Source organism: Brevundimonas sp. Leaf168 (assembly GCF_001423685.1).
Taxonomy (GTDB): domain Bacteria; phylum Pseudomonadota; class Alphaproteobacteria; order Caulobacterales; family Caulobacteraceae; genus Brevundimonas; species Brevundimonas vesicularis_C.
The window spans coordinates 224,787-279,757 of the sequence record NZ_LMOY01000008.1; the positions used below are offsets into that span (position 1 = coordinate 224,787).

A 54,971-nucleotide genomic window follows, 5' to 3' on the forward strand; every position below is an offset into this window, starting at 1 on the left:
GATTCGGCGAGGGCTTCACGGTGATCCTGTCGGATGGATCACAGGTCACGGCGGCGTCGCTGGTCGTCGCGACCGGCGGCAAGTCGATCCCCAAGATGGGGGCGACCGGCTGGGCCTATGAGGTCGCGCGCCAGTTCGACATTCGCGTCACCGAGACCCGACCGGCCCTGGTGCCGCTGACCTTCGAGGCCGGGCTGCTGGAGACGCTGACGCCGCTGGCGGGCGTGGCGGTCGACGCCTCGGTCGCCTCGGCGCCCGAAGGGGCCAAGGCGCGCAAGGCCAGCTTCAACGAGGCCATGCTGTTCACCCACCGCGGTCTCAGCGGGCCAGCCATTCTTCAGATCAGCTCCTACTGGCGCGAGGGCGAGGCGGTGGTGGCCTCGATGGCGCCGGGCCGCGACGTGTTCGAGGAGTTGAAGGCGGCCAAGGCGTCGAACGGCAAACAGGCGGTGCACACCGCGCTGGGCCATATCTTGCCGCGCCGTCTGGCCGAGAGCCTGTGCCAGCGCGAAGGGGCGTCGGGCAATCTGGCGGACCTGTCGGACAAGGTGCTGCGGCGGCTGGATCAGGCGGTCAACGCCTGGGCGGTCAAGCCGGTGGGGTCCGAAGGTTACAGGACCGCCGAGGTGACCCTGGGCGGGGTCGATACGGCCGCGCTGGACCAGCAGACGATGCAGGCCAAGGCGGTTCCGGGGCTGTATTTCATCGGCGAGGCGGTGGACGTGACCGGCTGGCTGGGCGGCTATAATTTTCAGTGGGCCTGGTCGTCGGGCTGGGCCGCCGGGCAGGTCTGCTAGATTTTTAAGGTGCAATCCGTGCACTTTAGCCGGCGGGTCCGCCGACAAAAACACCGTCTAATTCGTCTAATCTGTCTATTTCGGCGCGCGTTCTGGCGGGACGCGAAGATGTCAAAGACCGGGTCGCCATTCTAACCCGGTGCAGGGCCATGAAAGGCGAGTGGTCGCTGGTCGGTCGTAACCCGTGGTAAAAGCTCGCGATCGTCGTCGCCGATAGGATGGCAGGGGCGGCCGAAGCCCCCTGCGGCCCCGCGACGCATGGCGGCGGGCGGCGACGGCGCCTAGCTTGAAGGGGCGGAACGGGCCCCTCTGGCGTTCTCGCGGTCCGGCGTCCCCCTTCCTTGCGCCGGATCGTGCGACGCGATGTCGGACCGCACGGGCGTGTCGATGCGGCGAAGCTTTCCCCTCCTGGCCTGTCGCATCGACCGCCCATTCTTTTTCGATCGGAGCCCGACATGCCTCTTCTGATGTGCCCCAACGACAACGCCGCCATGCAGACGCTGGAGCGCAATGGCGTCCAGTTCGACATGTGCCCCGACTGCCGGGGCGTCTGGCTGGATCGTGGCGAGCTGGAAAAGCTGATGGCCGCCGCCGTCGAGGAGGGTCGCGCAACAGCCCCGGTCGCGCCCGCGCCGCAGGCCTATGCGCCGTCGCCGCAGCCTCAGCCCTATGCCCAGCCCCCAGCCCAACCCTGGGGCGGCGGGGCGTCACAGCCGTATCGCGGCGACGATCGAGGCTACCGGGGCGACAAATATCGCGACGACCGGCATCGCGACGACGACTATCGCTACAAGAAAAAGAAGCGCGACAGCATCTTCGATATCTTCGACTGAGGCCGGCTAGGCCGCCAAGCCCGCTTGCTGCATCAGGCCTCTCAACGCCGCGACGTTTTGCGGGGCGGCGGTCAGGGCTATGCGCACGTCGGGCGAGCGCAGCAGCTTGATGGCCTCGGCGCGGGCGCGGTCGGCCACGGGGCCCAGCGGGCCGGCTTCACCGGTGGCCAGTTTCAGCAGGGCCGTCAGCTTTTGAGGCGCAGCCGCCTGGGCGCGGACGATCTGGGCGACCAGATGGGCGTCGGCCTCCAGATTGGCGCCGACCGCGCCGATGGCGTCCATGATCTGGGTCTGGTCGTGATCGGCCAGATGCGCGGCCTGAACCGAGCGTTGAAGCCGGGCCAGCGTGGCCAGCTTGTGCGAGGCGCTGGGGCCGCCCGGGACGGACTGGCGGATCTCGGTTTCGAAACGCAGCGAGCCGATACAGGCGCTGAGCCACCGCGCGGCGGCGCGCTTATTGGCCCCGCCGGTGACGTTCTCGCACAGGCGGGTCAGCTGCTCGGCCTCGGCCAAGACCGTCGGGCAGGGGTTGACGTAGGCGCCGACGAAATCGGCCGTAACCAGGCTCTTGGAGCGTTCGACGAAGGCGGTCTGAACCTCTTCCAGCGTCAGCAGTCGCCCGGCCGAGGCCGTCAGGGCCATGGCCAGCAGACGCAGGATGTCGATCTCTCCGACCGGATCATGGGGGCGGAGGCGGCGCTGGCTGGTCAGTTCGCGGGTGACAAGGCGAGCCAAGGATGCGGCCAGAAGCGGAAACTCACCCGAGGCCAGATGCAGACCCAGGCGCGCGGCCGGTCCCTCGACCTGGGGCATCATCAGGGCGAGGCGCGGGTCCATCCGCAACAGGGCGTCCATCTCGTCCGGCGCGACCATGCGGACGATGGCCGCCAGATTGGCGCCCTGATCCAAGGACGGGCCCAAAATCTCGGTCAGGTTGGTCCGCACGGCCAGCATTTCGGCGACAATCTGCTCGACCACCACGACGACCAGGGCGCGCGGGGGGCCGTCGGCGGGCGCGGCGTCCATCAAATCCATCAGCACGGTCAGGCGATCGCGGGCGCCGCGCCGATCCTTCAGCGCGCCGGCGACGACGCCGCCCATGCGCAGAGCCCGATCCGGCGCGCCGGTCAGGCGATGCGCCAGATCGGCGATGGAGCGGTCGTCCAGCGCGGGGAACAGTCCGTCGCGTCCGGCCTTGCGCAGCCGGGCCATCGCCTGTTCGGTGAGCTTTTGATAGTGGCGCACGACCCCGTGCACCTCCTGGCCCGTGGCCTGGCTTTCGGGGACCGCGACCTTCTGGATGGCGTGCTGGAGCTCGACCCCGGCCGCCTCCAGCCGTTCGGCGACATCGGGACGATGCAGCAGTTCGAAGGCGGTCACGCCCTCGCGTTTCAGCCAGTCCTCCAGCACCCGGCCGATCAGGGCGCGGGCATGAGGCGAATAGAGTTCGGCCGGGCTGCTGCAGGCCGGCGGGACCGCCTTGTCGGCGACCTTCTTCTTTCGCTCCTCCGGCGCGCCCAGCGTCAGGATGGTCAGGGAGCTGAACTCCATCGTCTCGGGGTCCAGCCTCTCCTTGGTCACGCGCGAGGCGATGGCGAGACGATCCCGAAGCTGCTCCTCGGCGGTCTCGATGGCGTGTTTGCGGTCTTCGGTCGCGATCAGCAGCGTCCACGACGACGGGGCGCTCTTGCGGACATAGACTTCGTAATGGATCGGACCCGCCATGGGCCGATCCTGCATCCCAAGCCTTTAAGGCGAGGTTTTCGAAGCCGGAATGTTTCTTGGCGCGCCGGAGGAACGCTGTGCGCGCGTTGAAATGAGGCGGCGCCGTGACCATCTGGATGTCACCGAACCGCTTTCGGGTTGCAGGCGATTTTCATTCGACCCGAAACGCCTTAGCCCTAATGTAACCGAGATCGAACGGTTACGCTTGCTGTGCGTTCTTGCTCGCGGGAACGTAAAGTTCAGGAGAAGACACCCTTGGCCAACATCACTCTGGTCGATGACGACGAGAACATCGTGGCGTCCGTTTCGCTGGCGCTGGAAAGCCATGGCCACAAGATCACCGCCTATCATGACGGGGCCTCGGGTCTGGCCGCGCTGGAATCCTCGCCGCCCGATCTGGCGATCCTGGACGTGAAGATGCCGCGCATGGACGGGATGGAGGTGCTGCGTCGCCTGCGCCAGACTTCGCAGATTCCTGTGATCATGCTGACGTCCAAGGACGAGGAGATCGACGAGATCCTGGGCTTCAACCTGGGCGCCGACGACTATATCCACAAACCCTTCAGCCAGCGTCTGCTGATCGAGCGGGTCAAGGCGCTGCTGCGCCGCACGGGCGCCGACGGCGGCGAACCGGAATCGGCCGCCGAAGTCTCGGGCCGGGCGATCAAGCGCGGCAAGCTGTCGATGGACCCGGCGCGCCACGAGTCGACCTGGGACGGCAAGCCCGTCAAGCTGACGGTGACCGAATTCCTGCTGCTGCAGGCCCTGGCGCAGCGTCCCGGCTTCGTGAAGAGCCGCGACAATCTGATGGACGCCGCCTACGACGATCAGGTCTATGTCGACGACCGCACCATCGACAGCCACGTGAAGCGGATGCGCAAGAAGTTCCGCGCCGTGGACAATGAGTTCGACGCGATCGAGACCCTGTATGGCGTCGGCTACCGCTACCGCGAGAGCTGAACCGGGCGGGCGCGAGCCCGACGAGGAGCCCCAGCGCCGGCCGTTGTTCCGCTTCGGCGGATCGCGGCTGGGCGGCTTCATCCTGGTGCTCAATCTGCTCAGCCTGCTGATCCTGTTCGGCGGCGCGCTGGCGATCAATGAATGGCGTCCCGGCCTGATCGAGGCGCGTCAGGAATCGCTGACGGTCCAGGCCGAGCTGCTGGCCAATGTGTTGCGCGAAGAAGGCGTGACGCGGGGCGAGCCGACGCCTGAACTGGACCCCATCCGTGCATCGATCTGGCTGACCGATCGCTTCATTCCGGCGGGCCAGCGGGTGCGGCTGTATGATGTGAACGGCCTGTTGTTGGTCGACAGCTATCAGGTGACGGAGGCCATCGGCGGGCGGCCCCTGCCCGACGCGCAGCCGGCTGGAACGGCGACCGAGGACGCCGCCAAGGCCAATCTGCTGTCCGAACGCCGGGTCGCGCGCGCCGACAGCGAACTGGCGGCCGAGGTGGCGGCGGCGCTGGACGGCTCGCCCCAATCGACCCTGCGTCGCAACGAATCCGGCGACCGCGTCGTCTCCGTCTCCATTCCGGTGCGCCATGTGCGTCAGGTGCTGGGCGTGCTGACCGTCGAATCCGGGGACGTGGACGAAATCCTGGGCGCCCAGCGGCAGGCGCTGTTCCCGTTCGCCCTGGTGGCGCTGGGGGTCAATCTGCTGGGATCGCTGCTGCTGCATCTGTTCGTGGCGCGGCCGATCATGCGGCTGTCGGCGGCGGCGGATCAGGTGAAGCTGCAACGCGCGCGGGCCATCTCCCTGCCGGACCTCGAGGATCGCAAGGACGAGATCGGCGATCTGGCGCGGTCTCTGGAATCGATGACCGACACCCTGTCGACGCGGATGGACGCCATCGAACGGTTCGCGGCCGATGTGTCGCACGAGATCAAGAACCCCCTGACCTCGATCCGGTCCGCGCTGGAGACCCTGCCGCTGGTCAAGACCGATGCGCACCGCGAGAAGCTGACGGCGTTGTTGCAGCAGGACGTGCGTCGGCTGGACCGGCTGATCACCGACATCTCCAACGCCTCGCGGCTGGATGCGGAGCTGTCGCGCGATCGACCGCGGCCGGTCGATCTGAACCGGCTGCTGGTCGATATCGTCGGCGTCTATGAGACGACGGCCAAGCCCGGCGACATTCCGGTCGTGCTGACGGCGCCCGAACAGGCCCTGCGGGTTATGGGCCGCGATGGGCCGCTGGGGCAGGTGTTCCGCAACCTGATCGACAACGCCCGCTCGTTCAGCCCTGCTGGCGGCGTGGTGCGGGTGACGCTGGAGGACATCGGGGACGATCTGCCGATCCGCGTGCGGGTCGAGGACCAGGGGCCGGGCATTCCGGCCGAGAACCTGGAGACGGTGTTCGAGCGGTTCTATACCTCGCGGCCCAAGGGGGCGGTATTCGGCTCCAACTCGGGCCTGGGCCTGTCCATCGTGCGTCAGATCGTCGAGGCGCATGGCGGTCGCGTCCACGCCGAAAACAAGTCCGAAGGCGGGGCGCGGTTCGAGATCGTCTTCCCGGCGGTCGGCCGCTGGTCGTGACCCCGGGCCAGCCAGTCCACGCCACCACCGTCGCCGTGCGTCGGCGCGGGGCCTGGCAGGGGGTGATGATCCTGGGACCCTCGGGCGCGGGCAAGAGCGATCTGGCGCTGCGGCTGATCGGGCGCGGCTGGCGGCTGGTCAGCGACGACTACACCCAGGTCTGGGCCTCGGACGGGGCCGTTCACGCCTCGGCGCCGGCCTCCATCGCCGGGCGGATCGAGGTGCGCGGCCTCGGAATCGTGGCCGCCAGAACACGCCCGGTCTGCCGCGTGGCGCTGGCCGTGGCCTGTATCGCGGAAGGGGTCGAACGGCTTCCGGAGCCGCAGACACGGGCTTTCGCGGGGGTCGATCTGCCCCTGCTGACGCTGGATCCCCGACCGGCTTCGGCCGTCGATGTGGTCGCAGCGGCGTTGGAGACGCTTTGAAACCCCGAAAGACGGGTCTATGACACGCCCCTTGCGGTCCATAGAGGGCGGCGTCCGGCCTCCCTTGCCGGGCGGGGGAATGCCTGGGACGGTTCGGGGCGGGATGCGAGTGAAGTCCTCATGATCGGTCTGGTGATCGTCACCCACGGCGGGTTGGCGTCCGAGTTTCTCTCCGCCATGGAGCATGTGGTCGGCCCGCAGCGCGGCGTCGCGGCCATCTGCATCGGGCCTGACGACGACATGGAGCGTCGGCGTCGCGACATCGTCGACGCGGCCGCGGCCGTGGACGACGGCGAAGGGGTCATCCTGCTGACCGACATGTTCGGCGGCACGCCGTCGAACCTGGCCATCTCGGTGATGGAACAGACGCGCGCCGAGGTCATCGCCGGGCTGAACCTGCCCATGCTGATCAAACTGGCCAGCGTGCGGGGGCGCGAGACGCTGGAATCCTGCGTGGCCCATGCGCAGGACGCGGGGCGCAAATACATCTCTGTGGCGTCCTGGGTGCTCGCAGGCGAAAAATGACCGTCACCGCGACCCTGAACATCTGCAATACGCGCGGTCTGCACGCCCGCGCCTCGGCCAAGTTCGTCAAACTGGCCTCCAGCTTCGAAAGCGAGATCCACGTCACCCGCGACGGCGTGACGGTGGACGCCCGCTCGATCATGGGCCTGCTGATGCTGGGCGCCGGCATCGGCTGCAGCATCGACGTCTCCGCCGAAGGCCCTGACGCCGAAGAGGCCATGGAAGCTCTGACCGACCTGGTCGCGCGGAAATTCGACGAGGATCAGTAGGGCGTCGTCATCCCCGGATATGGAACCACTTCGATTTTTGAGCGGTCCATTGCCAGGCGGCTGATTTCAAAACGAATCTACGAAACGGCGGGGATCCAGATCTCGATCCTGGATCCCAGGCGAGCGCCGGTCAAGTAACGCGCCGATCCGCCGTGGGCCTCGGCGATTGCGCGGACCGCGGCCAAGCCCAGGCCGGTCCCGCCGTTCTCGCCTGACCCGTGTTTGAAGGCGGTGAAAACGGATCGGGTCATGGCGTCGGGCAGGCCTGGGCCGCTGTCCTCCACGGCGATGACGGCGAAGCGTTCATCGGTGATCAAGCTGACCGAGACAGGGCCGGGATCGGCGTGGCGACGCACGTTGTCGAGCAGAGCCAGGACAGCCTGCTGAATGCGGTCGCCGTCGCAAACAACCACAGTGGCCGGCGTCGTCCAGGTGATCGGATAGCCCTCCGCCTCAGCTTCCGTGCCGACCAGGGCGCGGACATCGTCCAATCGCTGACCCAGGTCCTGGGGCGTCAGGCGCAGTTGCAAACGACCGCTATCGGCCAGACTGACGACGCGCAAATCCTCGATCAGGCGGCCCAGGGCGTCGACCGGCTTGAGCAAGGTCAGGATCATCTCGCGGTCCAGCGGCAGGACGCCGTCGGCGGCCGCTTGCAGACGGCCTTTGACGATCGTGACGGGCGTTCGCAGTTCGTGCGCGATCGAGGCGTTCCACGTCGTCATGTCGGCGGCGAGCGTCTCCAGCCGCGCAGCCATCAGGTTGAAGTCGTCCACCAGGTCGGCGGTCTCCGAAAAAGACCGATCGCCAGCCAGGGCGCGCGCGGACAGGTCGCCATCGGCGATCGCACGCGCGGCGCCGGACAATGAGGCGAGAGGCATGACAAGGCGGCGGGCCAATTGCAGCCCGGCCACGGTCGCGCCGATCAGGGCCACGACGGCGGCTGACGCCAGAGCGACATAATCCACTGACTGCGGTCGCCAGGCCTGGGGCGAGGCCACCGCATCGGGATAATTTTCGAAGACCCAGCCGTACAGGGCGAATGCGCCGGCGGCGCTAAGTCCAAGCACCCCCAGGATGACCAGAGCCGTACGCACGGCGATGCGACGGCCGAGCGCGCGGGCGGCCCTCACGCCAGGACCTCGAGGCGATAACCCACGCCACGAACGCCGACGAGAACGCCGTCGGCGCCTGCGTTTCGTAACTTGAGCCGCAGCTTGCTGAGGTGGCTATCTACCGTGCGATCGAGCACCTCGTCGCCTTTCAAGCAGGCGTCGGCCAACTCGGCGCGGGAAAAAACCCGCATCGGATAGCGCGCCATGTGGGCCAGCATGCGGAACTCGGTCAGGGTCAGGGGCAGGCGCTGCGGCTTGTCCAGCCCGCACCACTGGACGATGTGCGCCTCCAGATCGATCTCGAGCGGACCCAGGCGGATCACGCCGCCTTGGCCCGATCCGCCGCTGCGTCGCAGTATGGCGTGGGCGCGCGCCACGACCTCGACCGGATTGAACGGTTTGACGACATAGTCGTCCGCGCCGATGCGCAACGCCTGAAGCTTGTCGATGTCCTGATCCAGCGCAGTGAGCATGATGACGGGCGTCTCGCCTCGGCGCCTCAGTTCACCGAGCACGCCCCAGCCATCGACGCGCGGCATGCGCACGTCCAGCAGCATCAGATCGGGCCGAAGGGCGGCGTGCAGGTCCAGAGCGATCTGGCCATCCAGGGCGCGGACGGTGCGAAACCCCTCGCGCACGAGATAGGCGTCGAGCACGGCGGCGATCTCGGGTTCGTCTTCGGCGATGATGACCAGGGCGCTCATTAGATCTCCACGACATCGCCCAGCGATGGACGGCGATCCAGACCAGATGGGGTGTCTCCACGATTTCTCCATCAAGTCCACACCCAGGCCCCACGGCCCCGTGCGAAGCGGCCCCAAACCGAAACCGCTTTTGAGATCCAATGAAGTTCAGCGCCCACCAGATCTTCGTCGCCGCCATGACCGCCGTGAACGTCGCCGTGCTGGCCGCCTGTGGCGTGTTCATCGTGGCGATGCTGTGAAGCGCATGGATCGGCATTGGGCGCGGGTTACGGCGGCCGCAAGCCTGATCGCGCTTATTGCGGGGTGCGCCAAGCCGGTCGAACCGCCTGCGCCGCCCCCGCCTCCGCCGCCTTCAATTCAGCTGGACGACAGCGTGGCGCGGACGGCGTCGGTCTATCTAGTCTTCATGCGGGATGTCGCCACATTCGAGGGCGGCTTCGTCGATGCGGAGGCGGTGCAGGCGGCATTGCAGCGCGGAGCGACTTCCAACGCCGAGCAGTTGGCGCGGGGTCTGGTGGCCTATGGAGCGGTGCTGGCGATGCAGTCGCCGGACTTCGTTGCGGGGGTGCGGTCCTATGCCGCCGATCCTACGCAGCGCCGCGAAATCCTGGACCGTCTGACGGCCGACCCCGCCTATGCCGTGACCTTGCCTGGCGCAGACGTCGCGGCCGGGCTGATCGCCGAGGTCATGGAGGAGGGCGCCGCAGCCATCGAAGCCGCAGCGGATCGGGTGGAGGCGGATGCCTATACGATCCAGGCGCGTAGCGATCCGCGCCGTCGATGGGCGGGCCAGCCCATCGCGGACCGACAGGGACGGCTGGAGCGTGCGAAGGCCGCCTCGGCTGCAACGCAGCTGGCGTCGGACGTCGAGAGAGAGACGCTGCTGAAGGTTGCCCACGCCGAACCCTCTCGGATCCCGACGTCGCCTCTGGCGGCTCCCTATAAACCGGCGGTGGCCCGGTCCCTGTCCGTCGCCGCTCGGGCGCTGTTGGGCGAAAGCGTGAAAGATGATGGAAGCGACGGTGTCCTGCAGGATCCGAACGCCACCTTCTGCCTGCAGATGTCCAAGCTGAACCTGTTCCAGTGTCTGGCCGCCGCCAAGCCTAGCTACGAAGACATGTTCTGCATCGGCCGACACGTCGTCAGGGACATGGCCGACTGCACCCGCACGGCGTTGAATGCCGCAGGGTCCTGATGAAAGAGACGTGATCGAGGGCGACCGCCGCCGAGGGGCCGCTACAGCCCCAGCGCCCGTCGGATGTCGCGCCAGTCGACGTATTTGAAGTTCTGGGTTCCCACGTCGTTGACGTCGTCCTGGATCACGACAAGGCCGTCGGGGAAGGGGCCGACTTGACCGCTGGCGGCCGCCAGGCCGTCGGTGCCGGTGACGCCGTCCACCGCGCCGTCCACGACCTTGAACCGGCCCTTGTATTCCGGCGCCGGGCCGTCGATGCGCCAGACGGGGAAGGTGGAATCGCCTTGGCTGGAGGCGATCAGATAGCGGCCCGAGGGGTCGGTGATCGTGGTCAGGCCTTCCGCGTCGGCGACCAGGATGCCCTTGGCGATGGGCTGGATCAGGGTGCGGGCCGCGCCCGAGGCCGGGTTCAGGCCATAGCGCCACAGGCCGACGTTCTCCTCGTTGATATAGAGGGCGTCGGTCGCTTCGTCGGCGGCGCAGCCTTCGGAGATGGTTCCGATCTCGGCGCTGCGGACCAGACGCGCCGTGGGCTGGTTGGCGGCGTCCACGCCAAGGATGAACTGGCGCAGTTCGCCCTCGTGCCCGACCAGGATGGCGTGGACCTCGGCCCCGCGACGCGCAAAGCAGAAGCCGTAGGGTTCGATCACGTCGGTGGCGACGGCGCCCCAATAGCGCACGCCGTTCTGGCCGGTCCCGGCCGGGTCGAACGTATAGAGCGAGATGCCGGTCTTGCCCGGCGTGCGGTCGCTCGCGCCCAGCACCACCTGCGGGCGGCCGCCCACCGACAGGCCCTCGACCACATCGACATTGTTCAGCAGGCCCTCGGGCAGGAACTGCAGGATCTTGCCGTCGAAGCCGTAGATGTAGAGGCCGGACTTCTTGTCCGTGCCGGCGACGAAGCCCGGGGTTTGTTGACCCATGATCGTGACCGGCGAAGCGCTGGCCCAGACGGCGGGGTCGTCGGCGGCGTCCTGGCCCGCCGTGCCGACCGATGGGGTTTCCAGCACGGCCATAACCGGGGCGGCCGGACCGACCAAGCCCGCGCCCTCACCCTGGAAATCGACTTCCGTCGTGGCGCAGGCGGCGAGCAGGGCCAGGGCGGCGCAGGCGCTCAGCGAGCGGGCGAGGGAAGGGCGCATGTTGGTCTCCGGACGATCTGCACGCGTCCCTGTGGCCAAGCCGCGTGTGGGTCAACGGCGCGGGCGTGACGGTTCGGCGTCGGTTCGATGATTGATGTTCCGTCAAGGGATCAAGCGTCGCCGTTCCGTCGGAAAACCGCGAACTGGGCGTCGTGGAATCGTCGCGGTCGCGTCGCTGCCCAAGGTTAAGCGGCCCCTCCATCGGCTGAAGCGAAACGTCGCTCGCCGAAGGGGACCTGACATGAAACTGAACCTGCTGATGGGCGCCGCGATCGCGCCGATGATCCTGGCGCCGCTGGCCATGCCCGCCCATGCCGATGTCGACGCCGTGGCCTCGGCATCAGCTGCGGTCGCCGGCGACGTGATCTACGGCCGGGTGACTAACGCCGCCGGCGCGCCCCTGCCGGGCGCCGAAGTTCTGGTGCGCGGCACCAGCCGGCGGGCCGTGACCAACACTCAGGGCGAGTTCACCCTGCCGACCGCCAGCGGCTCCATGGTGCTGGAGGTCAACTATCTGGGCCTGCCTTCGACCAGCCAGACGGTCGTCACGACGCCGGGCGAGAACGCCAATGTCGCCATCGTCTTGGGCGCCCAATCTTCAGGGGGAATGGCGGCGACGGACGTGGCCGATGTGATCGTGACCGGCGTGATCACCGACGGCGTGGCCCGCTCGCTGAACCAGCAGAAGAACGCCGACGGCACGGTCAACGTCCTGTCGGCCGACGCCATCGGTCGTTATCCCGACCCGAACGTGGCGGAATCGCTTCAACGCGTTCAGGGCATCGCCATCCAGCGCGACCAGGGCGAAGGCCGCTACATCAACGTGCGCGGCGCGCCGGCCGCCTTCACCGCCGTGTCGGTGGACGGGGTCGCCATTCCGGCCGTGTCGCCCACGACCCGCGCGGTCGATCTGGACACCCTGCCCTCGGACATCGTCTCCAGCGTCGAGGTGTCCAAGACCCTGACGCCGGCCCAGGACGCCGATTCCATCGCCGGCGCCGTGGACATCAAGACCCGCTCGCCCTTCGACAAGCGCCGCCTGGCCGTTAGCGGCTATGCGGGCGGCAGCTACAACGACTACGGCGGTTCGGACACGCGCGCGGGCGCAACGGCGTCCAACGTCTTCGGCCCGGATCAGACCTTCGGCGCCTTGGTGTCGGTCAGCTATTCCGAGACCAACCGCCGGCCGGACAACGTCGAAAACGGCTGGGTTCTGATCAACCGCAACGCCGCGCAGGGCGGCGGCCAGATCTGGGGTCTGGAGAACACCCTGTTCAAGGATTACGAGACCGAACGGACCCGCAAGGCCGTGACCGGCGCGCTTGAATGGCGGCTCAGCGACGCGATCCGTCTGTGGGTTAAGGGCTCCTACGCCCAGTTCCGCGACGACGAATTCCGCAACACGCTGAACTTCACCTACAGCGACGGCACGCTGCAGCCGGGTTCGACCGACACCAGCGCGACCTTCAACAACGCCCGCATCTACAGGCAACTGCGTCACCGCACTCAGGAGAACGACATCTCCACCTTGGTGCTGGGCGGCGAGCAGACGTTCGGCAATGGAGCGGTCTGGGACGGCGCCCTGTCGTTCGCCAACAGCAAACAGACCTATCCGCACCGCGACGAGCTGGTCTATCGCTCCAGCGCGACGACCCTGTCCTACAACACGGCTGACCATTATCAGCCGACCTATTTGGCCTTCAGCGAGCCCACGGGCTTCTATCTGAACGCCAACAACTACAGCTTCCGCGAAAACACCTTCCGCTCGAACACGACCGAGCAGGACGATGTGGCGTTCAAGACCAATCTGTCGCTGCCCACCGTGATCGGCGGCCGCGAAGTCGAGCTGAAGTTCGGCGCCAAATACAGCACCCGCGACGTGACGGCCGATGAAGAGCGGTTCCGCGACCGGAGCGCGGCCGCCAGCTCCGGCGCCCTGGCCCCGCTGCTGAGCGATCGTCCGTCGCAGAACTACGACTACAATCTGGGCTTCAAGTTCGATGCGGGCTTGGTAACCGACTATTTCGATCGCGTCCGGGCCGGCTCGACCAATCCCGACCCGGCCGCCGGCGTTCGCCGCATTCCGCAGTCGATCACCGCCGACTACACCGCGCAGGAAGACATACTGGCGGGTTACGGCCAGGCCCGGTTTGATATCGGCGCGACCAATGTGCTGGTCGGCCTGCGTGTCGAGAAGACCGACTTCGAAGGGTCGGCGACCAGCGTGGCCCTGTCCGGCGCGCAGACTCCGGTCAAGGTTGAGCGCGACCAAACCGATTTCTTCCCGAACCTGACGCTGCGCCACAGCTTCAGCGATCAGCTGGTCGGTCGTTTCGCCCTGACCCGCGCCATTTCGCGCCCGGACTATACCGACATCGTTCCGCGCGTTCTGGAAACCACCGACAGCGGCCGCACGACGGTCACGCGCGGCAATCCCGATCTGAAGCCGACCCTGTCGAACAATGTCGATGCGGGACTGGAATATTATCTGCGGCCGCTGGGCGTGATTTCGGCCAACGCCTTCTACAAGGACCTGTCGAACTACCGCTTCACCCTGGTGACGGACGGCGTGCCCTATGTCACCCCGACCACCACGGTCGCTCAGGTCACCGAGGCCCGCAATGCCCGTGACGGCCATATCGCCGGCATCGAGTTCAACTGGCAGCAGACGTTCGACTTCCTACCGGGCTGGGCTTCGGGCTTCGGCGTCTTCGCCAACTACACCCTGACGGATGCGGAGATCAAAACCAGCCGCGCCTTCGCGGGTCGCGACACCTTCGTTCTGCCGGGTCAGTCGGACGAGACCTACAACGCCGCCCTGTTCTACGAACGGTACGGCTTCAGCGCGCGCGTCTCCTACACGCATCGTAGCGACTTCCTGGAGGCGATCGACGCGACCAATCCCGGCAAGGACCTCTATGTCGAGGGGCGCGGCCAGCTGGACTTCACCGCCAGCTACGACTTCGGCAATGGGATGGAAGTGTTCGGCGAGGCCAAGAACCTGACCGACAGCGCGGGCGTCCGCTACTACGGCGTCAAGGAGCGGACCTACGAGTACGAGAAGTTCGGCTACAACGTCTTCCTGGGCGTGCGCTTCAAGCTCTGAGCGCGCCGGTCAGACATGATCGAAGGGGCCGGGCGGCGACGTCCGGCCCTTTTTCATGGTTTCCGCCTCTGCAATTGGTCGAAACCCGGCCCCATATGGGGTCCAGCGGTTGACCCGTGCGGGGTCGGCGCTAGTGTCCGCGCGCCTTTCCCCGCGCGCCAGAAGACCAGAGGATACCATGGCCGAAGTCACCGCCGCCTACGACGTCGTCATCATCGGCGGAGGCCCTGGCGGCTATAACGCCGCGATCCGGGCGGGCCAGCTGGGCCTGAAGGTCGCCTGTGTTGAGATGCGTTCGACGCTGGGCGGCACCTGCCTGAACGTCGGCTGCATGCCATCCAAGGCCCTGCTGCATGCGTCGGAGCTTTGGAACGCCGCAAACACCGAGTTCGCCAAGATCGGCATCGAGGTCCAGCCCAAGCTGCACCTGGACCAGATGCACAAGGCCAAGGACGACAGCGTCACCGCCCTGACCAAGGGGATCGAGTTCCTGTTCAAGAAGAACAAGGCTGACTGGATCAAGGGCAAGGGCAAGATCGTCGGTAAAGGCAAGGTCGAGGTGACCGCCGCCGACGGCTCGGTCCAGACGCTGGACGCCAAGAACATCGTCATCGCCACCGGCTCGGAGCCGACCCCTCTGCCCGGCGTCGCCTTCGAAGACGGCAAGGTCATCGATTCCACCGGCGCCCTGTCGCTGCCGGCCGTGCCCAAGAAGCTGATCGTGGTTGGCGCCGGGATCATCGGCCTGGAGCTGGGTTCGGTCTGGCGCCGTCTGGGCGCCGAGGTCACGGTGGTGGAGTTCCTGGACCGGATCACGCCCGGCATGGACACCGAGGTCGCCACCGCCTTCCAGCGCACTCTGACCAAACAGGGCATGAGCTTCAAACTGGGCGCCAAGGTCACCGGCGCCAAGTCAGGCAAGGACGGGGTGGAACTGACCGTCGAACCGTCGGCCGGCGGCGCCGCCGAGACGATCAAGGGCGACGTGGTGCTGGTCGCCATCGGTCGTCGTCCGTACACGGACGGTCTGGGCCTGGAGAGCGTCGGCGTGACGCCGGACAAGCGCGGCTTCATCGACCATGACCACTTCAAGGTCGCCGATGGCGTCTGGGTGATCGGCGACGTGACCCACGGTCCGATGCTGGCCCACAAGGCGGAAGAAGACGCCGTCGCCGTGATCGATACCATCGCCGGCAAGTATGGCCACGTCGACTATGCCCTGGTGCCCAGCGTCGTCTACACCTTCCCCGAAGTGGCCTGGGTCGGTCAGACCGAGGACCAGCTGAAGGCGGCCGGCGTTCAGTACAAGAAGGGCAAATTCCCCTTCACCGCCAACAGCCGCGCCAAGATCAATCACGAGACCGACGGCTTCGTGAAGGTTCTGGCCGACGCGGCGACCGACAAGGTGCTGGGCGTCCACATCATGGGCCCGCAGGCCGGCGAAATGATCCACGAGGCGGCCATCACCATGAGCTTCGGCGGCGCGTCGGAAGACATCGCCCGCACCTGCCACGCCCACCCGACCCGTTCGGAAGCCGTCCGTCAGGCGGCCATGGATGTCGAAGGCTGGATGATGCAGGCCTGATCCGAAACGGATCGAGACTCAAGCAGGGCCCGGACGGCGACGTCCGGGCCTTCGTTACATCAGGCCAGACCCTTCAGCCGATAGAGCGCCTCCAGCGCCTCGCGCGGGGTCAGGTCGTCGGGGTCGACGTCACGCAGGGCCAGTTCCACGGGCGAGGGGCCGCGCATCGGTTCCGGCTCGGCGACGGCGAACAGGGGCAGGTCGTCCAGTCGGGCGGCGGCGGCCTTTTCGCCTTCCAGCCGGTCCAGCACCGAGCGGGCGCGGGCGACGACGGAGGCGGGGACGCCGGCCAGTTTCGCGACCTGGACGCCGTAGGAGCGGTCGGCCGCGCCGGGCGCCGCCTCGTGCAGGAAGACCAGTTCGCCGTTCCACTCGCGCGCGACCATGGACAGGTTGCAGACGTGGTCCAGCCGCGTCTCCAACTGAGCCAGCTCGTGATAGTGGGTGGCGAACAGGGTGCGGGCGCGATTGGTCTCGTGCAGGGCCTCGGCCGTGGCCCAGGCGATGGCCAGACCATCATAGGTGGCGGTGCCGCGCCCGATCTCATCCAGAACGACGAAGCTGTGCGGCGTGGCCTGGGTCAGGATGGCGGCGGTCTCGACCATCTCCATCATGAAGGTGGAGCGGCCGCGCGCCAGGTCATCGCCGGCGCCGACGCGGCTGAACAGCCGGTCCACCACGCCCAGCCGCATCGAGCGGGCAGGCACGAAGGCGCCGGCCTGGGCCAGGATCACCAGAAGCGCATTCTGGCGCAGGAAGGTCGATTTACCCGCCATGTTCGGCCCGGTGACGATGGCCAGGCGCGATCCGTCCTGGCCCGACCCGTCCAGCCGGGCGTTGTTGAGGGTGTAGGGATCGCCGCCCGCCTTGACCGCCGCCTCGACGACGGGGTGGCGGCCGGCCTCGACGCAGAAGGTCAGGGTGTCGTCCACGATCGGGCGGGTCGCGCCGACTTCCTGGGCCCATTCGGCGAGGGCGGCGTGGGCGTCCAGTTCGGCGAGCGCCTCGGCGACGGCTTGCAGGGGCTGGGCCAGGCGGGCGGCCTCGCGTCGCCAGCCCTCAAAGGTCTCGCCTTCGATGGCGAGCGCCCGGTGGCCGGCCTGGCTGATCTTGGCGTCCAGCTCCGACAGTTCGACGGTGGTGAAGCGGACCTGGTTGGCCAGGGTCTGGCGGTGGATGAAGGGGCTGTCGGGCCCGGCGCGGAGCAAGGCTTCGGCGGCCTTGGCGCTGGTTTCGAGGAAATAGCCCAGCAAGGCGTTGTGCTTGATCTTGAACGGCACGCCGGACTCGGCGACGGCGCGGGCCTCCAGATCGGCGACGACGCGGCGGCTGTCGTCGCGCAGGGTGCGGGCGGCGTCCAATTCGGGGCGATAGTCGGGGCGCACATAGCCGCCGTCGCGCGCCAGATGGGACGGCTCGTCCACCAGGCCGTCGATCAGGTCGGCCTTGAGCCGCGAGACGTCGGGCGACAGGGTCAGGCGGTCCAGCGCCGAGGCGATGCGGCGCGGCTGGCCGGTCAGGGGATCGACCTGACCCACGAACAGACCGGCGACGCCCTCCGCGATCGACAGGCCGGTGCGCACGGCGGCCAGGTCGCGCGGGCCGCCCCGACCCAGCGCCAATCGTCCGACGGCGCGGGCGATGTCGGAGGAGGCCTTCAACGCGTCGCGCAGATCGCGACGCAGATCGCGGCGCTCCAAGAGCCATTCGACGGCGTCGAGCTGCTCGTTGATGGCCAGGGGATCGCGCAGGGGCCGGGCGATGCGTTCGGCCAGGGCCCGGGCGCCGCCCGAGGTGACGGTGCGGTCGATGCAGGCGAGCAGGCTGCCCTCACGCTCGCCGCGCTGGGTGCGATCGATCTCAAGGCTGGCACGGGTCGCCGGGTCGATGGCCAGAAAGCCGCTTTCGCCCAGACGGCGGGGCGGGGCCAGGGCGGGAACCTTGCCGGCTTGGGTCGTCTCCAGATAGGCGGCGATCAGACCCAGCGCCGAGACCTCGGCCTCTTCGAAGGCGCCGAAACCGTCGAGCGCCGAGACGCCGTACAGGCGTTCGACGCGGGCGCGCGCGGCCTGGGGTTCGGCGATGGCGCCGGCCAGCGCCTGGACCACGCCGCCCGAGCCGTCCAGGGCGTCACGCGTCGCCTCGTCCGAATACATCCGGTCGGTGACCAGGACTTCGGACGGGCGGAAGGCGGCCAGGGCCGCGCCCAGATCCTCGATGGCGCAGGCGACGCTGTCGACCGCGCCGGACGACAGTTCGACCACGGCGACGGCCGCCCGACCTTTACGCACCGCGACCGCCGCCAGACGATTGGCGCCGCGCGCGTCCAGCAGGCTGTCTTCGGTCAGGGTGCCGGGCGTCACGACCCGGACCACCCCGCGGTGCACCACGGCCTTGCCGCCGCGCTTCTTGGCCTCGGCGGGGTCTTCCAGCTGTTCGCAGATGGCGACCTTGTGGCCGACGCGGATCAGGCGGGCGAGGTAGCCCTCCATCGCATGGACCGGCACGCCGGCCATCGGAATGTCCTCGCCCTGATGCTTGCCCCGCTTGGTCAGGGTGATGCCGAGCGCCGCCGCCGCGACCTCGGCGTCCTTGAAGAACAGCTCGTAGAAGTCGCCCATACGGAAGAACAGGATGGCGTCCGGCTGGCCCGCCTTGGCCGTCAGATATTGCGCCATGAACGGCGTCGCCCCTTCCAGCGAGGCGGCGATTTCCGGGGGATGAGAGATGGGCGCGTTCATGTGGCCACAGGGTGACGGATCGCGCCCGGCGGCTCAAGGCCGTTGACCGGCTCTTGCACAGGCTTGTCGGCCCTGCGATAGGCCGCGTCAGGCGGTTAAGGGAACACGGTGTGACGCCGTGGCTGTGCCCGCAACTGTAGGCGGCGAGAGCGTCGTCCGTCCGGGGTTTCGATCCCGGCGCCACTGGGAAACTGGGAAGGCGAGGACGGCGGTTTACGACCCGCAAGCCAGGAGACCTGGCCGCCGACGTCGCTCGCTCCTGTCCGGGACCAGACAGCAGCGCGGTTTCTCCGTGGAAGCGACCCGACCTTGCGCCGTCCAGACCTTTAAGCGGTCTGGCGGGTCGGTTCGCTCATGACGGTCTCTCGCGCGCATTCGCGGGACCGAACACGGGGGTATCGCTCAATGAAGCGTTCCATTCTTCTTTCGACGGCCGCGATCGCGGCCGCCTTCGCCGCGCCTGCTTTTGCCGAGGACGCGACCCAGCTGGACGAGGTGATCGTCACCGCCACCCGCATCCCGGCCATCGTCGCCGACACGCCCGGCGCCCGCGTCATCGACGGCAAGACCATCGAGCAGCGCGGCGCGATCTTCGCCGCCGACATCCTGGCCGATGTACCGGGTCTGTCGGTTTATCGCGCCGGCTTCGGCGGCGTGACCTCGGTGCGCATACGCGGCGCCGGCCAGGACAAGTCGCTGGTTCTGGTGGACGGCGTGCCGGTCAACGATCCTTCCCAGCCCTCTGGCGGCTTCGACTTCTCGGGCTTTGATCTGGGCGACGTCTCGCGGGTCGAAGTGCTGAGCGGCCCCCAATCGTCGTTGTGGGGGTCGGACGCCATCGGCGGCGTGATCTCCTTCACCACGCGCGAGCAGAACGGCGTCTCGGCCAACGCCGAGGCTGGATCATACGGCACGGTGCGCGGGCGTCTGGGCCTAGGCGTGGCGACCGACAAGTTTGCTTATGGCCTGTCCGTCTCGCGCTTCCATAGCGACGGCTTCTCGGCTGCGGATGAGGCCGATGGCGCCACTGAGGCCGACGGTTTCGACAACACCACCGTCAACGCTCGTGCGCGTTATGAGCTGAACGACCGCTTCGGCCTGGACGCCAGCTATCGCCACTCGGACACCTTCGCCGACATCGACGGTTTCGGCCCGGTCGATACGCTGGACACGGCCGCGACCGTCAATCAGTCGGGTCTGGTGCGTGTGTGGGTCGCCGACGTTTTGGGGCTGAACCATCAGTTCACCGTCGCCGCCTCGGACATCGACCGCGACACCAACAGCGCCTTCCCCTCGGTCTATACCGGCCAGCACCGGCTGTACCGCTGGCAGGCGGACAGCCGCGATCAGGAGGCGCGTCTGGTTTACAGCTTCGGCGCCGAGCATGAAGAGAGCAAGGCCGACCTGAACGGTTCAGTCGAGGCGGAACTGGGCGTCAGCTCGGTGTTCGGGGTGGCGCGTTTCGCCGCCACGGATCGCCTGAGCCTCACGGCGGGTGTGCGCCACGACGACACCGACGATTTCGGCGGCGAGACCACCGGACGCGTATCGGCCGCCTATGATCTGGGCTCCGGCATCACTCTGAGCGGCGCCTATGGCACAGGCTTCAAGACGCCGTCGGTAAGCCAGGCCGTGTGCGACTTCTGCTTCGTCCTGCCGACGACAGCGGTCGCCGCCTTGGTTCCCGAAAAGGGCAAGGGGGGGGAACTGGCCTTGGGCTGGCGTTCCCAGGATGGCCGTTTCGATGGTCGCGTCACCGCCTACCGTCTGGAGGTCGAAGATCAGATCGACGGATTCTTCAACAACAGCACCTTCGAATTCTACTACGTCAACCTGTCGCGCACGCGCACAGACGGTGTCGAACTAGAAGGTCGCGCCGCACTGGGCGGTGGGTTCGAGCTGTCGGGCGCCTATGCCTGGACAGACGCGCGCAACGCCGTCACGGACGCGCCGATCCTGCGCGTGGCCGAACATTCGGGATCCGCGACCCTGGCTTGGACGGGCGAAAGCCTGTCGGGCGCCCTGACGGTGCGTGCGGAGGGCGATATGCCGGATTCGGGCGGTCAGCGTGACGGGTTCGTCGTCGCCAATCTGAACGGCGCCTGGGCGTTGAACGACAAGGTGTCGTTGACGGCGCGGGTCGAGAACCTGTTCGACACCCACTACCAGCAACTGCTGGGTTATGGCGAAGCCGGTCTGTCCGGCTATGTCGGGATCAGGCTGCGCTACTGATCCGGGCGCGGGCGTCGGCGGTGAAGGCCGCCGGCGCCTCGAGCGCCAGGGCCGCCCAGTCCAGATTGGGGCAGGGCGCGTGGGCGGCGGCCAGGATGGCGCGCAGTTCCGCGGCCGAGGCGACGCTGGCCACGACCTTGTCGACGCCCTTTAGCGCCAGGGCGTAACCGAGGGCCGCCTGCATCGGGTCGCAGCGTTGTTCGGCCAGGCGTCGACGCGTGCGCGACAGGGCCTGGGCATGGCTGGCCAGCTCGACCGGCAGATCGTCGCCGCCCGCGAACAGCAGGCCGCCGGCGAAGACCGAAGACAGATGAACCGAGGCGCCCGTATCGGCGATGGCTTCCAGCACGCCGTCCTGGGCCGCGCGCTGGTCCAGCAGACTGCACGGCACCTGAACCACGTCCGCTTCCAGGCGGCGGGCCAGAAGCGCGGGGCCGTCCTCGATCGTGGCGCAGAAACCGATGCGGCGGAACAGGCCGCGGTCCTTCAGACTGCGGGCGCGATCCCACAGGGCGCGGCCTTCGGCGCCGGCCAAGTCGGCGGCGTTGGAAATCAGCAGAACGTCGCCGCGGGGCAGGCCCATCCGTTCCAGCGAACGACGGGCGCGGGCCTCGACCCGGTCCAGACCTTCGCTGAGCGCAACGGTGCGGACCGTAACCTGGAAAGGCGAGGGGAAGGGCCAGGCCTGACCCAGCAGGCGTTCGCCGTCGCCCTCGGGCCGGGTGGCGATCAGCTTGACCCCGGCGTCGGCTCCGGTTTGCAGCAGAAAACGCATGGCTTCTTCGCGGGCGCCGGACGGCGCGCTCATGAAGGCGCCGGGCGCGCGCTCGGGCTCGGTCACCACGGCGAGGGCCAGGCGATGGATGGGCGACGACGCCGAAGGTGTGGCGGGGGAATACGACACGCCCGACACTATGATCGCCAATGCTTAAGGGACGCTGAGCGAGACCTTAAGCGAACCCTACTTATCCACCGCTGATATGCGCATTGAGGCGAAAATCAGGCGTCGGCGTCAGGCTGCAAGTCCGGGTGGGCCGAGGCGAAGGCGGGGTGAGCCAAGGCGGTCTGTTCGACCGCCAGCAGACGCGGCCAGGGCGATAGGTCCATGTTGAAGCGCCGCGCCGAATACATCTGCGGAATCAAATAACAATCGACCAGGGTCGGGGCGTCGCCGAAGCTCCAGCCGGCGCCGTGGCGGGCGACCAAAGCCTCCAGCGCGTCGAAGCCCGGTGCGATCCACCGGGCCGCCCAAGCGTCCACGGCGGCCTGATCGGCGTTGAACTCAGACCGGATGGCCTTCAACACGCGCAGATTGTTCAGCGGATGAATGTCGCAGCCGATCAGCGCGGCCATGGCGCGCACGGTCGCCCGGTCGTTCGCCCCCTTCGGCAGCAGGGCCGGGTCGGGGCGGGTTTCCTCCAGCCATTCCAGAATGGCCGGGCTCTGGGTCAGGACCAAATCGCCGTCCTGAAGGGCGGGGACCATGCCCTGCGGGTTCAGCGCCACATAGTCGGGCGTCTTCTGTTCGCCCTTGCGCAGGTCGTGAGCGGCATTTTCGTAGCCGATCCCCTTGAGATTCAGAGCGATGCGAACGCGGTAGCTGGCGCCCGAGCGCCAGTAGCCGTGCAGGATCATGACTGCACCTCGAAGCTGAGCGTCTCCAGCCCGTCGATGGTCACGACCACACGGTCGCCTGGCTTGACCGGGCCGACGCCGGACGGGGTGCCGGTGAAGATCAGGTCGCCGGGTTGCAGCGACCACAGGACGGCGGCCGCCGCGACGATCCGGTCGGGGTTCAGGATCATGTCGTTCAGGACGCTGTCCTGTCTGGTTTCGTCATTGACGCTCAGGCGAATGGCGCCGTCGGGCGACGGCAGGTCGCCCAGTGTGATGGGACCGCAGGGCGCGGATTGATCGAACCCCTTGGCGGCGTCCCAGGGGCGGCCGGCCTTCTTGGCCTCGGCCTGAAGATCACGACGGGTCAGGTCGCAGCCGACGGCCCAGCCGACGATAGCGACGCCGCCATCCTTGCCCGGCCCGATCGCGGCGACCAGTTCGGCCTCGTAGTGCAGGTTTGCGGTCGCCGACGGGTAGGATGGGTTTGCGCCGTCCGAGACGATGGCGTCGCCCGGCTTGGTGAAGAAGAAGGGCGTCTGTTTGTCGGGGTCCGACCCCATTTCGCGCGCATGGGCGGCGTAGTTCTGGCCCACGCACAGGATGCGGCGAACGGGGAAGCGCTGGTCCGATCCGACGATCGGCAAGGACGGGGCGGGGCGGGGCGCAAACAGCCATTGGGTCATGGCGACCGTTCTAGTGCGGCGAAAAGCCCGTGGCGAGAGGCGCACGCCCGACCCACCTAAAGGAACCTCGTTGCGCATGTGGCGTTGCAACACGGGGTTCTCTATTCTACCGCCAAGCTTTCAACGGAGCGCGCACCATGGCCACCACCAAGGCCCGAGAAGACATCAAGGCCGACCTGAAGACCCTCAAGGAGGATCTGAAGACCGGCGCCCGCGAAGAGACCCAACGCCTGCGCGACAAGGCCGCCGAGGCCGAAGCCAAGCTGCGCGCCAAGAGCGACGAAGTTCGCGAGCAGGCCCGCAGCTATTACGACGAGGCCCGCGTGAAGGGGCGCGAATATTACGACGACGCCGCCGAACGCTTCGACGAGGCGCAACGCTATGTCGTCGAACGCGTGCAGGAGCGTCCGCTGCAATCGACCGCCGTGGCGCTCGGCGTCGGCGTCATCCTCGGCATGCTGCTGGCCGGCCGCCGTCGCTGATGTTCAAGGGCATCGTCAAAAAACTGGTGGCGACGGCTGTCGTCGCCGCCAGTGCGTTTCTGGCCGTCGTCTTCCTTGGCGTGGCCATCTTCTATGCGCTCAGCCTGACGCTGACGCCGCTCGGCGCGGCGGCCGTGACGTTTGGTCTGTTCGCCCTGGTCGCCCTGATCGTGACGCTGGTCTTCCTGAAGGGCGACAAGCACGACGACGCCGAAGAGGAAGATGAGCCTGAGGGCCTGCTGGGCAAGGTGCTGCACATCGTTCGCGAGCGTCCGATCGTCGGCGCCGTGGGCGGTCTGGGCGCCGCCTTCTTGTTGCTGCGCAACCCGGCTCTGGCGGCGATCGTCGCTAGCATGGTCGCGGATCGCAAGATGGATCAGGGCGGCTATTCACGTCGTCGCCGTCGATAGGCGATGGAACGGCCAGGCGACCCTGGCGTTGATGATACAGACCGACGTACGGCTCCCGGGCCGACGGAAACATCAACTCAGGAGAGCTAAACCCATGATGCGCTGGGCAATTATCTTCCTCGTCGTGGCCCTCGTCGCGGCTGTTCTCGGCTTCGGCGGCATTGCGAACTTCTCGTTCGAGATCGCCAAGTTCGTCGCCGTCGTCGCTATCATCCTGTTCGTCATCGCCCTGGTGGCCGGCGGACTGCGTGGACGCGGCGCGCCACGACTTTAGGCTAAATACATAAAGTCGAACGAGGGGCGGCGCCGAAGGCTTCGCCCCTTTTTCATGCGCGGCGCGGCCTAATAAGAAAGGACTTTACAACACAAAGCAAATGAGTGATGTTGTCTCAACGGTTCGAGGAGGAGAGCATCATGACCCGCGAGACCCAAGCCATTCAGGACGACATCGCCTATATGCGCAGCCTGGCGCACGAGGGGCGGCATGCCCCCCTTCTGGCCGGCCCGATCCTGGTGACGGCCGGCATCGTATTCGGAACCACCAGTCTGATCCAATGGGCCATCCAATCCGGCCTCGTTCAGCTTAATCCCTGGTCCCAGTTGTGGGTCTGGATCGTCGCCGGAGTGGTGTTCGCCGTCGCCCTGACGGTCCTGATCGGCCGTATGAAGATCAAGCCCGGCGTCAACTCCGCCGGCAACAAGGCGGTCAGCGCGGCGTGGGAGGGCGTGGGCTACGGCATCTTCGTCACCTGGTTGGCGCTGGTGGCCTTGTCCCTGAAGACCGGACAGTGGTCCTGGATGGCGGTGATGCCGACGGTGGTCCTGGTCGCCTATGGCTCGGCCTGGATGATCGGCGCGGCGATGACGCGGACGCGCTGGATGTCCTACACCGCCTTGGCCGCCTACGTCGGCGCGGTCGCCGTCGCCTGGTTCATGGGCAGCGCCACGATCTATCCGGTCTTCGCCGTGATCCTGTTGGCCGTGGCGCTGGTCCCGGGCATCGTCCTGATGCGTCAGGAACCGTCGGAGGTGGTCTGAGCATGGCCGACGACTTCGACATCAGCCGGATCGACGACGTCATTCACGGGCGCATCCGGCTGGGGATCATGGCCTATCTGTCCGGGGCCGGATCGGCCGACTTCACCACCCTGAAGACGCGGTTGCAGACGACGGACGGCAATCTGTCGGTCCACCTGAGAAAGCTTGAAGAGGCGGGGTTTGTCGCCGTCTCCAAGCGTTTCAATGGGCGCAAGCCGCTGACGGAGGCCAGTCTGACCGATCGCGGACGCGACGCCTTCGTCGCCTATCTGGATGCGATGGCGGGCCTGCTGCCAGAGCGATGAACATAGGCGAAAGCATGAAGCATGCTCTCGCTTTCATCCTGGAGTCTGATTCACGGCCTCGACGAAATCGCGAAGCGATTTCATCTCAACCGATCAGGCTCTAAAAGCGCGGTCATGACCGACCGCCTTCACGCCTTCGAGGCCATCGACAACTTTCGGGACTACGGCGACTACGCCACGGCGGCCGGGCGGCGCGTAAAGCCCGGCCGTCTGCTGCGTTCGGCCCACCACGCCCGCGCCAGCGACGCGGATCTGGAGCGGCTGAAGGCGCTGGACATCGGGGCCGTCGTCGATCTGCGTCGACCCAGCGAGCGCCGCGACCAGCCGTCGCGTCGGCCTGAAGGCTTCAGCGGGCAGGTCATTGAGGGCGGCGTGGATGATGGCGCGGAGGCGCCGCACATCACCTTCCTGAAGACCGCCGACCTGACGCCGGACTCCGGGCGGCGCTTCATGACCCAGACCTATCGCACCCTTCCGTTCGACGCCTCGCATCAGGACGTGTTCGGCCGCTATTTCCAGGTCCTGGCGGATCAGGCCGAAACTTCTCGAAATAGGGCGGTGGTGATCCATTGCGCGGCGGGCAAGGACCGGACGGGTTTTCTCGCCGCCCTGACCCACCATCTGCTGGGCGTGTCGCGCGACGACATGGTCGAGGACTATCTTCTGACCAACACCGCCGTCGATCTGGGGGGCCGGGCGCCCGGCATCGCCAGACAGCTTCACAAGATGACGGGTCGGGTTGCGTCGGACGACGCGATCGTGGCCTTCCTGGGGGTCGAGGCCGCCTATCTGGACGCCGCCCTTGCCGAGGTTGAGGCGCGGCATGGATCGGTGGACGCCTATCTGAAGGAGGCGCTGGGCGTCGATGCGGCGCGCCGTGATCGGATCGTGGAGCGGCTGACCGCGTGAGCGAAGTTTTCAGTCACACCGTCACGCGCGACGCGCCCTGGATCGATCCGGTCACGGTGGCGGCGGGTTTCGGCGGCGACGACGGCGCGCTGGCCCTGCTGTCGGACGGCGGGCCGGGCGGTCGCTGGTCCCACGTCGCCCAGGCGCCGGACGTGGTGTGGGTCGGCCCGGTGGATGACGCCTCGCCGTTTGAGGCGCTGCGTGATCCGGTGTTTGCCGTCGGCGTCGTCGGTCTGGCCGCCTATGACGCGGGCGCCCGGCCGGCCACCGGACGGCGCGGGACGGTCTGGCCCGATCTGATGCTGGCGCGCTATCCCGCCATGCTGAGTTTCGATCATCTTGAGCGCGCAGTGTGCGCCACGGGAAGAGGCGCGACGGCGGAGAAGGCGACAGCGGCGGCCGAGCGGGCCCTGACCTGGCTGGCGAAGGCCGCACCGGTCGTGACGCCCTCCGCGCCGGCCGACCGGTTCGAGGCCGAGGCGCCGGCGAGCGCCTACCGCAACGCGGTCGCGAATGTGGTGGAGCGCATCGGGGCGGGGGACCTGTTCCAGGCCAATATCGCCCGGGCCTGGTCCGGGGAGCTGAGCCCCGGCCGCGATCCGTTCGAGGTCTTCCTGCGGCTGCAAAAGGAGCGGGCGTCGCCGTTCGGAGCCTATTGGCGGATCGGGGATCGGGCGCTGGTGTCAAACTCGCCCGAACTGTTCCTCGCGTTTGATCCCGCCAGCCGCCGCATCGAGGCGCGCCCGATCAAGGGTACCCGACCGCGCGCTGACGAGCCGCAAGAGGATGCGGCCATGGCGGACGAGCTGAGCTTCAGCGCCAAGGATCGCGCCGAGAACCTGATGATCGTGGACCTCATGCGGAACGACCTGGCCCGCGTGTCGCAGCTCGGGTCGATCAAGGTTGAGGTTCTTTTCGAGGTTGAACACCATCCGACGGTGCATCATCTGGTCTCGACCGTGACGGGCGAAGCCATGTCTGCGGTCGGTCCAGCCGACCTGCTGGAGGCCACCTTTCCGCCCGGTTCAATCACCGGCGCACCCAAACATCAGGCGATGAAGGTGATCGCCGCGCACGAGCCGCCGCGCGGACCCTGGTGCGGATCGTTGTTCCTGATCGGCGACGACGGCGCCCTGACCGCATCGGTCTTGATCCGGACCGCCGGTTTCGAACGGAAAGACGGCATCTGGAACTATCGCACCCTCGCCGGCGCCGGCATCGTCGCGGACAGCGATCCGGCCGCCGAGGAGGCCGAGACCGACGTGAAAATTTCAGCGATGCGACAGGCGCTGGTGGGGATGTAAGGGTCAGCAACCGCTGCAGGGGATCAGTTCAACGGTGCGCGGTCGCAGATAGGCCATACGGCTGAACTTGGTCACATACGGCGCGACCCGGTCGAATGGTGATTTGTAATCATAAAAGGCTTCGGCAACGATCACTGACTCGCCATTGGCGAGCATGTCTGAAGGGACTTTGGCCTGTGCGACCGTCAGTTTCGACGAGATGCCTTTTCCAACGCTCCAGTCTACCTTGTAGGTCGTCGCGTTAACGCGCGTGACGCTGCTGACGCGTTGGGTCAATGAAGACGAAGCAAACGGCGCCATGATCAAGTCGCCGATCGCGAACACATCTGTCAGGTCGGTTTTGCTTGTGCTGTCGCTCTGGGACACCAGGTCCGCCACCATCGCGGCGACGTGGCCTGTTCGTTTTAGCGCCATATAGCCCTGACAAAACTCAACCATGCTGAAGTAGAACAAGATCAGGATTGGCGCGAGAAACGCGAATTCCACTGCGGCGATGCCGCGGGTGTCGCGTCCGTATGATCGAACGAATGAGGGGATGCGGAAGCCCGTCATTGCCACGGTTCATTGCGAAAGGCGGTCGTCGCAGTAAGCAAGACCTTGCCTGTTCCGATCCGAGATACCGCCTGGCTTAAAAGAGGCGTAGCGAGAGGATGTGCATACCAGATACGAACCAGAACCAAATCACCAGCCTTGCCGCCGTTGTAGATGGTCTTTTTGTCATCCATGGCTTTATTTGTGATTGGATCCTCGACAGCCGGCGCGCTGAACCTGGGAATAACTCTCACGTCTACGGTCATTCGACTGTCGCAGTCGGATTTGAACACGACCATCTTGGAGCAGACCTGGGCTTTGAATTTGGTCTTGTCGAAACCCTGCGCATGAGCCTGGCCGGTGCGAATGAGACGGCCGCTATCCATGGCCGCCGTTTCAAGCACTGAATCCAAAACGAATACGACGCCTAACTCCAGGATCGAAAAGATCATCAGGAAGAAAGGGATGGCGACCATGGCGAACTCGACCGCGGCCGACCCGTCTCGCCTCCGCTTGTCGGGGCTCCAACGCGACTTCAATGATCTCCGAGCGCGCATGGTTGAAGTCAGGGGGCTGTGGGCGCAGCAGATGCCGAGGGGGACCGGACGCTGGGTGTGCACGAGGCGCCGCAGGCCATCTCCGTCGCCTGGGCGCCCCGCCAGACCCGAACCGAACCGGTAGAGCCGCCTGTGACAACGATCTCACGCTGGAAGAGGGTGCGGCCTACACCGTCGACGGCAACGACTTCAGTGACGCCATAGCCCTTGCCGACAATAAACATGGTGTTGGCGTCGACCAGCGACACATCGGCGATTTGGGGGTTGCCGACGATGATGGAAGCGGCGGCGCCGCGAAGCTGAACGCGCGCCGAACGATCGATCTCGACGTTCAGCGCGCCGTCCTGGGCGCTGGCGACGACGGGGGCGACGATGAGGGCGGCGGCGAGCAGAAGGGACGAGATGCGAGACATCGGCGGCTCTTGATGGTGGCGCGTGCAAACGCGGACGCGCGCATGATGCAGCCGTGATCCTCAACAAAGGCTGAAGCACGGATATGAGAATTTTCTTTGGTAAATCTGCGCGTAACCAAACCTCGTGACTCAGATTTAACGGGCCTCGTGCATTTTGATCCCGCGTTTGGGGGTCAAGCGGGCTACCGGCTCCCCCCGCCAAGTTGCTCGCTAGACCATTTGAAAAAAAGGAACTACCTATGACCAAGTTCATCTCGCGCTTCGCCAAAGACGAATCGGGCGCCACCGCCATCGAATACGGCCTGATCGCTGCTCTGGTCGCCGTCGCGCTTGTCTCGGTTCTCACCGCGATGAGTGGCAAGCTCAGTGCTACATTTGACAAGGTTGGCTCTGAGCTCGACAAAGCGAATAACCCTGGCGGCTAGTCGCTAGTGTCGAAGTTTTGAAGTTTGGGTCGGAGCTTGAAAGCTTCGACCCTTTTCATATGACGGCAACCAAACCTTAAGTTCTGTCGAACAAGATGCCGGTCATGGATATTCTGCTGCTCACCCTGCTCGGCGTCTTTCCTGCCCTGGTCATCATCGGGGGTCTGCACGACCTGATCACCATGAAGATCCCGAACTGGATCTCCCTGGCCCTTGTCGGCGCCTTCTTCCCCATCGCCTTTCTGATCGGCGCCGCGCCGATGGATGTCGCCATCCATGTCGGCATCGGGTTCGCGGCCTTGCTGCTCGGCATGGGCATGTTCGCCGCCGGCTGGATCGGTGGCGGCGACGCCAAGCTGCTGGCCGCCAGTTGTCTGTGGATGGGGATGAGCGGCGTCGCGCCGTTCTTGATCTACACCGGCATCGCGGGCGGCGCCTTCTGTCTGCTGCTGATGACCGCTCGTCAGTATTTTCCGATGGTCGCCCCGTCGGTGTCGCAAGGCTGGGTCATCAATCTGATGCAGCCCAAGGGCGATATTCCTTACGGCGTCGCCATCGCCATCGGCGCCCTGCTGGCCCTGCCCGAGAGCGGGCTGCTGCTGACCTTCGCCTCGGGTCGCTGACACCCCGTTGACCGGCGTTCGCGGCGCTTAGGAAGCGTTAACCCGCAAGGCCCATGATCGTTAACGGTAGGCGTCGGGGGATGAATCCGAAACACAGCGCCTGCTGGAGACATCCTGGATGAAGCCCGCCCGCATCGTCGTCATCTGCATCGCCGCCGTCTCGGCCATCGGCCTAGCCCTGGTGGTCCGGGCCATGGGGTCGTCGTCGCACGAGCCCACGACACCCGCCGCCGCTGCCCCCGTCGAAGTCCGCCCGATGGCCAAGGTGTTGGTCGCCGCCAAAGATCTGGAACCCGGCAAGCGTCTGGTGGAGGCCGACCTCGAATGGAAAGATTGGCCCGTCGATGAGGTCAATCCCGTCTTCATCACTGACGGCTCCACGCCGGTGCCCGCCAAGCCCGCTGCGGAAAGCGCAACGGCTAAGGCGACGGACGCCGTGAACCGCGTCGCGAAGGCGGCGACGGAGCTGGCCACGACCGGCGCCAAATCCGACTATATCGGCTCGGTGGTCCGCGAACCCATTCTGGCCGGAGAGCCCATCGTGTCGCGCAAGATCGTGCGCGCCGGCGACAGCGGCTATCTGGCCGCCTATCTGGAGCCGGGCATGCGGGCGATGGCCATCGCTGTGACGGTGGAATCCGCCGCCGGCGGGTTCATCCTGCCGGGTGACCGCGTCGATGTGGTGCTGACCGCCGAAACCAATCGCGACGGCGCCGTCGAGGGCGCGACCAAGTCCAAGTTCGCCTCTGGCGTCGTGCTGCAGAACATCAAGGTCCTGGCCATCGACCAGGCGACCCGCGTCGGCGACGACGCCCAGGCCGTGGTGGGCGCTACCGCGACCCTGGAAGTCAGACCGCAGGACTCGGTTCTGCTGGCCCAGGCCAAGTCCGAGGGCGAATTATCGCTGTCGCTGCGATCCTATGCCGACACCGCCGGGCCGTCCGGCGCCACGCGCCGCCCCGTTGCAGCCGTTTCCCAACCTCAGGCCGTGCGCATCTATCGCGGCGGCGCGCCCGAAGTGGTGGCCGTGCCATGAGAACTCAACCGATGCGCCGACCCACGATGCGCAAGGCCGCCGCTGCCGCAGCCTGCGCCCTTCTGGCCACTCTGGCCGCAGCGCCTGCCGGCGTCGCCCAGACCCGCGCCGCCGTCTCGACGGGTGCGGCGCAGCGCCTTATCAACCTGCCGCGCGGCACCTCGTTCGCGGTAGATCTGCCCGCCGACGCCCGCGACGTCATCGTCTCCAATCCGCAGGTGGCCGAGGCCATGCTGCACTCGCCGCGGCGCATCACAGTTATCGGCATCGCGCCGGGAGAAACCGACGCCGTCTTCTTGGACGCAGCCGGCCGCACCATACTGAGCCTGCGGGTTCGGGTGGACGCCGGCACCAGCGCGCTTCAGGACACGTTGAGCCGCATCGCTCCTGGTGGGCAGATTCACGCGGAAGCCGTCAACGACAGCGTCATCCTGACGGGGGTTGCAGATAATCCCGCTCAAGCGGCTCAGGCCGCGCGCGTGGCCGCCGCCTTCGTCTCAGCGCCGGAGAAGGTGATCAACATGATCAGCGTCGCCGGTTCCGACCAGGTGACGCTGCGGGTGCGCGTGGTGGAGGTGCAACGCAACGCTCTGAAACAGCTTGGCTTCAGCTCCGACATCTTGAAGGGCGCGGGCATCCATTCGTATGGCTTCAGCCGACCCAATACCTACGGCGTCAACGGATCGGCGGCCGGCGGAACGGGTCTGTGCTACGGTCAAAATGGCGGCCGGACGACTAACGTGTCGAACTCGAACACCACCACCAGCCAGACCAGTTCCGGCGGGGCGTCGGCAAGCGGTCAACAGGCGACGAGCGGTTCCTTCCCCTCGACCGTCACCGTGACAGATGTTAATGGCAACGTGGTCCAGATTCCTGCGACGGCTATCGGTCAGTCCACTGTGTCATCTGGCTCTAGCAACACGATCACCAGCGCCATCTCCAATATTGCGTCGACCGCCTTCCAGACACTGACGGGCACGAATGCGAGCGGCTGTCTTGAGGCCTTCGAACGCGTGGGATTGGCCCGGACGCTGGCCGAACCCAACCTGACGTCTGTGAATGGCGAAGCGGCGAACTTCCTGGCCGGCGGCGAGTTTCCGCTGCCGACAGGACGTGACCGGGATGGCAACATCACCGTGATCTACAAGCCCTATGGCGTGGGTCTGGCCTTCCGGCCGGTGGTGATGTCCGGCGGTCGCATTTCCTTGCAGGTGAAGGTCGAGGTTTCAGAACTAACGGCTCAAGGCGGTTTCACCATCGGCGCCGGCACGCCCTCGTCCATCACTCTACCGGGTCTGACGGTTCGGCGCAGTGAAAACACCGTGGAACTGCCATCGGGCGGATCAATGATGATCGCGGGCCTGCTTCAGGAAACCACGCGCCAGACAGTGGACTCTCTGCCGGGGGTGACCAACCTGCCGGTCCTGGGATCGCTGTTCCGATCGCGCGATTATCTGATGGGCGAAACCGAACTGGTGGTCATCGTCGAGCCCTATATCGTCAGTCCGACCTCGCCCGATCGGATGCAGACGCCGGCCGACGGCCTGCGCGTGGCCAGCGATAGTCAGACCATTTTCTTCGGCCAGTTGAACCAGGTCTACGGGCTGCCGAATGCGCCCCCGGCCGGTTCGGTCGGCTATGTGATCGAGTGAGCACCTCCATGACTCGCACCCTGATTGCCACGCTTCTGACGGCCACGGCCCTGGCGCTCGGCGCCTGTGTCGGCGGCCCCGCTAGCCTGGGCGGCGAGCCGCCGCTGACGCCGACCTCACGCTACCAGCTTCAAGTCGAGCCGGATCTAGACCGGATCGCGCTCGCGGTTCACGAAACCGGTCTGTCCCCGGCGCAGAACGGCGCGCTGCAGGAGTTGGTCAGACGCTATCGCTACGTCGATGCCGTGCCGATGGTGATCGAAGCCCCGGCCGGAAACGATGCGGTGGCGCTGAAGACCGCCTATGACGTTCAATCGGCCCTGGCAGCCTACGGCGTATCGCCGGACCGGATCACGCTCGTCAGCTACGCCGCGCCGGATCCGCGCGCGCCTGTGGTCGTGGGCTATCAAACGATCCGTGCGGCGGTGCCGCAGTGCGGCGCGAACTGGGGCAATCTGAGCCGGACCGGCGACAATCAGTCGGCATCGAACTTTGGATGCGCCGTGACGGCCAATCTGGCGGCCCAGATTGAGGATCCACGCGACATCCAGCGGCCACGCGCCATGACGCCAGCGGACGCCGGGCGGCGAACCGTAGTGTTCGATGCCTATCGCGGCGGCAAGCCGACGTCGGCGGATCGTGAAGACCTGATCCGGGATACCGCCGTGTCCCGTGCGGTGAACTGATCATGAGCACAGCCCCAGCCCCTCGCGAGTTCGACACCTTCGACGACGCGTTCGATGTCGATATGGAGTTCGCGCCTCCGGTTGACGACGTCGCCGCGCCGCGCAGCCCGCTTCAGTTCACGCCTGCGGCGTCGGCGATGCCGGCCGGTGCGGCGCCTCAGCCCCAATCGCCGCTTCAAGCCGCGCCCCTGGCGCCGGTCCCGGCCGCCCCGGTCTATGCGCCCGACGCCGCTGGCTTCAATCCGGTCGGTGACGTAGTCGCCCAGGCGCAAGCCAGCCTGATGGATACGGGTCTGGCCTTCACCGGTCTGGCCCCCGCCAGCAACATCGGCGAAGTCTCGGTGCCGCGCATCGCCATCCATGTCTTCGCCGAACGCCAGGACACCCTGGCCTCGGCCGAGCGCGCCGCCCAGGATCGTCGCCTGTCGCGCGCCACGACGCAGATCCGCGTCGGTGGCGTCGCTGCAGCCGTCGAGACCTATCAGCACGAGCCGACGCCCCCCCTGATCATCGTCGAGTGCCTGAAGGACCCCCAGACCCTGCTGTGGGAAGTCGATCAGTTGGCCGAGGTCTGCGACGCCGGCACCAAGGTCGTGGTGATCGGCGCGACGAACGATATCATCCTGTTCCGCGAGCTGATGCGGCGCGGGGTCAGCGAATATCTGGTCGCGCCCTTGCAGCCGCTGCAGCTGATCGCGGCCATCGGCGGCCTGTTCAACGACCCGGCCCAGCCCTTCGTCGGGCGCACCATCGCCTTCGTCGGCGCGCGGGGCGGGGCGGGGGCCTCGGCCGTGGCGCACAACACCGCCTATGCGATTTCCGAGCGGATCGGCGCCAATACGGTGATCGTCGACTATGACCTGCCGTTCGGCACCGCCGGCCTGGACTTCAACCAAGATCCGCTGAACGGCGTCGCCGACGCCCTGGGCCAGCCCGACCGGCTGGATTCGACGCTGCTGGACCGGATGATGGTCCGCTGCACCGACAAGCTGAGCCTGTTTGCGGCGCCCGCCAGTCTGGACACGGACTGGGACATCTCGACCGAGGCGTTCGAGGAGGTCACCAACCAGATCCGCGCCACAGCGCCCTTCGTCGTGCTGGACCTTCCGCATCTGTGGTCGCCGTGGATGCGCCGCACCCTGATCAGCGCCGACGAGGTGGTGGTCGTGGCGACGCCGGACCTGGCGTCCCTGCGCAACGCCAAGAACATGATCGACCTGATCCGTCAGGGCCGCCCCAATGACGCGCCGCCGCGCCTGGTGCTGAACCAGGTCGGCGTGCCGGGTCGCCCCGAGATCCCGGCCAAGGACTTCGGCGCGGCGCTGGGCGTGCATCCCAGCCTGATCATTCCGTTCGACGCCAAGACTTTTGGCGCCGCCGCCAATAACGGCCAGATGATCCTGGACGCGGGGGCCAAGACCAAGTCGGCCGAAGCCTTCCAGACCCTGGCCCAGATCGTGTCGCGGCGCGAACTGCCGATGGTGGCGGGACCCAAGGCCAAGCCGGCGAAGGCGGGCAAGGCCGAGAAGACCAAGCCGGCGGATGGGGCGTCGAAATCCCTGTTCGCCAATATGTTCAAGAAGCGCTGACGCATGTTCGGCAAACGCACAGGTCAGCCCGGCGCCGCCCCTGCGCCCCTGCGGCCGGCCCCGGCCCCCGCTGCGGCATCCGCGTCCGGCGGCGAACCTGTGTCCGTGTTCGGCATGCAGACGGCCGCCGCGCCGATGGCGGCGACGACCAACGCATCGGCCTTTGCCTATGCCGACGAGGAATTGGAACCGGCGGCCGACGCCTTCGACCGAGCGTCTGCCCCGACCCAGCCCGCGCCGGCCGATCGTCTGGACGCCCTGGCTTCGCGTCCCAAGCCCAAGCCTGCCCCTGAGGCTCCGCGTCCCACCGGCAATGTCGCCGGCACGGGTCCGAAGGCCACGGCGGGTCTTGAACAGCTGAAAAAGGCTCAGGCGGTCGCCGAGATCGTCCGCGAACAGAGCGACTACTATCACGCTACGAAGACGACGATCTTCAACGCGTTGATGAACACCATCGACCTGGCCCAGCTGGCGCATCTGGACCAGAAGGCGGCGTCGGAAGAGATCCGCGACATCGTCGCCGAACTGGTGGCGATCAAGAACGTCTCCATGTCGGTCGCCGAGCAGGAGCATCTGGTCCAGGACATCGTCAACGACGTTCTGGGCTATGGTCCGCTTGAGCCGCTGCTGAGCCGCGACGACATCGCCGACATCATGGTCAATGGCGCAGGCCGCGTCTTCATCGAGGTCGCGGGCAAGGTCCAGCTGACCAATGTCCGGTTCCGCGACAACACTCAGCTGATGAATATCTGCCAGCGGATCGTGAGCCAGGTCGGCCGCCGCGTGGACGAAAGCAGCCCCATCTGCGACGCCCGTCTGCCGGACGGTTCGCGCGTCAACGTCATCGCTCCGCCGCTGGCCATCGACGGTCCGACGCTGACGATCCGGAAGTTTAAGAAGGACAAGCTGACGATGAAGAATCTGGTGGAGTACGCCTCCATCAGTCCCGAGGGCGCGCGCGTCCTTGGCGTCATCGGCGCGTCACGATGCAATCTGGTCATCTCGGGCGGCACCGGTTCGGGCAAGACGACGCTGCTGAACACCCTGACGGCCTTCATCGACCCGACCGAGCGCGTCATCACCTGCGAGGACGCCGCCGAACTGCAACTGCAGCAGCCGCACGTCGTCCGTCTGGAAACCCGCCCGCCGAACCTGGAAGGCCAGGGCACGATCACGATGCGGGATCTGGTCAAGAACTGTCTGCGGATGCGTCCCGAGCGGATCATCGTCGGCGAGGTGCGCGGACCCGAGGCGTTCGACCTGTTGCAGGCCATGAACACGGGCCACGACGGGTCCATGGGCACGCTGCACGCCAACAGCCCGCGCGAAGCCATCAGCCGGATGGAGTCCATGATCACCATGGGCGGCTACGGCCTGCCGTCCAAGACGATCCGCGAAATGATCGTCGGCTCGGTTGACGTCATTATCCAGGCCGCCCGTTTGCGCGACGGTTCGCGCCGCATCACTCACATCACCGAGGTCGTGGGCCTGGAAGGCGATGTGATCGTGACGCAGGACCTGTTCGTCTACGACATCACTGGCGAGGACGAGAACGGCAAGATCATCGGCCGTCATCGCTCGACCGGCATCGCCCGTCCCCGCTTCTGGGACCGCGCCCGATACTACGGGCTGGAGCGCGAGCTGGCCGACGCCCTGGACGCGGCGGAGTAGGACGATGCTTCCGATTCTCGCCGCCGTTCTGGCTTTCATCACCATCGGCGGACTGGGCTGGGTCTTCGTCGGGGGCGACGATTCCTCGGCTCAGGCCGTCAAGCGCGCCCAAAGTCTGGGCGAACCCAAGAAAAGCGCTGCTCTCGCCCGCAAGGCGGCCGCCGCCAATACGCCAGAGGCGCGCCGCAAGCAGATTCTGGTTCAGTTGCAGGACGCCGACAGGCGCGAGCGCAAGGCGCGCACAACCATGGCGGCCCGCTTGAAACAGGCCGGCCTGAGTTTGAGCGTCCGCACCTTCTACATCATCTCGGCTGTGGTCGGGCTGGTGACTGGCCTAGGCACGCTGATCTTCGGATTGCCGATCCTGGTGGGCATCGGCATCGCCCTGATCTTCGGTCTGGGACTGCCGCGCTGGATCGTGGGCTTCCTCGGCAAGTCGCGGATGAAGAAGTTCTCGCTGGAGTTCCCCAACGCCGTCGACGTGATCGTGCGCGGCATCAAGTCGGGCCTGCCGGTCCACGAATGTTTCAAGATCATCGCCCGCGAGAGCCCGGCGCCGCTGGGGCCGGAGTTTCAGACGCTGGTCGAGGGCCTGGGCGTCGGCCTGACCCTGGAGCAGGCGTTGGAGAAGATGTATGGCCGGATGCCGACCTCCGAACTGCGCTTCTTCACCATCGTCATCGCCATCCAGCAGAAGACCGGCGGCAACCTGGCCGAGGCGCTGGGCAATCTGTCGGCCGTGCTGCGCGCCCGTCGGATGATGGGCGAGAAGATCAAGGCGTTGTCGTCCGAGGCGCTGGCCTCGGCGGGCATCATCGCCTCTCTGCCGCCTGCGGTCATGACGATGGTCATGTTCACGACGCCCTCTTACATGATGCCGCTGTTCACCGATTTCCGCGGCAACTTCATGCTGCTGATGGCGGCGCTGCTGATGGCGACCGGCATCTTCGTGATGAAACGCATGATCTCGTTCAAGTTCTGAGGCCGGGATCATGGAAAGCTTCATCCGTTTCATCACCGACCCGCAGAACCTGCTTAGCATCGGCGTCGGTGTGCTGGTCTTCGCCACGGTCGTCACCCTGTTGTCGTCGATGACGGGCGGGGTTGCGCTGGACAAGCGCATGAAGGCGGTTGCGGAACGGCGCGACGACCTGAAACGCCGGTCACGCGCGAACATGGCCGGCGGTCAGGGGGCGCTGCGTCACACCGACGACGGGTTCAAGAAGCGGATTGTGGATCGGCTGAATCTGTCCAAGCTTCTGGAAGATCCCAAGGTCGCGGGTCAGATGGTGCAGGCCGGTTATCGCGGGCCGCGTCCGCTGACGACCTTCTACTTCTTCCGCTTCACCTCGCCCTTCATCTTCATGATCGTGGCGGCCTTCTATCTGTTCGTGATCAAGGTCGTGGACTGGCCCACGATGAACAAGGTGACCGCGACGATGGCGGCGGCGGTCGCCGGCTTCTATGCGCCGAACATCTATTTAAAAAATCGGATCGACAAGCGCCGCGCCTCGATCATGCAGGCGTTCCCTGACGCGCTGGACCTTCTGCTGATCTGTGTCGAGGCGGGCATGTCGATCGAGGCGGCGATCGCCAAGGTCAGCCAGGAAATGGGCCCGTCGTCGATCGATCTGGCCGAGGAACTGTCGTTGCTGTCGGCGGAGTTGAGCTATCTGCCTGATCGCCGCATGGCCTACGAAAACCTGGGCAAGCGCACCAACCACCCCGGTGTGAAGTCGGTCGCGACCGCCATGACGCAGGCTGAGACCTATGGCACGCCGCTGGCCACCGCTTTGCGCGTCATGGCGAAGGAAAATCGCGATTTGCGGATGTCCGCCGCAGAGAAAAAGGCCTCGGCCCTGCCGGCCAAACTGACCGTGCCGATGATCCTGTTCTTCCTGCCGGTCCTGTTCATCGTCATCCTGGGTCCGGCCATCCTGAACGTCATCGACATGATGAAGGACGGGCGCTAGGCGCGCTCCGCCGCCGCCTTCAGCCCATGGGCGGCGCTTTCGAACGCCGCCTTGATCGCCGTGCGATGCTTGTCATGGAACAGCTCGCCGCGAATGCCCGAAAAACGGATGCCGATGGCGACGATGCAGTTGCCGGGCGCCAGCTCCTCGATCTGGATGTAGCGCAGGCTCTGGAACAGGAAGCCGCGCCGCTCGGCCCAGACCAGCCGCGCGCGCGGCTGCCATTCCACCACTTGGGCCGCCGACTGGCGTTCGGCCATGTCGGGCCACGCCTCGGTCATGGTCAGACGGCCGCCATAGGCGATGGCGCCCTCGACGTCCTTGTCGATCGGGTTCCAGGCGCCCCAGCCGGGCAGGTCCGCGACCAGGTCCCAGATGCGGTCCGAGGTCGCCTGAACGCCGACGCGTTTTTCGATGCGAGTGTCATCCATGGTTTCGCTCTGACACGGCTGGCCGCCGGAAGAAAGGCGCCGAGCCTCAGTCGGCGGCGTCGACCCGCTTCAGCCGCCGTCCGTCATCCAGCCCCAGCCGCGTCTTGACCTCGAACAGATCGGCGCCGGCCGGAATGATCAGCAGCTTCTTGGGTTGGGCCGTGTTGACCGCGACGACGGCGCCCTTGGGGCAGATGTCGAAACAGTCGGCGCCGACGACCGTCAGCTCGCCCTTGCGACCCTGTTTGCCCTTCTTCAGGTGCAGATATTTTCGCAGCGCCTTCTTCAGCGTCAGATCGCCGCCGGGGCCGAAGCCGCCGTCCAGCTTTTTGGAACATTTGCGACAGACCAGAACGACGTCGCGCCATTCGGTCTTTGCGCTCTTGAAGGCCTTCTCACCCATGCGGACAGAAATCGCCGTTCGCGACTGCTTGCACAAGCGGGTGCGGCGCCGTCACCTGTCGTCGGGCTGAAAATTTCACGGGACTTTCACATGCGTCGATTGTTCGTCGCCTCCACAATGGCGCTGCTGCTCGCCGCCGGCGCCGCTCAGGCTCAGGTCGATACGGCCAGCGTGGACGCCGCCGTGCAGCGCGTCATGCCAGATGTCGTCGCATGGCGGCGCGACTTCCATCAGCATCCTGAACTGGGCTTCGCCGAGACTCGCTCGGCCGGCGTGATCGCCGACCATCTGCGATCGCTGGGGCTGGAGGTCCGCACCGGGGTCGGCAAAACCGGGGTGATCGGCGTGCTGCGCGGCGCACGGCCGGGCCGGACGGTGGCCCTGCGCGCCGATATGGACGCCCTGCCGGTGCAGGAGGCGACGGGCCTCGACTTCGCCTCGAGCGCGACCGGAAGCTATATGGGCAATACGGTGCCGGTGGCCCACGCCTGCGGCCACGACATGCATATGGCCATGCTGATGGGCGCGGCCGAGGTGCTGGCGGGGATGAAGGACCGGATCGCCGGCACGGTGGTCTTCGTCTTCCAGCCGGCCGAGGAGGGCGCGCCTCCGGGAGAGCCCAAGGGCGGGGCGGCCCTGATGATCGCCGAAGGGGGGCTGAACGATCCCAAGCCCGAGGCCATCTTCGGCCTGCACGTCGTGCCGGGCCGTCCGGGCAGCGTCTTCTATCGGCCCGAGGGCTTCATGGCGGCCTCGGACCGCGTGGATATCCGCCTGAAGGGCAAGCAGACGCACGGCGCCTGGCCCTGGCGCGGGGTCGATGTGATCGCTGTGGCGGGCCAGGTGGTCGAGACAGTCAACACCCTGACCGCGCGCACGGTCGATCCGACCACGACCCCGACCGTCTTCACCATCGCCACGATCAACGCCGGCGTCCGCTACAACATCATCCCCGACAGCGCGACGCTGTCGGGCACGCTGCGCACCTTCGATACGGCCCAGCGCGACGCCTTGGTCGCCCGCGCCGAGACCGCCATCGACCATGTCGCCGAGGCCTACGGCGCCACCGCCGAGTTCGGCGTCAAACAGAACGCGGCTTTGGTATTCAACGACCCCGGCCTGTCCGCCTGGCTGGCCCCGGTCCTGACCGAGGCGGCGGGCGAGGGGAACGTCAACGCCGCCACGCCCCCAACCACGGTGGCCGAGGACTTCAGCTATTTCCAGCAGGCCGTCCCCGGCGTCTTCTACCACCTGGGCGCCAGTCCCGACGGCGTGGACCCCGCGACCTCAGCCCCCAACCATTCGCCGGAATTTTCACCGAACGAGAAGGTCTTGCCGTTGGGCGTGAAGACGCATGTGCTGACGGCGCTGCGGTTCTTGGAGCGGAGTTAGAAGAGGCGAACGATGGCGCGTGAGGCGATGGTCCTGACGTCCAACCACACCATCGATAACTGAGGGAGCTTCGCCATGACCGATGACTTCGAAAGCATCCTCCATATGCTTCCGCCCGACGTGGCGCAGGACATCGCCAACAAGACGGTCGATCGTGGGTTCTTGGAAGAGGGGTTTCTCTCCCCGATGTCCACGGTGTTGATCAATCATCTAGTCCCAAACAACGCTGAGTGGTTCGCCCTATGTGACCGATTGAACCGGCTGGCGCAGAAGATCGTCAACAACGCCATCATCGATGGGAAGCGCGACGATCCGAAGCCAATTTCGGTCCGGCTTATGTTGAAAAGCAACCAGTCGTTCCAAGGCGCCGTCTTGCTCTCCCAACGCGGAATGACAGCCGAAGCCGAAACGCTGGCGCGGACGTGCCTAGAGATCACATTCTGGCTTGGCTACCTCGCGAAGAAACCGGGAGAAGCAGCGGCGCTGTTCATGGCCGAAGAACACAAGTCGAGTTCCGAGCGCGCCAAGATGCTGGCCAAGCTCATGGAACCCGAGGCGGCGGCGCGCTTCGTAAGATCGCGGCCGAAGCCGACGCGGCTTATGCGAAGGGACCGAACAAAATCCGGATCAAAGAGCTGGCCGAACGCGCCAATCTTGCCGACCAACACGTCTACTATCGGACCCTTTGTGCAGTGTCGGCGCACCCTTCGATTTCGTCTTTGGACAGGTTCATAAAGGTCAACGAAGATGGCCTTCTTGGTTTCAATATCGGCCCAGATGAAGACGGCATCCGGTTCGCGCTCATGAACACGGTCAACGCCCACCTCTGGGGGCTCGGTTTCTTCGCCATCGTCAACGACATGGACGACACAGAAGAGCATCTGAATGGGATCCGCGCCGAGCGCGACCGGCTATTGATGGCGATGGTTTAGGCCAGTTGAAGGGCGAGAGATCGCGAACGCGGCCGATCTAGCCGCCGCCCGACAGAACCTTCGCACTTTTGCGGTGAGCGGCGGTTGGCTGCGGCGATGTCTGATAGCCACTCTCATCGGACTCTAGGGATGTCGCGTTTAGAGCGCACCGAGTACAGTGACCTTCTAGCCTAACACGATCATCGAAAGCCGGCCTAAAGCCGCTCGAACACCGTCTTGATCACCCGGCGATAGACGGCCGTCAGCGTCTCCAGCTCCGACATCGGCACGCGTTCGTCGATCTGGTGCATGGTCTGGCCGACCAGGCCCAGTTCCAGGACTGGGCACAGGGCGCGGATGAAGCGGGCGTCGGAGGTGCCGCCGGTGGTGGAGGCCTCGGGGCGGCGGCCTGCCACGGCCTCGACCGCGTCCTGAACCGCCTCCACGAAGGCGCCCGGCTCGGTCAGGAAGGCCTCGCCCGAGCACAGGTGCTCCAGGGTGATCTGAAGTCCGGTCTCGGCCTGCATGGCCCCGGCCTCGCGGTTCAGCCAGTCGATCAGGGCGTCGCCGGTATGGGTGGGGTTGAAGCGGATGTTCAGCCGCGCCGTCGCCTGGGCCGGGATGATGTTGGTCGCCGGATTGCCGATGTCGATGGTGGTGATTTCGAGGTTGGACGGGGGGAAGTTCTCGTAGCCTTGGTCCAGGACGTGGTCGTTCAGGCGGGCCATCAGCTTCGCGATCACCGGGGCCGGGTTGGCGGCGCGCTCGGGATAGGCGACGTGGCCTTGTTTGCCGTGAACGGTGATCCAGGTGTTCAGCGAGCCGCGCCGCCCGACCTTGATCATGTCGCCCAGCTGCTGTGACGACGAGGGTTCGCCGACGACGCAGGCGTCGATGACCTCGCCCTCGGCGGCCAGGGCCTCGACCACGCGCTTGGTGCCGTGCAGGGCGGGGCCTTCCTCGTCGCCGGTGATCAGGAAGGAGAGGGAGCCGGCGGGTTCACCGTCCGCGATGATCTGGGACACGGCGGCGACCCAGGCGGCGATCCCGCCCTTCATGTCCACCGCGCCGCGACCGTACAGGACGCCGTCCTTGACCTCGGCGTTGAAGGGTTGCGACGACCACTGATCCGACGGGCCGGTCGGGACCACATCCGTATGGCCGGCGAAACAGAGGTTGGGCGAGGCGGTCCCGCGGCGGGCGTACAGGTTCTCGATCCGCGCATGGACGCCTTGCCCGCCTGGTCCCTCGAAGGCCAGGCGGCGGCAGGTGAAGCCCAGCGCCGTCAGGTGCCGCTCCAGCACATCCATCGCCCCTTCGTCGGCGGGCGTGACGGAGGGGATGCGGATCAGGTCGCGGGTCAGTTCGACAGGATCGATAACGGGAGTTGATGCGCGGCTCATGCGGCTATGCTTTAGGGAAATCGTGCGGAGGCGAGAAGGCCCATGCCCAAGATCGACATCGACAATGCGCCGACGACGAACGGCACCACCTATCCCGAGGAATACGCCGGCCCGTGCAAGCCGCGCCGCCGCTGGCGGCTGGGCGATGCGGCGGGGTTGAGCCAGTTCGGCGTCAACCTGCTGCGGCTGCCCGACGGCGCCTGGTCCAGCCAGCGCCACTGGCACGCCGAAGAGGACGAGTTCGTCATGGTGCTCGAGGGGGAGGTGGTGCTGATCGAGGACGATAGCGAAACGGTTCTGCGCGCCGGCGACTGCGCCGGGTTCAAGGCCGGCGTGCCGAACGGCCATCGGCTGGAGAACCGATCCGGCCGTGAGGCGGTTCTGCTGGAAGTCGGCACACGCAGCCCGACCATCACCCCCGCCGACTATCCCGACATCGACATGGTGCTGCACGCCGGCGTCGACGGCTATTTCCACCGCGACGGCTCGCCCTATCCGAAATACCCAAGAAGAACGTGACCACAGAATCCATCGCTGCCGGCCCCGCCGCCCCGCCCTCACCGCCAGAAGGCCCGTCCAGCCCCTGGGGCATTCGCGACTTCCGCCTGTTGTGGTTCGGCCGCGTGGTGGCGGTGCTGGCGATCCAAATCCAGTCGTCAGCCCTGTTGTGGCAGGTCTATGAGATCGCCCGGCGCGATCATCCGATCGAGGAGGCCAGCCTGTATCTGGGGCTGGTGGGGCTGTGTCAGTTCCTGCCGTTGCTGGCCTTCACCCTGCCGGCCGGAGCGATGGCGGATCGGCGCGATCGCAAGCGCACGGTGTGGATCTCGATCCTGGTCGAGGCGGCCTGCGCGGGATCGTTCCTGGCTATGGCCCTGCATGGAAACCCGCCGCTGTGGGGGTTGCTGGCCGTCGCGGCCCTGTTCGGCGCGGCGCGGGCGTTCTTGGCGCCGGCCAGCCAGGCGTTTCTGCCGATGGTGGTGGGACGCAAGGCGCTGCCGCCCGCCATCGCAGCCCAGTCCATCGCGTTTCAGACCGGGGCCATCGCCGGCCCGGCCCTGGGCGGGGTGATCGTGGGGGTGAACGTGCCCCTGGCCTATGCGGTGTCGCTGGGCATGTTCCTGCTGGCCGTCGCCGCCTTCATCCTGATCCGCACCAGCGGGAGACCTGCGCCCCAGGCCAATCCGCTGTCGCCGGTCGACTCGGTGAAAGAAGGGTTGGCCTATGTGTGGAAGACCAAGATCGTGCTGGGCGCCATTTCACTGGACTTGGTCGTGGTGCTGCTGGCGGGCGTGGCCCTGCTGACGCCGATCTTCGCGCGCGACATCCTGCATGTCGGACCGCAAGGGTTCGGCCTGTTGCGTGCGTCGTTCGGCGTGGGGGCCATGGTCATGGCCATCTATCTGAGCCGCTATCCGATCCGTCAGAACGGCGGGCGCTGGATGTTCGCGGCGGTGGCGGTGTTCGGCCTGTGCACCATCACCTTCGGCCTGTCGCGCATCGTCTGGCTGTCGGGCCTGGCCCTGTTCATTGGCGGGGCGGCGGACATGATCAGCGTCAATGTGCGCCAGACCCTGATCCAGCTGGCCACGCCCGATCACATGCGCGGCCGGGTGTCGTCGGTGTCCATGCTGTTCATCGGCGCCTCGAATGAACTGGGCGAGGCCTATTCCGGCGTCATGGTCCGGCTGCTGGGCGCGGTCGGCGCGGCGGTGTTCGGCGGATTCGGCGCCCTGGCCGCGACCGGGGCCTGGGCGACGATGTTCCCGGGGCTGAGAAAGGCGGACAAGCTGACGTGACGATCGCGTCTCCTCCCCACAAAATGGGGAGGGGGCGGCGCAGCGGTGGAGGGGCTCTTAAAGTCCCGCAGGCTCTAGCGATGCGGTAAAAAGCCCCTCCGTCTCTCCGCTGCGCTACGAGCCACCTCCCCATCAGATGGGGAGGAGACGGTCAGAGCCGACTCACCACGCCTTGAAATGCTTCGACAGTTTCAGGCCCTGGTTCTGATAGTGGCTGCCGCTTTCGCCATACAGGCGGCTGGGGCGTTCGGTCAGGGGTTCATAGACCAAGCGGGCGACGATCTGGCCGTGTTCCAACAGGAACGGCGTATCGTGGGTGCGGACTTCCAGCACGCCTTTAGAGCCCGCGCCGTGCGCCTCGTCGGTGCCGAAGCCGGGATCGAAGAAGCCGGCGTAGTGGACGCGGAACTCGCCGACCGACGGATCGATCGGAGTCATCTCGGCGGCCTGGTCGACCGGGATTTCGACGTCGTCGGACGAGGCCAGGATGTAGAACTCGCCCGGATCCAGCAGCAGTTCGCCACGGCGCAGGCTCAGCGGCTCCCAGAAGTCGCGCGGATCGTGGCCGTCGATGTGGTCCAGATCGACCACGCCCGCATGGCGACGCCCGCGGAAGCCGACGATGTCGCCGCCCTGCAGATCGACGCCGACCGAGCGGGTCTCCAGCTTGGGCGGATCGCCGGCTTTGAGCCGCAGCTGGTTCAGGCGCGTGCCGGGACGGACCAGGATGGAGAAGGTCTGGGGCGCGACCTCCATATAGAGGGGGCCGTCATAGCCTTCGGCGACGTCATCGAAGCTGGCGCCCTGATCGGTCAGCAGGCGCACGAAGACATCGACGCGGCCGGTCGAGCTTTTCGGATTGGCGCGGGCGATCAGGCCTTGGGGCAGTTTCAGCCGCTCCTGAAGGCGCACGATATAGACGCAGCCCTTTTCCAGCACGACGCCGGCCTCGGTGATCTCGATGGCGTGCATCGCCACGTCGGCGATGCGGTCCTCGACCTTGCGCCGGCCGGGCAGGAAGGAGGCGCGCACGCGCCAGGCCTGATCCGACAGCCGCAGATCCAGGCTGGCCGGCTGGACCTGGTCGTGGTCGAAGGGCGTGTCGGAGGTGACGGCGCCGGCGGCGATCAACGTCTCGATGGACTGGGCGGGCAGGATGCCGGGACGGGGCGCTTGGAAGGAGCTCATGGCGTCTGTCTCACACGGTTTTCACGACTTGTCTCCAAGTCGCGCTTGCAGCCCGCGCGCGGCGGGGCGAGCATATAGCCCATGCACGATGGTCCTGCCTATACCGCCGAGACGAACGGCATCCTGATCCGGGTGCGCCCCAGCTATCTGGCGGGCCAGTCCGATCCCGACGAAGGCCGCTGGGTCTGGGCCTACCAGATCGAGATCGTGAACCTGACGGGCTCGACGGTGCAACTAATGGCGCGTCGCTGGACCATCACCGACGGCCACGGCCATGTGGAAGAGGTGCGCGGGCCGGGCGTCGTCGGCGAACAGCCGGTGATAGAACCGGGCGGCAGCTACGCCTACGCCTCGGGCTGTCCGCTGGGCACCGACAGCGGTTCGATGGTGGGCGCCTATTATATGACGGATGCGGACGGGCGCAGTTTCGAGGCGCAGATTCCGGCGTTCTCGCTGGATACGCCGGATGCGCGGCGGGTGTTGAACTGATCGAAGGGCGGATGGGGCTGCGTCAACCCGGATGAACCGCAGCCCCGCCCCTGAAGTCTCGCCGGCCGCTTGCGCGAACCGGCGAGGGGGAGGTCGGCTCCCTAAGGAGCATCTTTTGGCGCTACGTCGCGACTTGAGCGCAGTCATGCGCCCTTCGCGAAACGCCGCGCTCAAGTCGCGCGAAGCGCGATAGCGCTCTTTAGATGTAACGACGCAGGCTGCGGGCCAGGTCGGAACCGCTTTCCTTGGAGCCGCGACGGACTTGCGGTTGGTAGGCGACACGGGCGTGTTCGACGCAATAGACGCCTTCCGACGAGCGGCGGCCGCAGAAGCTGAACTCGCGCGACGACGGATCGCCGATCGGCCATTTGCACATGTGGGCGCCTAGCGTCATCACGGTCGCCGTGCCCGGCAGGTCCGGGATCGGGGCGAGGACGGGCGCGGCGGGTTCGACCGGCTTGGGCTGGACGGCTTCGAGGCGGCGCGGGGCCGAAGGTTGCTGCGCCGGAGCGGCCGGCGCCGGACGCGGACGCGCGGTGCGGAAGGTCGCGGCGACAGTGCGCGCCGGTTGCGACGGGGCGGCCCGGCCCGACAGGCCCAGACGGTGCACCTTGCCGATCACGGCGTTGCGGGTGACCCCGCCGCCCAGTTGTTTGGCGATCTGGCTCGCGGACTGGCCCTCAAGCCAGAGCTTCTTTAGCGCGCCTACGCGGTCGTCGGTCCAGCCTGCGGTCATGCCACCCTCCAGCGAGTTTGGATTCAATATCTAGGTCCAGGCTCCCCCTCCGGGGTCTTGACCTACAACTAATCGTAAACCAGCCGTTAAGAGACGCAAGATGTGCGAATCATCCTGTCCACAGAAACCAGATATTGAATCATCGTTAAGGTTAAGGCGGATTGGTGAGCGGTGAATGGTTAGTGGGTGAGTGGCGTGGCGAGTTGGGTCGTGGAACACGGCTGCGCCCTTCGGAAGTCACGATTCACCATTCACCAGTCACCCGGCCTTGCGCAGCAAGGCTTCAAAGCGCATCTGGCGGGCCATGACCGATATGCCCGATCTGATCTCCACCCGGCCTGCCGGCCTGCCGCAGCCGCGTCGCTATCCGGGGATCAACTGGATCGGGGTGCAGACCCTGTATCTGCGCGAGGTGCGGCGCTTCTGGAAGGTGGGCGCGCAGACAGTGGCGGCGCCGGTGGTCACGACGCTGCTGTATATGCTGGTGTTCGTGGTGGCGCTTCAGAACGCGCGGCCGCCGCTGCACGGCACGCCGTTCGCCCTGTTCGTCGCGCCCGGCCTGATCATGATGGCCATGTTGAACAATGCCTTCGCCAACGCCTCGTCCAGCCTGATCCAGGCCAAGATCATGGGTACCGCGACCGACTTCCTGACCCCGCCGCTCAGCCCGCTTGAGCTGACGCTGGGCTTTACGCTGGGCGCCGCGACGCGCGGCCTGGCGGTCGGTCTGGTGACGGCGATCTGCGTGCTGCCGTTCGCGCCGCTGGGGATCGCCAACATCCTCGCCATCGTCTGGTTCGCCCTGGCCGCCTGTTTCATCATGGGCATGACCGGGGTGCTGGCGGGGCTGTGGAGCGAGAAGTTCGACCACCTGTCGGCGGTCCAAAACTTCATCGTCATGCCGATGACCTTCCTGTCGGGGACCTTCTATCTCGTCGAGAACCTGCCTGAGCCGTTCCGGGCGCTGAGCCGCTACAACCCCTTCTTCTATCTGATCGACGGCTTCCGCTACGGCTTCATCGGCCATGCCGAGAGCAATCTGACGGTCGGCGTCATAGGGTCGGCCGTGCTGATGGCCGTCATGGGCGTTGTCTGCTGGCTGGTGTTCCGCTCGGGCTGGCGTCTTAAGAGCTAGATCGCTACCTGTTGCGGATCGCTCCCCCGAGAGGTCCGCTTCATGCTGTTTCGTTCGCTCGTCGCCGCCACGGCCCTGTTCGCCGCGGTTCCCGCCTTCGCTCAGGAGGCGACGCCCCAGGCCGGCGATCGCCCAGACATCCCCGCCGGCGCCGCCCAGTTCATCAAGCCCACCAACGCCGAGCGGACCCAGGTTCTGGTCGGTTTTCTGACGACGCTGGGCTTCACGCCAGAAATCCAGACCTTCGAAGGCGGCAACCAGGCCACCGGCCCGATGGAAGGCGCCAATGTCGTCGTCACGGTGGGGCAGGGCGACAAGGATATCGTCCTGACCGCCCACTATGACGCGGTGAAGCTGCGCGATGGAACGCTGTCGCAGGGCATCGTCGACAACGTCGGCTCGGTCATGGCGATGATGGAGGCGGCCAAGACGCTGGACATGGCGCTGGAAGGCCAGCCGGTCGCCCACCGCTTCGTCTTCGTCTTCACCGACCAGGAAGAGCTGGGCCTTCTGGGCGCCAAGGCCTTCCTTGAGAAACACGGCAAGGACCGGATCGCCGCCGTCATCAATGCCGATGTCGCCGCCTATGGCCAGACGGTCATGTACGGCGAGAACAATGGGCCGCAATCGGCCTTCGTGCTGGAGACGCTGCGCGGCCTGTGCGCCGAACGCGGCTTCGACTGCATGCCCTATCCGACCTATCCGCCCAGCGACGACCGCGCCTTCTCGGCCGCCGGCGTGCCGGTGGTGTCGATGGGCACTCAGGATGCGGTCGGCGCCCACCAGATGTGGCTGGCCTTCAACGGCGGCAAGGACACCGGCCTGAAGGAAGGCTTCGTCCCGCCCGTCTTCCAGCGCATCCACTCGACCGAGGACAAGCTGTCGTATCTGAAGGGCGTCGACGTCGCCCGCTTCGGCCTGTTCATTGCCGATCTCGGCCTGGCCCTGGACAAGAAGCTGGTTGAAATCCAGGCCAAGGACGCAGCGGTCGCCGCCGAAACCGCACCGGCGGCCCCGGCCACGACGCCCGGCGGCGAGTGACGACAGTCATCGAGGTTCGCGGCGTCCAGCCGACGCCGAAGGAAGGTCGGGCGGCCGTCAAGGCGTGGCCCGTCGTCCGGCGCTGGGCGAACCTGCCCGTGTTGTTTCTGGGCGGCGCCATGCTGGCGACCATTGCCGTCTGCCTCGGCCTGCCTTTGGAGCGGATCGGCTGGATCGTTGGCCTGCAGATGGTCGGGCTGTATGGCTTTATCGGGCTTTCGGTCCTGGCGCATTACAGGGTCATGGCGGCGGCGCGCCGGTCGCCGATCGCGCAGAAGCCAACCGACTGGCGCATCGATGACAGGGGTCTGGCGCTGTCGGGGGCGGATTTCGAAACCCGCATCGGCTGGCGCAATCTGGTCGCGGTGGTGGAGGACAAGGATCGCCTGATCTTCGCGGCCTCGCCCAACACCAACTTCATCCTGCCCCAGCGCGTGCTGGAGACGGATCAACTGCAGGCGCTGCGTATCTTGGTCGGCGATGTGCGAGCGCGGGGCGTCCTTGGCGCCGGTGTTGACTAAGACCCTCGCGCGTCCGACAACGCCTGACCGTATTGATCCGGCTCCGTCGCGCTCGCGCCGGGGCCGTCTCGCTTTTGGAGGTCTTGGTCCCGTGTCCACTGAACATCTGATGGGTGTCTACAATCGCGCGCCGCTGGAAGTGGAACGCGGCCGAGGCGCGCGTCTGTGGGCGACCGACGGGACCGAATATCTCGACTGCGTCGCCGGCATCTCAACCAACGGCCTGGGCCACGCCCACCCCGAACTGGTCCAGGCGGTCAAGGACCAGGCCGAGAAGCTGTGGCACGTCTCTAATATCTTCCGCATTCCGGGTCAGGAAGCGCTGGCTGTCGCCCTGTGCGAATCCAGCTTCGCCGACGTGGTGTTCTTCACCAACTCGGGCACCGAAGCCGTCGAATGCGCGCTGAAGACGGCGCGCAAATACCACTCGGCCAACGGCGCGCCTGAGCGGATCGACATCTACGGCTTCGACGGCTCGTTCCACGGTCGGACCTATGGCGCGATCAACGCCGCCGCCAACCCCAGCTATACCGAGGGCTTCGGCCCGCCGATGCAGGGCTTCCACCAGCTGAAGTGGGGCGACCATGAGGCGATCAAGGCCGCCATCGCCAACCCCACGACCGCCGCCATCATCGTCGAGCCCGTGCAGGGCGAGGGCGGCTGCCGCGCCATGCCCGAACAGTGCCTGCGGGGGCTGCGCGACCTGTGCGACGAACACGGCGTCCTGATCATCTTCGACGAGGTCCAGTGCGGCATGGGCCGGACCGGCAAGCTGTGGGCCCACGAATGGGCGGGCATGGCGCCGGACATCATGGCGGTGGCCAAGGCCCTGGGCGGGGGCTTCCCCATCGGCGCCTGCCTAGCCTCGGCCAAGGCGGCCAAGGGGATGACGGTCGGCGTTCACGGCTCGACCTTCGGCGGCAACCCCCTGGCCATGGCCGTCGGCCAGAAGGCGCTGAGCCTGATCAACAGCCCCGAGACGCTGAACAACGTCAACGAGGTCGCCGGCTATCTGAAGCAGCAGTTCGCCGGCCTTCAGGAACGCTTCCCCGATGTGATCGCCGACGTCCGCGGCAAGGGTCTGCTGATCGGCATCAAGATGGTGCCGAACAATCGCGAGTTCATGGCCCTGGCGCGCGACACGCAGCGGCTGCTGATCGCCGGCGGCGGCGACAACTGCGTGCGCCTGCTGCCGCCGTTGAACCTGACGCTGGACGAAGCCCGCGAAGCCGTGGCCCGTTTCGAAGCGGCTTGCGAGGTCGCCCGCGAAAAGCTGGCGGCCTGAGCCCGACATCCGCTCATCACCGCGAAAGCGGGGACCCACTTCTTTCGAGAACGCGGGGTCGGCGGATGAAACACCCGACGGGCGGCTGTCGCCCACAGCACTAGGTCCCCGCCTTCGCGGGGATGAGCGGAGCTAGACATATGGTCCGGCACTTTCTCGACATCCACCGGCTGGACGCGGCGGATCTGCGCGCCATCCTGGACGACGCCCATGCCCGCAAGGCCGCCCGCAAGGGCTGGCCCCAGGGGCGCGCCGACGCCGATGCGCCGGGCAAGGACCGCGTTCTGGCGATGATCTTCGAGAAGAACTCGACCCGCACGCGGTTCAGCTTCGACGCGGCGATCCGCCAGTTGGGCGGCTCGTCCATCATCGCCACGGCCTCGGACATGCAGCTGGGGCGCGGCGAGCCGGTGGAGGACACCGCCCGGGTCCTGTCGCGCATGGTCGATGCGGTGATGATCCGCGCCAACGATCACGAGGATGTCGAGCGGTTCGCCCGCGTCTCCACCGTGCCGGTGGTCAACGGCCTGACCGACCGGTCGCACCCGTGCCAAATCCTGGCGGACCTGCAGACGATCGAGGAGCATCGTGGCCCGATCGCCGGCAAGACAATCGCCTGGATCGGCGACGGCAACAACGTCTGCCACAGCTTCATGCACGCGGCGCCCAAGTTCGGCTTCCATCTGAACGTCGCCTGCCCGGCGGAATACCACCCGGACCTTCGCGACCTGGCCAAGGGCGGCGACGCCGTCACCCTGACCAGCGATCCGCGCGAGGCGGTCAAGGGCGCCGACGTCATCGTCACCGACACCTGGGTCTCCATGGGGGATCAGGATTATGAGGCGCGGCTGGCGGCCTTCGAACATTACGGCGTCGACGAAGCCCTGATGGATCTCGCCGATCCCGAAGCGGTCTTCCTGCATTGCCTTCCCGCCCACCGTGGCGAGGAAGTCACCGACGCCGTCATCGACGGGCCGCGCTCGCTGGTCTGGGACGAGGCCGAAAACCGCATCCACGCCCAGAAGGCCGTCCTGGCCTGGTGCTTCGGTGGCTGAACGAAAAAGGGCGGACCCGATCGGGTCCGCCCTTTCTGGTTTCTGAAGCGTCGAAGCCTACAGCTTCACGTCCGACACGCCGCCGACATCCGGGACGCTCTTGGTCAGGTTGGCCTTGAGGACTTCGTAGCCGAAGCCCAGCGCGCCCTTGTCGGAGACCCAGACGCGACCGTCGTCGGCGTCGAAGCGGATCAGAGTCAGGTGGGGATCGTCCTTGCCGTCCGGATACCAGGCGGCGACGACGGGGTTCCAGTATTTCTCGATGCGGCTGCGGTCCTGATCGATCGCCAGTCGGCCGTGAATGCAGGCCTGAACCTTGCCGTCCTTGGCTTGGTAGCAGAACATGCCGTTCTGGCCGCCGCCGGCGACGTCACGGGCGAAGTCGGTGTCGTCGCGGGTGAAGAACCAGATGGTCCCCGTCTCGTCCTCGCCGAAACCGGTCATGGGCTGGTGGTGATAGCCGGGGCGATCGATGCCCAGCATGCCGGTGTTGGACTCCTTCAGGCTTTTCCAGAATTCCTTCTCGGCCTCGGCGGGGGTCAGTTTGTCGGACACGCGGTCTCTCCTTGAGTGGTTCGCAAGGTTCAACCGACCGGCCGTAATCAGGTTCCCGTCTCTAGGCGCCGGGTATCCAGGGCGCACGCTCGGCGCCGAACAGCGTCGCCAGATGGATCAGCAGCAGCATGGCGATCGCCGCCGCGCCGACCATCAGGAACCGCCACGGCATCAGGCGCGGTCCCTTGAACGGATCCGGCGGCCGCGCGCCGCGCCATCCGCAGAAGACCATGACGATGAGGGTAACGCCCAGCAGGACGAGGGTGGTGGTCAGGCTCATGCGCCGCAGGTGGCGAAAGCCGCGGCGCTTGGCAAGCGAACCCTTGCCGGGAGGTTAATCTTCATGCCGCGTTAACCGAGATGATTCACAAATCCGGCTGTCTGGCGCGATGTCCACAGGATTGGGATATCGCTGCTAGATATTGCGGTTAACCATCAGTTTACACCCTCGATATTGACGGTATAGCCTTCGTCGCATGGGCTGGGAGACGAATCAGTGAGCGCTGCAGCGCCGTGGAGCGTTAAGGGAATCGATCCCAAAGCACGCGAGGTCGCCAAGGATTTGGCGCGCCGGTCCGGCATGACGCTGGGCGAATGGCTCAACTCCATGATCATGGAAGACGAGGAGGAGGGCTACGCCACCCTGCCGCGTCGCTCCCAAGCCGCCGATTACGAACGCCGCAACCGCAGCCGCCGTCTGGACGACGCCTATGAGGTCGAAGACAGCCAGCAGCGGATCAGCGCCTCCATCGATGTGATCGCCGCGCGGCTGGAAGCCGCCGAACGCCGCTCGACCGTCGCCATTCAGGGCGTGGATCAGGCCGTTGCGGGCCTGATGCGCCGGCTGGACGGTCAGGAGGCCGAGGCCCAGGGCGCCGCACGCCGCATCGACGACATCGCCGAGGAGTTGCGCGAAGGGCATCGCCGCCTGCGCGCCTTCGAACGCGACACCGGCCCGTCGACCCAGGAAGCCTTCGGCAAGATCGAGACCTCCCTGGGCGCGCTGACCGGGCGTCTGTACGATATCGAGGAACGCCAGCGTCTGGGCGTCAGTGATCTGCGCGAGCGGATGGAGGCGGTCGAGAAGGCCGCCGGCCCCGGCGTCGGCACGGAAATGCTGGCCCAGGTCAGCGCGCGTCTGGACGAGGCCCAGAACCGCACGACCGAAGCCCTGAAGACGCTGGAACGCTCGTTCGCCGCCTTGGACCAGCGGATGCGGACGGCCGAAAGCCGCGTCGAGCCGGAAGGCGCGCGCGACCTGGCCCGTTTCGAGAAACTGGCCGAAAGCCTGTCGCGTCAGATCGACAACAATCGCGCCGAGATGATGCAGCGTCTCGACGCCGCCGAAACCGGCGCGCGCATCGACCGTATCGAACGCGCCGTCCAGGCCGTCGGCGATCAGTTGAAGGCGTCCGAAGAGAAGGGCGCCATCGGCCTTGAGGCCATGGGCCGCGAGGTCCTGCGCATCGCCCGCAACCTGAATGCGCGGGTCAAGAAGGTCGAGACGGACAACGACGGTCGCACCGACGCGGTCGCCCGCGCCGCCGCCGACGTCGTCAGCCAGACCATCGAAACCGAGGTCGCGCGCCGCGCCGCGCGTCTGGACCAGGAGTTCGCCCGCCACGTCGACCGCGTCGACCAACGCCTGACCGCCAGCGACGATCGCCACGCCATCGCCCTGGAGAAGCTGGGCGGCGAGATCACCCGCATCTCGGACCAGCTGAGCGATCGCATCGCCCAGTCCGAGCGCCGCTCGCAGCAGGCGCTGGAAGACATCGGCCGACGCCTGT

Annotated in this window: 57 protein-coding genes and 1 riboswitch (2 of these 58 cut by a window edge); of the genes, 39 read left to right on the forward strand and 18 right to left on the reverse strand. The window is 66.6% G+C overall.

Annotated features, from left to right (window positions below; genetic code table 11):
- Window positions 1–797, forward strand: partial view of an NAD(P)/FAD-dependent oxidoreductase gene (locus tag ASF81_RS08380; protein WP_082503503.1) — the 3' portion only. Its footprint begins 424 nt before the window's first position; the window shows 797 of its 1,221 coding nt (coding positions 425–1,221); its start codon lies off the left edge, out of view; it ends in the stop codon at window positions 795–797.
- Window positions 798–1,252: 455 nt separating this feature from the next.
- Complete coding sequence (locus ASF81_RS08385) at window positions 1,253–1,630, forward strand: zf-TFIIB domain-containing protein (RefSeq protein WP_055807571.1); 378 nt, start codon at window positions 1,253–1,255, stop codon at window positions 1,628–1,630.
- Between the two features lie 6 nt (window positions 1,631–1,636).
- Here ASF81_RS08385 and ASF81_RS08390 read toward each other — a convergent pair whose 3' ends face one another.
- The gene (locus tag ASF81_RS08390) at window positions 1,637–3,355 is read right to left on the reverse strand and encodes a hypothetical protein (RefSeq protein WP_055807871.1); all 1,719 of its coding nucleotides are present in this window, start codon (window positions 3,353–3,355) and stop codon (window positions 1,637–1,639) included.
- Window positions 3,356–3,610: 255 nt separating this feature from the next.
- Here ASF81_RS08390 and ASF81_RS08395 point away from each other — a divergent pair, with 255 nt between their 5' ends.
- The 5 genes from ASF81_RS08395 (at window position 3,611) to ASF81_RS08415 (ending at window position 7,113) form a co-directional block, all read left to right on the forward strand.
- Window positions 3,611–4,315 (forward strand): response regulator transcription factor, encoded by a 705-nt coding sequence (locus ASF81_RS08395; protein WP_039243953.1) that lies wholly within the window; start codon window positions 3,611–3,613, stop codon window positions 4,313–4,315.
- Complete coding sequence (locus ASF81_RS08400) at window positions 4,284–5,894, forward strand: ATP-binding protein (protein WP_055807573.1); 1,611 nt, start codon at window positions 4,284–4,286, stop codon at window positions 5,892–5,894. The genes ASF81_RS08395 and ASF81_RS08400 overlap by 32 nt, the downstream gene beginning before the upstream one ends.
- The gene (locus tag ASF81_RS08405; protein WP_055807575.1) at window positions 5,891–6,319 is read left to right on the forward strand and encodes an HPr kinase/phosphorylase; all 429 of its coding nucleotides are present in this window, start codon (window positions 5,891–5,893) and stop codon (window positions 6,317–6,319) included. Before ASF81_RS08400 ends, ASF81_RS08405 begins: the two co-directional genes overlap by 4 nt.
- Window positions 6,320–6,439: 120 nt before the next feature.
- Window positions 6,440–6,844 (forward strand): PTS sugar transporter subunit IIA, encoded by a 405-nt coding sequence (locus ASF81_RS08410; RefSeq protein ID WP_017506133.1) that lies wholly within the window; start codon window positions 6,440–6,442, stop codon window positions 6,842–6,844.
- Window positions 6,841–7,113, forward strand: a complete 273-nt coding sequence (locus ASF81_RS08415) for an HPr family phosphocarrier protein (protein ID WP_017506134.1) — start codon at window positions 6,841–6,843, stop codon at window positions 7,111–7,113. Before ASF81_RS08410 ends, ASF81_RS08415 begins: the two co-directional genes overlap by 4 nt.
- A gap of 77 nt (window positions 7,114–7,190) precedes the next feature.
- Here ASF81_RS08415 and ASF81_RS08420 read toward each other — a convergent pair whose 3' ends face one another.
- The gene (locus ASF81_RS08420) at window positions 7,191–8,246 is read right to left on the reverse strand and encodes an ATP-binding protein (RefSeq protein ID WP_055807576.1); all 1,056 of its coding nucleotides are present in this window, start codon (window positions 8,244–8,246) and stop codon (window positions 7,191–7,193) included.
- Window positions 8,243–8,932 carry a response regulator gene (locus ASF81_RS08425; protein ID WP_055807581.1) on the reverse strand — a complete coding sequence of 230 codons (690 nt, stop codon included), beginning with the start codon at window positions 8,930–8,932 and terminating at the stop codon, window positions 8,243–8,245. The genes ASF81_RS08420 and ASF81_RS08425 overlap by 4 nt, the downstream gene beginning before the upstream one ends.
- 244 nt (window positions 8,933–9,176) lie before the next feature.
- On the opposite strand from ASF81_RS08425, the gene ASF81_RS08430 reads away from it, so the two are divergent.
- Complete coding sequence (locus ASF81_RS08430; RefSeq protein ID WP_055807584.1) at window positions 9,177–10,127, forward strand: hypothetical protein; 951 nt, start codon at window positions 9,177–9,179, stop codon at window positions 10,125–10,127.
- Between the two features lie 41 nt (window positions 10,128–10,168).
- Here the strand turns inward: ASF81_RS08430 and ASF81_RS08435 are convergent, their stop codons facing one another.
- Complete coding sequence (locus ASF81_RS08435) at window positions 10,169–11,269, reverse strand: phytase (protein WP_055807586.1); 1,101 nt, start codon at window positions 11,267–11,269, stop codon at window positions 10,169–10,171.
- A gap of 241 nt (window positions 11,270–11,510) precedes the next feature.
- Here ASF81_RS08435 and ASF81_RS08440 point away from each other — a divergent pair, with 241 nt between their 5' ends.
- Window positions 11,511–14,375 (forward strand): TonB-dependent receptor, encoded by a 2,865-nt coding sequence (locus ASF81_RS08440; protein WP_055807590.1) that lies wholly within the window; start codon window positions 11,511–11,513, stop codon window positions 14,373–14,375.
- A gap of 178 nt (window positions 14,376–14,553) precedes the next feature.
- Entirely contained in the window at window positions 14,554–15,960 is a 1,407-nt protein-coding gene (lpdA, locus tag ASF81_RS08445) for a dihydrolipoyl dehydrogenase (protein ID WP_055807593.1), read from the forward strand.
- Between the two features lie 59 nt (window positions 15,961–16,019).
- Here the strand turns inward: lpdA and mutS are convergent, their stop codons facing one another.
- Window positions 16,020–18,701, reverse strand: coding sequence for a DNA mismatch repair protein MutS (gene mutS, locus ASF81_RS08450; protein ID WP_055807597.1), 2,682 nt, complete (start codon window positions 18,699–18,701; stop codon window positions 16,020–16,022).
- A gap of 50 nt (window positions 18,702–18,751) precedes the next feature.
- Window positions 18,752–18,961, forward strand: a riboswitch (cobalamin riboswitch).
- Between the two features lie 145 nt (window positions 18,962–19,106).
- Between mutS and ASF81_RS08455 the strand changes: the two genes are divergently transcribed.
- Window positions 19,107–20,933: a TonB-dependent siderophore receptor gene (locus ASF81_RS08455; protein ID WP_055807600.1), complete on the forward strand. Its 1,827-nt coding sequence runs from the start codon at window positions 19,107–19,109 to the stop codon at window positions 20,931–20,933.
- Here the strand turns inward: ASF81_RS08455 and ASF81_RS08460 are convergent.
- The 3 genes from ASF81_RS08460 to ASF81_RS08470 form a co-directional block, all read right to left on the reverse strand.
- Window positions 20,917–21,837 (reverse strand): aldo/keto reductase, encoded by a 921-nt coding sequence (locus ASF81_RS08460; RefSeq protein ID WP_200932915.1) that lies wholly within the window; start codon window positions 21,835–21,837, stop codon window positions 20,917–20,919. The two genes, ASF81_RS08455 and ASF81_RS08460, sit on opposite strands and share 17 nt — an antisense overlap.
- 95 nt (window positions 21,838–21,932) lie before the next feature.
- Entirely contained in the window at window positions 21,933–22,568 is a 636-nt protein-coding gene (maiA, locus tag ASF81_RS08465; protein WP_055807603.1) for a maleylacetoacetate isomerase, read from the reverse strand.
- Window positions 22,565–23,233, reverse strand: a complete 669-nt coding sequence (locus ASF81_RS08470; RefSeq protein ID WP_055807605.1) for a fumarylacetoacetate hydrolase family protein — start codon at window positions 23,231–23,233, stop codon at window positions 22,565–22,567. The genes maiA and ASF81_RS08470 overlap by 4 nt, the downstream gene beginning before the upstream one ends.
- A gap of 137 nt (window positions 23,234–23,370) precedes the next feature.
- On the opposite strand from ASF81_RS08470, the gene ASF81_RS08475 reads away from it, so the two are divergent.
- From ASF81_RS08475 to ASF81_RS08505, 7 genes are all read left to right on the forward strand, one after another.
- A complete protein-coding gene (locus ASF81_RS08475; protein ID WP_017506144.1) occupies window positions 23,371–23,715 on the forward strand; it encodes a YqjD family protein in 345 nt (114 codons plus the stop codon).
- Window positions 23,715–24,125: a hypothetical protein gene (locus tag ASF81_RS08480; protein WP_055807608.1), complete on the forward strand. Its 411-nt coding sequence runs from the start codon at window positions 23,715–23,717 to the stop codon at window positions 24,123–24,125. The genes ASF81_RS08475 and ASF81_RS08480 overlap by 1 nt, the downstream gene beginning before the upstream one ends.
- A gap of 94 nt (window positions 24,126–24,219) precedes the next feature.
- The gene (locus tag ASF81_RS08485; RefSeq protein ID WP_039243970.1) at window positions 24,220–24,399 is read left to right on the forward strand and encodes a DUF1328 domain-containing protein; all 180 of its coding nucleotides are present in this window, start codon (window positions 24,220–24,222) and stop codon (window positions 24,397–24,399) included.
- Between the two features lie 140 nt (window positions 24,400–24,539).
- Window positions 24,540–25,163 (forward strand): hypothetical protein, encoded by a 624-nt coding sequence (locus ASF81_RS08490; RefSeq protein WP_235559279.1) that lies wholly within the window; start codon window positions 24,540–24,542, stop codon window positions 25,161–25,163.
- Between the two features lie 2 nt (window positions 25,164–25,165).
- Window positions 25,166–25,468 (forward strand): transcriptional regulator, encoded by a 303-nt coding sequence (locus ASF81_RS08495; RefSeq protein WP_055807614.1) that lies wholly within the window; start codon window positions 25,166–25,168, stop codon window positions 25,466–25,468.
- A 114-nt stretch (window positions 25,469–25,582) separates the two neighbouring features.
- Window positions 25,583–26,377, forward strand: a complete 795-nt coding sequence (locus ASF81_RS08500) for a tyrosine-protein phosphatase (protein ID WP_055807617.1) — start codon at window positions 25,583–25,585, stop codon at window positions 26,375–26,377.
- Window positions 26,374–27,681 carry an anthranilate synthase component I family protein gene (locus ASF81_RS08505; RefSeq protein WP_055807619.1) on the forward strand — a complete coding sequence of 436 codons (1,308 nt, stop codon included), beginning with the start codon at window positions 26,374–26,376 and terminating at the stop codon, window positions 27,679–27,681. Before ASF81_RS08500 ends, ASF81_RS08505 begins: the two co-directional genes overlap by 4 nt.
- A 3-nt stretch (window positions 27,682–27,684) precedes the next feature.
- On the opposite strand, the gene ASF81_RS08510 is transcribed toward ASF81_RS08505, so the two are convergent.
- Genes ASF81_RS08510 through ASF81_RS08520 form a run of 3 tightly spaced genes read right to left on the reverse strand, consistent with a single transcriptional unit; the run spans window position 27,685 to window position 29,182 of the window.
- Window positions 27,685–28,233, reverse strand: coding sequence for a TadE/TadG family type IV pilus assembly protein (locus ASF81_RS08510; protein ID WP_055807623.1), 549 nt, complete (start codon window positions 28,231–28,233; stop codon window positions 27,685–27,687).
- On the reverse strand, window positions 28,230–28,769 hold the full coding sequence (locus tag ASF81_RS08515; RefSeq protein WP_055807626.1) for a TadE/TadG family type IV pilus assembly protein: 540 nt from the start codon (window positions 28,767–28,769) through the stop codon (window positions 28,230–28,232). The genes ASF81_RS08510 and ASF81_RS08515 overlap by 4 nt, the downstream gene beginning before the upstream one ends.
- Before the next feature lie 8 nt (window positions 28,770–28,777).
- On the reverse strand, window positions 28,778–29,182 hold the full coding sequence (locus ASF81_RS08520; RefSeq protein ID WP_055807629.1) for a pilus assembly protein N-terminal domain-containing protein: 405 nt from the start codon (window positions 29,180–29,182) through the stop codon (window positions 28,778–28,780).
- Window positions 29,183–29,421: 239 nt separating this feature from the next.
- On the opposite strand from ASF81_RS08520, the gene ASF81_RS08525 reads away from it, so the two are divergent.
- From ASF81_RS08525 to ASF81_RS08565, 9 genes are all read left to right on the forward strand, one after another.
- Complete coding sequence (locus tag ASF81_RS08525) at window positions 29,422–29,607, forward strand: Flp family type IVb pilin (protein WP_055807632.1); 186 nt, start codon at window positions 29,422–29,424, stop codon at window positions 29,605–29,607.
- A 104-nt stretch (window positions 29,608–29,711) separates the two neighbouring features.
- Window positions 29,712–30,230, forward strand: coding sequence for a prepilin peptidase (locus tag ASF81_RS08530; RefSeq protein ID WP_055807875.1), 519 nt, complete (start codon window positions 29,712–29,714; stop codon window positions 30,228–30,230).
- Window positions 30,231–30,348: 118 nt separating this feature from the next.
- On the forward strand, window positions 30,349–31,266 hold the full coding sequence (gene cpaB, locus ASF81_RS08535; protein WP_055807635.1) for a Flp pilus assembly protein CpaB: 918 nt from the start codon (window positions 30,349–30,351) through the stop codon (window positions 31,264–31,266).
- Window positions 31,267–31,277: 11 nt separating this feature from the next.
- The gene (locus ASF81_RS08540) at window positions 31,278–32,918 is read left to right on the forward strand and encodes a type II and III secretion system protein family protein (protein WP_055807640.1); all 1,641 of its coding nucleotides are present in this window, start codon (window positions 31,278–31,280) and stop codon (window positions 32,916–32,918) included.
- Between the two features lie 8 nt (window positions 32,919–32,926).
- Window positions 32,927–33,604 (forward strand): CpaD family pilus assembly protein, encoded by a 678-nt coding sequence (locus ASF81_RS08545; protein WP_055807643.1) that lies wholly within the window; start codon window positions 32,927–32,929, stop codon window positions 33,602–33,604.
- Window positions 33,605–33,606: 2 nt separating this feature from the next.
- A complete protein-coding gene (locus tag ASF81_RS08550) occupies window positions 33,607–35,193 on the forward strand; it encodes a cellulose synthase operon protein YhjQ/BcsQ (protein ID WP_055807646.1) in 1,587 nt (528 codons plus the stop codon).
- Window positions 35,194–35,196: 3 nt separating this feature from the next.
- Window positions 35,197–36,864: a CpaF family protein gene (locus ASF81_RS08555; RefSeq protein WP_235559281.1), complete on the forward strand. Its 1,668-nt coding sequence runs from the start codon at window positions 35,197–35,199 to the stop codon at window positions 36,862–36,864.
- A 4-nt stretch (window positions 36,865–36,868) separates the two neighbouring features.
- The gene (locus tag ASF81_RS08560; protein ID WP_055807649.1) at window positions 36,869–37,846 is read left to right on the forward strand and encodes a type II secretion system F family protein; all 978 of its coding nucleotides are present in this window, start codon (window positions 36,869–36,871) and stop codon (window positions 37,844–37,846) included.
- A gap of 10 nt (window positions 37,847–37,856) precedes the next feature.
- Window positions 37,857–38,837 carry a type II secretion system F family protein gene (locus ASF81_RS08565; RefSeq protein ID WP_055807653.1) on the forward strand — a complete coding sequence of 327 codons (981 nt, stop codon included), beginning with the start codon at window positions 37,857–37,859 and terminating at the stop codon, window positions 38,835–38,837.
- On the opposite strand, the gene ASF81_RS08570 is transcribed toward ASF81_RS08565, so the two are convergent.
- Both ASF81_RS08570 and ASF81_RS08575 read right to left on the reverse strand, forming a co-directional pair.
- Window positions 38,834–39,268 carry an SRPBCC domain-containing protein gene (locus ASF81_RS08570; protein WP_055807656.1) on the reverse strand — a complete coding sequence of 145 codons (435 nt, stop codon included), beginning with the start codon at window positions 39,266–39,268 and terminating at the stop codon, window positions 38,834–38,836. The genes ASF81_RS08565 and ASF81_RS08570 overlap by 4 nt on opposite strands.
- 46 nt (window positions 39,269–39,314) lie before the next feature.
- Window positions 39,315–39,671, reverse strand: a complete 357-nt coding sequence (locus ASF81_RS08575; RefSeq protein WP_055807658.1) for a hypothetical protein — start codon at window positions 39,669–39,671, stop codon at window positions 39,315–39,317.
- A gap of 90 nt (window positions 39,672–39,761) precedes the next feature.
- Here ASF81_RS08575 and ASF81_RS08580 point away from each other — a divergent pair, with 90 nt between their 5' ends.
- The 3 genes from ASF81_RS08580 (at window position 39,762) to ASF81_RS08590 (ending at window position 41,995) form a co-directional block, all read left to right on the forward strand.
- Window positions 39,762–41,063 (forward strand): amidohydrolase, encoded by a 1,302-nt coding sequence (locus ASF81_RS08580; RefSeq protein ID WP_082503505.1) that lies wholly within the window; start codon window positions 39,762–39,764, stop codon window positions 41,061–41,063.
- Window positions 41,064–41,138: 75 nt separating this feature from the next.
- Window positions 41,139–41,798 (forward strand): DUF5677 domain-containing protein, encoded by a 660-nt coding sequence (locus ASF81_RS08585; RefSeq protein WP_055807667.1) that lies wholly within the window; start codon window positions 41,139–41,141, stop codon window positions 41,796–41,798.
- Window positions 41,783–41,995: a hypothetical protein gene (locus ASF81_RS08590; protein WP_055807670.1), complete on the forward strand. Its 213-nt coding sequence runs from the start codon at window positions 41,783–41,785 to the stop codon at window positions 41,993–41,995. Before ASF81_RS08585 ends, ASF81_RS08590 begins: the two co-directional genes overlap by 16 nt.
- Window positions 41,996–42,189: 194 nt before the next feature.
- Here ASF81_RS08590 and dapE read toward each other — a convergent pair whose 3' ends face one another.
- A complete protein-coding gene (gene dapE / locus ASF81_RS08595) occupies window positions 42,190–43,377 on the reverse strand; it encodes a succinyl-diaminopimelate desuccinylase (RefSeq protein WP_055807674.1) in 1,188 nt (395 codons plus the stop codon).
- Between the two features lie 42 nt (window positions 43,378–43,419).
- Here dapE and ASF81_RS08600 point away from each other — a divergent pair, with 42 nt between their 5' ends.
- Both ASF81_RS08600 and ASF81_RS08605 read left to right on the forward strand, forming a co-directional pair.
- Window positions 43,420–43,896: a cupin domain-containing protein gene (locus tag ASF81_RS08600; protein WP_055807676.1), complete on the forward strand. Its 477-nt coding sequence runs from the start codon at window positions 43,420–43,422 to the stop codon at window positions 43,894–43,896.
- Window positions 43,893–45,176, forward strand: a complete 1,284-nt coding sequence (locus tag ASF81_RS08605; protein WP_055807679.1) for an MFS transporter — start codon at window positions 43,893–43,895, stop codon at window positions 45,174–45,176. Before ASF81_RS08600 ends, ASF81_RS08605 begins: the two co-directional genes overlap by 4 nt.
- Before the next feature lie 162 nt (window positions 45,177–45,338).
- On the opposite strand, the gene ASF81_RS08610 is transcribed toward ASF81_RS08605, so the two are convergent.
- Window positions 45,339–46,364, reverse strand: coding sequence for a 2'-deoxycytidine 5'-triphosphate deaminase (locus ASF81_RS08610; RefSeq protein ID WP_055754408.1), 1,026 nt, complete (start codon window positions 46,362–46,364; stop codon window positions 45,339–45,341).
- A gap of 81 nt (window positions 46,365–46,445) precedes the next feature.
- Here ASF81_RS08610 and apaG point away from each other — a divergent pair, with 81 nt between their 5' ends.
- Window positions 46,446–46,853 carry a Co2+/Mg2+ efflux protein ApaG gene (gene apaG, locus ASF81_RS08615; protein WP_017506618.1) on the forward strand — a complete coding sequence of 136 codons (408 nt, stop codon included), beginning with the start codon at window positions 46,446–46,448 and terminating at the stop codon, window positions 46,851–46,853.
- 199 nt (window positions 46,854–47,052) lie between these two features.
- Here apaG and ASF81_RS08620 read toward each other — a convergent pair whose 3' ends face one another.
- On the reverse strand, window positions 47,053–47,589 hold the full coding sequence (locus ASF81_RS08620) for a GcrA family cell cycle regulator (protein WP_055807684.1): 537 nt from the start codon (window positions 47,587–47,589) through the stop codon (window positions 47,053–47,055).
- Between the two features lie 304 nt (window positions 47,590–47,893).
- Here ASF81_RS08620 and ASF81_RS08625 point away from each other — a divergent pair, with 304 nt between their 5' ends.
- The 5 genes from ASF81_RS08625 (at window position 47,894) to argF (ending at window position 52,626) form a co-directional block, all read left to right on the forward strand.
- The gene (locus tag ASF81_RS08625) at window positions 47,894–48,724 is read left to right on the forward strand and encodes an ABC transporter permease (RefSeq protein ID WP_055807877.1); all 831 of its coding nucleotides are present in this window, start codon (window positions 47,894–47,896) and stop codon (window positions 48,722–48,724) included.
- 42 nt (window positions 48,725–48,766) lie between these two features.
- Complete coding sequence (locus tag ASF81_RS08630) at window positions 48,767–49,765, forward strand: M28 family metallopeptidase (protein ID WP_055807687.1); 999 nt, start codon at window positions 48,767–48,769, stop codon at window positions 49,763–49,765.
- Window positions 49,762–50,286 carry a YcxB family protein gene (locus tag ASF81_RS08635; RefSeq protein ID WP_055807690.1) on the forward strand — a complete coding sequence of 175 codons (525 nt, stop codon included), beginning with the start codon at window positions 49,762–49,764 and terminating at the stop codon, window positions 50,284–50,286. The genes ASF81_RS08630 and ASF81_RS08635 overlap by 4 nt, the downstream gene beginning before the upstream one ends.
- Before the next feature lie 91 nt (window positions 50,287–50,377).
- Window positions 50,378–51,571, forward strand: coding sequence for an aspartate aminotransferase family protein (locus tag ASF81_RS08640; RefSeq protein ID WP_255353874.1), 1,194 nt, complete (start codon window positions 50,378–50,380; stop codon window positions 51,569–51,571).
- A 140-nt stretch (window positions 51,572–51,711) separates the two neighbouring features.
- Entirely contained in the window at window positions 51,712–52,626 is a 915-nt protein-coding gene (argF, locus tag ASF81_RS08645; RefSeq protein ID WP_039244004.1) for an ornithine carbamoyltransferase, read from the forward strand.
- Window positions 52,627–52,683: 57 nt separating this feature from the next.
- On the opposite strand, the gene ASF81_RS08650 is transcribed toward argF, so the two are convergent.
- Both ASF81_RS08650 and ASF81_RS08655 read right to left on the reverse strand, forming a co-directional pair.
- Complete coding sequence (locus ASF81_RS08650) at window positions 52,684–53,181, reverse strand: pyridoxamine 5'-phosphate oxidase family protein (RefSeq protein ID WP_055807696.1); 498 nt, start codon at window positions 53,179–53,181, stop codon at window positions 52,684–52,686.
- A gap of 61 nt (window positions 53,182–53,242) precedes the next feature.
- Window positions 53,243–53,461, reverse strand: coding sequence for a hypothetical protein (locus ASF81_RS08655; protein WP_055807699.1), 219 nt, complete (start codon window positions 53,459–53,461; stop codon window positions 53,243–53,245).
- A gap of 216 nt (window positions 53,462–53,677) precedes the next feature.
- Between ASF81_RS08655 and ASF81_RS08660 the strand changes: the two genes are divergently transcribed.
- Window positions 53,678–54,971, forward strand: the beginning of a protein-coding gene (locus tag ASF81_RS08660; protein ID WP_235559282.1) for a hypothetical protein. The gene runs 1,577 nt beyond the window's last position; the window shows 1,294 of its 2,871 coding nt (coding positions 1–1,294); it begins with the start codon at window positions 53,678–53,680; its stop codon lies beyond the right edge, outside the window.

Bases quoted from the DNA above. Each gene is read 5' to 3' on its own strand.
- ASF81_RS08385 (WP_055807571.1), top strand. From the start codon at position 1,253: ATGCCTCTTCTGATGTGCCCCAACGACAACGCCGCCATGCAGACGCTG.
- ASF81_RS08390 (WP_055807871.1), bottom strand. From the start codon at position 3,355: ATGGCGGGTCCGATCCATTACGAAGTCTATGTCCGCAAGAGCGCCCCG.
- ASF81_RS08400 (WP_055807573.1), top strand. From the start codon at position 4,284: ATGGCGTCGGCTACCGCTACCGCGAGAGCTGAACCGGGCGGGCGCGAG.
- ASF81_RS08410 (WP_017506133.1), top strand. From the start codon at position 6,440: ATGATCGGTCTGGTGATCGTCACCCACGGCGGGTTGGCGTCCGAGTTT.
- ASF81_RS08415 (WP_017506134.1), top strand. From the start codon at position 6,841: ATGACCGTCACCGCGACCCTGAACATCTGCAATACGCGCGGTCTGCAC.
- ASF81_RS08425 (WP_055807581.1), bottom strand. From the start codon at position 8,932: ATGAGCGCCCTGGTCATCATCGCCGAAGACGAACCCGAGATCGCCGCC.
- ASF81_RS08430 (WP_055807584.1), top strand. From the start codon at position 9,177: ATGGATCGGCATTGGGCGCGGGTTACGGCGGCCGCAAGCCTGATCGCG.
- ASF81_RS08435 (WP_055807586.1), bottom strand. From the start codon at position 11,269: ATGCGCCCTTCCCTCGCCCGCTCGCTGAGCGCCTGCGCCGCCCTGGCC.
- ASF81_RS08440 (WP_055807590.1), top strand. From the start codon at position 11,511: ATGAAACTGAACCTGCTGATGGGCGCCGCGATCGCGCCGATGATCCTG.
- lpdA (WP_055807593.1), top strand. From the start codon at position 14,554: ATGGCCGAAGTCACCGCCGCCTACGACGTCGTCATCATCGGCGGAGGC.
- mutS (WP_055807597.1), bottom strand. From the start codon at position 18,701: ATGAACGCGCCCATCTCTCATCCCCCGGAAATCGCCGCCTCGCTGGAA.
- ASF81_RS08455 (WP_055807600.1), top strand. From the start codon at position 19,107: ATGAAGCGTTCCATTCTTCTTTCGACGGCCGCGATCGCGGCCGCCTTC.
- maiA (WP_055807603.1), bottom strand. From the start codon at position 22,568: ATGATCCTGCACGGCTACTGGCGCTCGGGCGCCAGCTACCGCGTTCGC.
- ASF81_RS08470 (WP_055807605.1), bottom strand. From the start codon at position 23,233: ATGACCCAATGGCTGTTTGCGCCCCGCCCCGCCCCGTCCTTGCCGATC.
- ASF81_RS08475 (WP_017506144.1), top strand. From the start codon at position 23,371: ATGGCCACCACCAAGGCCCGAGAAGACATCAAGGCCGACCTGAAGACC.
- ASF81_RS08480 (WP_055807608.1), top strand. From the start codon at position 23,715: ATGTTCAAGGGCATCGTCAAAAAACTGGTGGCGACGGCTGTCGTCGCC.
- ASF81_RS08485 (WP_039243970.1), top strand. From the start codon at position 24,220: ATGATGCGCTGGGCAATTATCTTCCTCGTCGTGGCCCTCGTCGCGGCT.
- ASF81_RS08490 (WP_235559279.1), top strand. From the start codon at position 24,540: ATGACCCGCGAGACCCAAGCCATTCAGGACGACATCGCCTATATGCGC.
- ASF81_RS08495 (WP_055807614.1), top strand. From the start codon at position 25,166: ATGGCCGACGACTTCGACATCAGCCGGATCGACGACGTCATTCACGGG.
- ASF81_RS08500 (WP_055807617.1), top strand. From the start codon at position 25,583: ATGACCGACCGCCTTCACGCCTTCGAGGCCATCGACAACTTTCGGGAC.
- ASF81_RS08510 (WP_055807623.1), bottom strand. From the start codon at position 28,233: ATGACGGGCTTCCGCATCCCCTCATTCGTTCGATCATACGGACGCGAC.
- ASF81_RS08515 (WP_055807626.1), bottom strand. From the start codon at position 28,769: ATGCGCGCTCGGAGATCATTGAAGTCGCGTTGGAGCCCCGACAAGCGG.
- ASF81_RS08520 (WP_055807629.1), bottom strand. From the start codon at position 29,182: ATGTCTCGCATCTCGTCCCTTCTGCTCGCCGCCGCCCTCATCGTCGCC.
- ASF81_RS08525 (WP_055807632.1), top strand. From the start codon at position 29,422: ATGACCAAGTTCATCTCGCGCTTCGCCAAAGACGAATCGGGCGCCACC.
- ASF81_RS08530 (WP_055807875.1), top strand. From the start codon at position 29,712: ATGGATATTCTGCTGCTCACCCTGCTCGGCGTCTTTCCTGCCCTGGTC.
- cpaB (WP_055807635.1), top strand. From the start codon at position 30,349: ATGAAGCCCGCCCGCATCGTCGTCATCTGCATCGCCGCCGTCTCGGCC.
- ASF81_RS08540 (WP_055807640.1), top strand. From the start codon at position 31,278: ATGCGCCGACCCACGATGCGCAAGGCCGCCGCTGCCGCAGCCTGCGCC.
- ASF81_RS08545 (WP_055807643.1), top strand. From the start codon at position 32,927: ATGACTCGCACCCTGATTGCCACGCTTCTGACGGCCACGGCCCTGGCG.
- ASF81_RS08550 (WP_055807646.1), top strand. From the start codon at position 33,607: ATGAGCACAGCCCCAGCCCCTCGCGAGTTCGACACCTTCGACGACGCG.
- ASF81_RS08555 (WP_235559281.1), top strand. From the start codon at position 35,197: ATGTTCGGCAAACGCACAGGTCAGCCCGGCGCCGCCCCTGCGCCCCTG.
- ASF81_RS08560 (WP_055807649.1), top strand. From the start codon at position 36,869: ATGCTTCCGATTCTCGCCGCCGTTCTGGCTTTCATCACCATCGGCGGA.
- ASF81_RS08565 (WP_055807653.1), top strand. From the start codon at position 37,857: ATGGAAAGCTTCATCCGTTTCATCACCGACCCGCAGAACCTGCTTAGC.
- ASF81_RS08570 (WP_055807656.1), bottom strand. From the start codon at position 39,268: ATGGATGACACTCGCATCGAAAAACGCGTCGGCGTTCAGGCGACCTCG.
- ASF81_RS08575 (WP_055807658.1), bottom strand. From the start codon at position 39,671: ATGGGTGAGAAGGCCTTCAAGAGCGCAAAGACCGAATGGCGCGACGTC.
- ASF81_RS08580 (WP_082503505.1), top strand. From the start codon at position 39,762: ATGCGTCGATTGTTCGTCGCCTCCACAATGGCGCTGCTGCTCGCCGCC.
- ASF81_RS08585 (WP_055807667.1), top strand. From the start codon at position 41,139: ATGACCGATGACTTCGAAAGCATCCTCCATATGCTTCCGCCCGACGTG.
- dapE (WP_055807674.1), bottom strand. From the start codon at position 43,377: ATGAGCCGCGCATCAACTCCCGTTATCGATCCTGTCGAACTGACCCGC.
- ASF81_RS08600 (WP_055807676.1), top strand. From the start codon at position 43,420: ATGCCCAAGATCGACATCGACAATGCGCCGACGACGAACGGCACCACC.
- ASF81_RS08610 (WP_055754408.1), bottom strand. From the start codon at position 46,364: ATGAGCTCCTTCCAAGCGCCCCGTCCCGGCATCCTGCCCGCCCAGTCC.
- apaG (WP_017506618.1), top strand. From the start codon at position 46,446: ATGCACGATGGTCCTGCCTATACCGCCGAGACGAACGGCATCCTGATC.
- ASF81_RS08620 (WP_055807684.1), bottom strand. From the start codon at position 47,589: ATGACCGCAGGCTGGACCGACGACCGCGTAGGCGCGCTAAAGAAGCTC.
- ASF81_RS08625 (WP_055807877.1), top strand. From the start codon at position 47,894: ATGACCGATATGCCCGATCTGATCTCCACCCGGCCTGCCGGCCTGCCG.
- ASF81_RS08630 (WP_055807687.1), top strand. From the start codon at position 48,767: ATGCTGTTTCGTTCGCTCGTCGCCGCCACGGCCCTGTTCGCCGCGGTT.
- argF (WP_039244004.1), top strand. From the start codon at position 51,712: ATGGTCCGGCACTTTCTCGACATCCACCGGCTGGACGCGGCGGATCTG.
- ASF81_RS08655 (WP_055807699.1), bottom strand. From the start codon at position 53,461: ATGAGCCTGACCACCACCCTCGTCCTGCTGGGCGTTACCCTCATCGTC.